This is a genomic window from Microbacterium sp. GW823-FHT02G05, assembly GCF_058797175.1.
On sequence record NZ_JBXAJK010000001.1, the window covers coordinates 340,934 to 396,898 of the forward strand.

Annotated in this window: 55 protein-coding genes (2 of these 55 only partly in view); 23 read left to right on the top strand and 32 right to left on the bottom strand. The window is 67.9% G+C overall.

Annotated features, from left to right (window positions below):
• Positions 1 to 325, bottom strand: partial view of a DNA helicase RecQ gene (recQ, locus tag AC1REM_RS01590; RefSeq protein WP_492512999.1) — the 5' end (the start) only. The gene continues 1,679 nt to the left of window position 1, outside the view; 325 of the gene's 2,004 nt are visible here — the first part of the coding sequence; the start codon lies at positions 323 to 325; the stop codon falls past the left edge of the window.
• A gap of 88 nt (positions 326 to 413) precedes the next feature.
• Here recQ and AC1REM_RS01595 point away from each other — a divergent pair, with 88 nt between their 5' ends.
• Together AC1REM_RS01595 and AC1REM_RS01600 are read left to right on the top strand one after the other, a co-directional pair.
• Positions 414 to 725: a GNAT family N-acetyltransferase gene (locus AC1REM_RS01595; protein WP_492513000.1), complete on the top strand. Its 312-nt coding sequence runs from the start codon at positions 414 to 416 to the stop codon at positions 723 to 725.
• 2 nt (positions 726 to 727) lie between these two features.
• A complete protein-coding gene (locus AC1REM_RS01600) occupies positions 728 to 1,660 on the top strand; it encodes a pirin family protein (RefSeq protein WP_492513001.1) in 933 nt (310 codons plus the stop codon).
• 18 nt (positions 1,661 to 1,678) lie between these two features.
• Here the strand turns inward: AC1REM_RS01600 and AC1REM_RS01605 are convergent, their stop codons facing one another.
• From AC1REM_RS01605 to AC1REM_RS01630, 6 genes are read right to left on the bottom strand one after another with little or no spacing between them, the layout of a single operon-like run.
• Positions 1,679 to 3,136: a sodium/solute symporter gene (locus AC1REM_RS01605; RefSeq protein ID WP_492513002.1), complete on the bottom strand. Its 1,458-nt coding sequence runs from the start codon at positions 3,134 to 3,136 to the stop codon at positions 1,679 to 1,681.
• Positions 3,133 to 3,507 (bottom strand): heavy metal transporter, encoded by a 375-nt coding sequence (locus tag AC1REM_RS01610; protein WP_492513003.1) that lies wholly within the window; start codon positions 3,505 to 3,507, stop codon positions 3,133 to 3,135. The genes AC1REM_RS01605 and AC1REM_RS01610 overlap by 4 nt, the downstream gene beginning before the upstream one ends.
• Positions 3,507 to 4,223: a LytR/AlgR family response regulator transcription factor gene (locus AC1REM_RS01615; RefSeq protein ID WP_492513004.1), complete on the bottom strand. Its 717-nt coding sequence runs from the start codon at positions 4,221 to 4,223 to the stop codon at positions 3,507 to 3,509. Before AC1REM_RS01615 ends, AC1REM_RS01610 begins: the two co-directional genes overlap by 1 nt.
• A 9-nt stretch (positions 4,224 to 4,232) precedes the next feature.
• Positions 4,233 to 5,414, bottom strand: coding sequence for a sensor histidine kinase (locus AC1REM_RS01620; protein WP_492513005.1), 1,182 nt, complete (start codon positions 5,412 to 5,414; stop codon positions 4,233 to 4,235).
• Between the two features lie 31 nt (positions 5,415 to 5,445).
• A complete protein-coding gene (locus AC1REM_RS01625; RefSeq protein WP_492513006.1) occupies positions 5,446 to 5,691 on the bottom strand; it encodes a YbdD/YjiX family protein in 246 nt (81 codons plus the stop codon).
• Position 5,692: 1 nt separating this feature from the next.
• The gene (locus AC1REM_RS01630; protein ID WP_492513007.1) at positions 5,693 to 7,975 is read right to left on the bottom strand and encodes a carbon starvation CstA family protein; all 2,283 of its coding nucleotides are present in this window, start codon (positions 7,973 to 7,975) and stop codon (positions 5,693 to 5,695) included.
• 205 nt (positions 7,976 to 8,180) lie between these two features.
• Here AC1REM_RS01630 and AC1REM_RS01635 point away from each other — a divergent pair, with 205 nt between their 5' ends.
• From AC1REM_RS01635 to AC1REM_RS01655, 5 genes are all read left to right on the top strand, one after another.
• Positions 8,181 to 8,723 carry an ECF transporter S component gene (locus AC1REM_RS01635; RefSeq protein WP_492513008.1) on the top strand — a complete coding sequence of 181 codons (543 nt, stop codon included), beginning with the start codon at positions 8,181 to 8,183 and terminating at the stop codon, positions 8,721 to 8,723.
• 72 nt (positions 8,724 to 8,795) lie between these two features.
• Entirely contained in the window at positions 8,796 to 10,481 is a 1,686-nt protein-coding gene (locus AC1REM_RS01640) for an ABC transporter ATP-binding protein (protein WP_492513009.1), read from the top strand.
• On the top strand, positions 10,478 to 11,296 hold the full coding sequence (locus tag AC1REM_RS01645; RefSeq protein ID WP_492513010.1) for an energy-coupling factor transporter transmembrane component T: 819 nt from the start codon (positions 10,478 to 10,480) through the stop codon (positions 11,294 to 11,296). The genes AC1REM_RS01640 and AC1REM_RS01645 overlap by 4 nt, the downstream gene beginning before the upstream one ends.
• Positions 11,297 to 11,305: 9 nt before the next feature.
• Positions 11,306 to 12,181, top strand: a complete 876-nt coding sequence (locus tag AC1REM_RS01650) for a siderophore-interacting protein (RefSeq protein WP_492513011.1) — start codon at positions 11,306 to 11,308, stop codon at positions 12,179 to 12,181.
• Positions 12,178 to 12,759, top strand: a complete 582-nt coding sequence (locus AC1REM_RS01655; RefSeq protein WP_492513012.1) for an ECF transporter S component — start codon at positions 12,178 to 12,180, stop codon at positions 12,757 to 12,759. The genes AC1REM_RS01650 and AC1REM_RS01655 overlap by 4 nt, the downstream gene beginning before the upstream one ends.
• A 71-nt stretch (positions 12,760 to 12,830) precedes the next feature.
• Here AC1REM_RS01655 and AC1REM_RS01660 read toward each other — a convergent pair whose 3' ends face one another.
• On the bottom strand, positions 12,831 to 13,994 hold the full coding sequence (locus AC1REM_RS01660; RefSeq protein ID WP_492513013.1) for an acyl-CoA dehydrogenase family protein: 1,164 nt from the start codon (positions 13,992 to 13,994) through the stop codon (positions 12,831 to 12,833).
• A 161-nt stretch (positions 13,995 to 14,155) separates the two neighbouring features.
• Positions 14,156 to 15,106, bottom strand: coding sequence for a M15 family metallopeptidase (locus AC1REM_RS01665; protein WP_492513014.1), 951 nt, complete (start codon positions 15,104 to 15,106; stop codon positions 14,156 to 14,158).
• Between the two features lie 110 nt (positions 15,107 to 15,216).
• On the opposite strand from AC1REM_RS01665, the gene AC1REM_RS01670 reads away from it, so the two are divergent.
• On the top strand, positions 15,217 to 16,335 hold the full coding sequence (locus AC1REM_RS01670) for an Rv2578c family radical SAM protein (protein ID WP_492513015.1): 1,119 nt from the start codon (positions 15,217 to 15,219) through the stop codon (positions 16,333 to 16,335).
• A gap of 104 nt (positions 16,336 to 16,439) precedes the next feature.
• On the opposite strand, the gene AC1REM_RS01675 is transcribed toward AC1REM_RS01670, so the two are convergent.
• Positions 16,440 to 18,740 carry a DEAD/DEAH box helicase gene (locus AC1REM_RS01675; RefSeq protein WP_492513016.1) on the bottom strand — a complete coding sequence of 767 codons (2,301 nt, stop codon included), beginning with the start codon at positions 18,738 to 18,740 and terminating at the stop codon, positions 16,440 to 16,442.
• 229 nt (positions 18,741 to 18,969) lie between these two features.
• On the opposite strand from AC1REM_RS01675, the gene AC1REM_RS01680 reads away from it, so the two are divergent.
• From AC1REM_RS01680 to AC1REM_RS01690, 3 genes are all read left to right on the top strand, one after another.
• Entirely contained in the window at positions 18,970 to 19,884 is a 915-nt protein-coding gene (locus AC1REM_RS01680; protein ID WP_492513017.1) for an aldose 1-epimerase family protein, read from the top strand.
• Positions 19,885 to 20,016: 132 nt separating this feature from the next.
• Entirely contained in the window at positions 20,017 to 20,595 is a 579-nt protein-coding gene (locus AC1REM_RS01685) for a hypothetical protein (protein ID WP_492513018.1), read from the top strand.
• Positions 20,586 to 21,074 carry an RNA polymerase sigma factor gene (locus AC1REM_RS01690; protein ID WP_492513019.1) on the top strand — a complete coding sequence of 163 codons (489 nt, stop codon included), beginning with the start codon at positions 20,586 to 20,588 and terminating at the stop codon, positions 21,072 to 21,074. Before AC1REM_RS01685 ends, AC1REM_RS01690 begins: the two co-directional genes overlap by 10 nt.
• 53 nt (positions 21,075 to 21,127) lie before the next feature.
• Here the strand turns inward: AC1REM_RS01690 and AC1REM_RS01695 are convergent, their stop codons facing one another.
• The 5 genes from AC1REM_RS01695 to AC1REM_RS01715 form a co-directional block, all read right to left on the bottom strand.
• A complete protein-coding gene (locus AC1REM_RS01695) occupies positions 21,128 to 24,319 on the bottom strand; it encodes an efflux RND transporter permease subunit (RefSeq protein ID WP_492513020.1) in 3,192 nt (1,063 codons plus the stop codon).
• A gap of 14 nt (positions 24,320 to 24,333) precedes the next feature.
• Positions 24,334 to 24,924: a TetR/AcrR family transcriptional regulator gene (locus tag AC1REM_RS01700; RefSeq protein ID WP_492513021.1), complete on the bottom strand. Its 591-nt coding sequence runs from the start codon at positions 24,922 to 24,924 to the stop codon at positions 24,334 to 24,336.
• Between the two features lie 84 nt (positions 24,925 to 25,008).
• Positions 25,009 to 25,368 carry a fluoride efflux transporter FluC gene (locus tag AC1REM_RS01705; protein ID WP_492513022.1) on the bottom strand — a complete coding sequence of 120 codons (360 nt, stop codon included), beginning with the start codon at positions 25,366 to 25,368 and terminating at the stop codon, positions 25,009 to 25,011.
• Positions 25,365 to 25,748: a fluoride efflux transporter FluC gene (locus AC1REM_RS01710; protein WP_492513023.1), complete on the bottom strand. Its 384-nt coding sequence runs from the start codon at positions 25,746 to 25,748 to the stop codon at positions 25,365 to 25,367. Before AC1REM_RS01710 ends, AC1REM_RS01705 begins: the two co-directional genes overlap by 4 nt.
• Positions 25,745 to 26,428 (bottom strand): TetR family transcriptional regulator, encoded by a 684-nt coding sequence (locus AC1REM_RS01715; protein WP_492513024.1) that lies wholly within the window; start codon positions 26,426 to 26,428, stop codon positions 25,745 to 25,747. Before AC1REM_RS01715 ends, AC1REM_RS01710 begins: the two co-directional genes overlap by 4 nt.
• An 85-nt stretch (positions 26,429 to 26,513) precedes the next feature.
• Here AC1REM_RS01715 and AC1REM_RS01720 point away from each other — a divergent pair, with 85 nt between their 5' ends.
• On the top strand, positions 26,514 to 27,989 hold the full coding sequence (locus tag AC1REM_RS01720; protein WP_492513025.1) for an MDR family MFS transporter: 1,476 nt from the start codon (positions 26,514 to 26,516) through the stop codon (positions 27,987 to 27,989).
• A 52-nt stretch (positions 27,990 to 28,041) separates the two neighbouring features.
• Here the strand turns inward: AC1REM_RS01720 and AC1REM_RS01725 are convergent, their stop codons facing one another.
• Positions 28,042 to 28,812, bottom strand: a complete 771-nt coding sequence (locus AC1REM_RS01725) for a MerR family transcriptional regulator (RefSeq protein ID WP_492513026.1) — start codon at positions 28,810 to 28,812, stop codon at positions 28,042 to 28,044.
• 139 nt (positions 28,813 to 28,951) lie between these two features.
• Between AC1REM_RS01725 and AC1REM_RS01730 the strand changes: the two genes are divergently transcribed.
• Both AC1REM_RS01730 and AC1REM_RS01735 read left to right on the top strand, forming a co-directional pair.
• A complete protein-coding gene (locus tag AC1REM_RS01730; protein WP_492513027.1) occupies positions 28,952 to 29,791 on the top strand; it encodes a DUF4097 family beta strand repeat-containing protein in 840 nt (279 codons plus the stop codon).
• The gene (locus AC1REM_RS01735) at positions 29,788 to 30,408 is read left to right on the top strand and encodes a PadR family transcriptional regulator (RefSeq protein WP_492513028.1); all 621 of its coding nucleotides are present in this window, start codon (positions 29,788 to 29,790) and stop codon (positions 30,406 to 30,408) included. The genes AC1REM_RS01730 and AC1REM_RS01735 overlap by 4 nt, the downstream gene beginning before the upstream one ends.
• 65 nt (positions 30,409 to 30,473) lie before the next feature.
• Here AC1REM_RS01735 and AC1REM_RS01740 read toward each other — a convergent pair whose 3' ends face one another.
• Positions 30,474 to 31,019 (bottom strand): universal stress protein, encoded by a 546-nt coding sequence (locus AC1REM_RS01740; protein ID WP_492513029.1) that lies wholly within the window; start codon positions 31,017 to 31,019, stop codon positions 30,474 to 30,476.
• A 142-nt stretch (positions 31,020 to 31,161) separates the two neighbouring features.
• Here AC1REM_RS01740 and AC1REM_RS01745 point away from each other — a divergent pair, with 142 nt between their 5' ends.
• Entirely contained in the window at positions 31,162 to 31,347 is a 186-nt protein-coding gene (locus tag AC1REM_RS01745) for a DUF3073 domain-containing protein (RefSeq protein WP_204938325.1), read from the top strand.
• Positions 31,348 to 31,545: 198 nt separating this feature from the next.
• Here AC1REM_RS01745 and AC1REM_RS01750 read toward each other — a convergent pair whose 3' ends face one another.
• Positions 31,546 to 32,526, bottom strand: a complete 981-nt coding sequence (locus AC1REM_RS01750) for a LacI family DNA-binding transcriptional regulator (RefSeq protein ID WP_492514462.1) — start codon at positions 32,524 to 32,526, stop codon at positions 31,546 to 31,548.
• Positions 32,527 to 32,685: 159 nt separating this feature from the next.
• Between AC1REM_RS01750 and AC1REM_RS01755 the strand changes: the two genes are divergently transcribed.
• From AC1REM_RS01755 to AC1REM_RS01770, 4 genes are all read left to right on the top strand, one after another.
• Positions 32,686 to 33,603: a carbohydrate ABC transporter permease gene (locus tag AC1REM_RS01755; protein WP_492513030.1), complete on the top strand. Its 918-nt coding sequence runs from the start codon at positions 32,686 to 32,688 to the stop codon at positions 33,601 to 33,603.
• A 2-nt stretch (positions 33,604 to 33,605) separates the two neighbouring features.
• Entirely contained in the window at positions 33,606 to 34,526 is a 921-nt protein-coding gene (locus AC1REM_RS01760; RefSeq protein ID WP_492514463.1) for a carbohydrate ABC transporter permease, read from the top strand.
• A gap of 70 nt (positions 34,527 to 34,596) precedes the next feature.
• Positions 34,597 to 35,943 (top strand): ABC transporter substrate-binding protein, encoded by a 1,347-nt coding sequence (locus tag AC1REM_RS01765; RefSeq protein WP_492513031.1) that lies wholly within the window; start codon positions 34,597 to 34,599, stop codon positions 35,941 to 35,943.
• Positions 35,944 to 36,043: 100 nt separating this feature from the next.
• Complete coding sequence (locus tag AC1REM_RS01770) at positions 36,044 to 37,774, top strand: glycoside hydrolase family 35 protein (RefSeq protein WP_492513032.1); 1,731 nt, start codon at positions 36,044 to 36,046, stop codon at positions 37,772 to 37,774.
• A 19-nt stretch (positions 37,775 to 37,793) separates the two neighbouring features.
• Here the strand turns inward: AC1REM_RS01770 and AC1REM_RS01775 are convergent, their stop codons facing one another.
• The 9 genes from AC1REM_RS01775 to AC1REM_RS01815 form a co-directional block, all read right to left on the bottom strand.
• Positions 37,794 to 38,168, bottom strand: a complete 375-nt coding sequence (locus tag AC1REM_RS01775) for a TIGR02611 family protein (RefSeq protein ID WP_492513033.1) — start codon at positions 38,166 to 38,168, stop codon at positions 37,794 to 37,796.
• A gap of 77 nt (positions 38,169 to 38,245) precedes the next feature.
• A complete protein-coding gene (locus tag AC1REM_RS01780) occupies positions 38,246 to 39,535 on the bottom strand; it encodes an MFS transporter (RefSeq protein ID WP_492513034.1) in 1,290 nt (429 codons plus the stop codon).
• Positions 39,532 to 41,007, bottom strand: a complete 1,476-nt coding sequence (purF, locus tag AC1REM_RS01785) for an amidophosphoribosyltransferase (protein ID WP_492513035.1) — start codon at positions 41,005 to 41,007, stop codon at positions 39,532 to 39,534. The genes AC1REM_RS01780 and purF overlap by 4 nt, the downstream gene beginning before the upstream one ends.
• Positions 41,008 to 41,013: 6 nt before the next feature.
• On the bottom strand, positions 41,014 to 42,126 hold the full coding sequence (gene purM, locus AC1REM_RS01790; protein WP_492513036.1) for a phosphoribosylformylglycinamidine cyclo-ligase: 1,113 nt from the start codon (positions 42,124 to 42,126) through the stop codon (positions 41,014 to 41,016).
• A 105-nt stretch (positions 42,127 to 42,231) separates the two neighbouring features.
• The gene (locus AC1REM_RS01795) at positions 42,232 to 44,745 is read right to left on the bottom strand and encodes an HtaA domain-containing protein (protein WP_492513037.1); all 2,514 of its coding nucleotides are present in this window, start codon (positions 44,743 to 44,745) and stop codon (positions 42,232 to 42,234) included.
• Positions 44,746 to 44,929: 184 nt separating this feature from the next.
• Positions 44,930 to 45,694, bottom strand: coding sequence for a heme ABC transporter ATP-binding protein (locus tag AC1REM_RS01800; protein WP_492513038.1), 765 nt, complete (start codon positions 45,692 to 45,694; stop codon positions 44,930 to 44,932).
• Positions 45,691 to 46,791 carry a FecCD family ABC transporter permease gene (locus tag AC1REM_RS01805; RefSeq protein ID WP_492513039.1) on the bottom strand — a complete coding sequence of 367 codons (1,101 nt, stop codon included), beginning with the start codon at positions 46,789 to 46,791 and terminating at the stop codon, positions 45,691 to 45,693. The genes AC1REM_RS01800 and AC1REM_RS01805 overlap by 4 nt, the downstream gene beginning before the upstream one ends.
• A complete protein-coding gene (locus AC1REM_RS01810; RefSeq protein WP_492513040.1) occupies positions 46,788 to 47,897 on the bottom strand; it encodes a heme/hemin ABC transporter substrate-binding protein in 1,110 nt (369 codons plus the stop codon). Before AC1REM_RS01810 ends, AC1REM_RS01805 begins: the two co-directional genes overlap by 4 nt.
• On the bottom strand, positions 47,894 to 48,763 hold the full coding sequence (locus AC1REM_RS01815; protein ID WP_492513041.1) for an HtaA domain-containing protein: 870 nt from the start codon (positions 48,761 to 48,763) through the stop codon (positions 47,894 to 47,896). The genes AC1REM_RS01810 and AC1REM_RS01815 overlap by 4 nt, the downstream gene beginning before the upstream one ends.
• A gap of 176 nt (positions 48,764 to 48,939) precedes the next feature.
• On the opposite strand from AC1REM_RS01815, the gene AC1REM_RS01820 reads away from it, so the two are divergent.
• A complete protein-coding gene (locus AC1REM_RS01820; RefSeq protein ID WP_492513042.1) occupies positions 48,940 to 49,539 on the top strand; it encodes a zinc-binding alcohol dehydrogenase in 600 nt (199 codons plus the stop codon).
• A 39-nt stretch (positions 49,540 to 49,578) separates the two neighbouring features.
• On the opposite strand, the gene AC1REM_RS01825 is transcribed toward AC1REM_RS01820, so the two are convergent.
• From AC1REM_RS01825 to AC1REM_RS01845, 5 genes are all read right to left on the bottom strand, one after another.
• Positions 49,579 to 49,911 carry a S1 domain-containing protein gene (locus tag AC1REM_RS01825; RefSeq protein ID WP_492513043.1) on the bottom strand — a complete coding sequence of 111 codons (333 nt, stop codon included), beginning with the start codon at positions 49,909 to 49,911 and terminating at the stop codon, positions 49,579 to 49,581.
• A 47-nt stretch (positions 49,912 to 49,958) separates the two neighbouring features.
• Positions 49,959 to 50,327 (bottom strand): sterol carrier family protein, encoded by a 369-nt coding sequence (locus tag AC1REM_RS01830; RefSeq protein ID WP_492513044.1) that lies wholly within the window; start codon positions 50,325 to 50,327, stop codon positions 49,959 to 49,961.
• Positions 50,328 to 50,454: 127 nt separating this feature from the next.
• On the bottom strand, positions 50,455 to 51,354 hold the full coding sequence (locus tag AC1REM_RS01835) for a glycine betaine ABC transporter substrate-binding protein (protein WP_492513045.1): 900 nt from the start codon (positions 51,352 to 51,354) through the stop codon (positions 50,455 to 50,457).
• Between the two features lie 111 nt (positions 51,355 to 51,465).
• Entirely contained in the window at positions 51,466 to 52,374 is a 909-nt protein-coding gene (locus AC1REM_RS01840; protein ID WP_492513046.1) for an ABC transporter permease, read from the bottom strand.
• On the bottom strand, positions 52,371 to 53,645 hold the full coding sequence (locus AC1REM_RS01845) for a quaternary amine ABC transporter ATP-binding protein (RefSeq protein ID WP_492513047.1): 1,275 nt from the start codon (positions 53,643 to 53,645) through the stop codon (positions 52,371 to 52,373). Before AC1REM_RS01845 ends, AC1REM_RS01840 begins: the two co-directional genes overlap by 4 nt.
• 287 nt (positions 53,646 to 53,932) lie before the next feature.
• Here AC1REM_RS01845 and AC1REM_RS01850 point away from each other — a divergent pair, with 287 nt between their 5' ends.
• The 3 genes in view from AC1REM_RS01850 to purD are tightly spaced (at most 40 nt apart) and all read left to right on the top strand, a layout consistent with a single transcriptional unit that may run on beyond the window.
• A complete protein-coding gene (locus AC1REM_RS01850) occupies positions 53,933 to 55,036 on the top strand; it encodes an LOG family protein (RefSeq protein ID WP_492513048.1) in 1,104 nt (367 codons plus the stop codon).
• A 10-nt stretch (positions 55,037 to 55,046) separates the two neighbouring features.
• A complete protein-coding gene (locus AC1REM_RS01855) occupies positions 55,047 to 55,715 on the top strand; it encodes an NUDIX hydrolase (protein ID WP_492513049.1) in 669 nt (222 codons plus the stop codon).
• Between the two features lie 40 nt (positions 55,716 to 55,755).
• On the top strand, positions 55,756 to 55,965 hold the start of the coding sequence (gene purD, locus AC1REM_RS01860; RefSeq protein WP_492513050.1) for a phosphoribosylamine--glycine ligase. The gene runs 1,068 nt beyond the window's last position; the window shows 210 of its 1,278 coding nt (coding positions 1-210); it begins with the start codon at positions 55,756 to 55,758; its stop codon lies off the right edge, out of view.

Below are 55,965 nucleotides of genomic sequence, written 5' to 3' on the forward strand. Positions count from 1 at the left end.
AGACGCTCTTTCCGCCGCCGGTCGGCATGAGCACGATCGCATCGCCGCCGGAGACCAGCTGGTCGATGATCGCGGCCTGGTCACCGCGGAACGAGTCATAGCCGTAGACGGTGTGCAGGGCGTCGAGTGCGGTCGCGTAGCGCGCGGGCGCGGCGGCGCGGGGAGCGGATGCCACGGCCGTAAACGACCTCGACCAGTCGAGCGGAGGCTCCCACCCGGCATCCGGTGGCGGCGCCTCGTCGTATGCCCCGGGTGCGTAGAAATCGTCGAGAGGAGCATCCGGATAGGGCAGCCCCTCGTACGGATCGGAGGAGGGCTGCGTCATGCTTCCAGCGTAACCAGAGCAGGCGACATCGGTTCGGCCCCGATGTCTCCGATCCGTCGTAAGTTGGAACCAGAGGTGAAGGAGAGACATGAGCGACATCACGGTCACCCGCAACGACGAGGCGTCTCGCTACGAGATCCACCATGACGGCGTTCTCGCGGGCTTCGCCGAATTCGATCTGCGCCCCGGCGCGATCCGCTTCATCCACACCGAGGTCGATCCGGCGTTCCAGGGCAAAGGCCTGGCCGGACGCCTCGCCGCCGATGCGCTGGCCGATGCCGCCGCATCCGGCGAGACGATCGTGCCACTGTGCCCCTACATCGCCAAGTACCTCACGACGCATGAGGTGCCGGGCGCGACCATCCGCTGGCCTGAGCGCCGCGCGACTCCCGACACCTGATCATGCACGGCCCCCGCTCAATCCTGCTCGAACCCCGTGAGGTGCCACTCGGCGGTGTGCGCGCGATGAACGTGCAGCGCATCCTGCCCAATCGCGAACTGCCAACCATCGGCGCGTGGTGCTTCTTCGACCGCTTCGGTCCCGACGAGGTGCGCATGCGCGTCGAACCGCACCCGCATATCGGCCTGCAGACCGTGACCTGGCCTCTCGTCGGCGAGGTCCGACACAGGGACACCCTCGACAGCGATGTGGTGCTGCGCCGCGGCCAGCTGAATCTGATGACGGCCGGCAACGGCATCGCCCACTCCGAGTACTCGGTGGGCGATGGGCCCGTGCCCCTGGACGCGCTGCAGTTCTGGGTGGTGCTTCCGGATGCGTCACGCCACGGTGCCCCTGGCTTCGAGCAGCACGCCGACCTGCCACGCATCGCACTGCCGTCGATGGAAGGACCGGATGCGGCGGCGACGGTCGTCCTCGGTGAGTTCGCCGGCGTGCGTTCACCTGCGACCGTGTTCACCCCGATCGTGGGCGCCGAGATCGAGCTCTCGGCGGACAGTCGCATCCGCGTGCCCCTCGACCCCGCATGGGAGCACGGAATCGTGCTCGTCGAGGGTGAGGTGCGCGTCGTCGACGGCGACGCCGAGACGGTCATCCCGCGCGGCGAGCTGCTGTTCCTCGGTGATTCGCGCGACGGCATCGACGTCCTCACGACAGAGGGTGCGCAACTGTTCCTGCTGGGCGGAGAGCCGTTCGACGAGGGCATCGTGATGTGGTGGAACTTCGCAGGACGCACGCACGAGGAGATCGTTCAGGCACGCGAAGACTGGGAGGCGGATGCGGCGCGCTTCGGCACCGTTCCCGGGCACGGCGACGTGCGCATCCCTGCCCCGCCGATTCCGCCCGTGCGGTTGAAGGCGCGCTACCGCTCGATCTGATCTGAGCACGCCCGAGGGTCAGCCCCGCTCCGGCGCGTGCACCCGGGCGAGGAAGCGCTCCGTGCGCGGCGACGGACCGCGCGGATCCATGATCGAGACGACGATCGTCACGGCGGTGGCGAGCGGGATGCTCCAGGCCGCCGGCTGCGCGAGGAACGGTGCCGCGGCACCGACCCCGTCGATGACACCGTAGACGAGGAGCGCGAGTCCCGCGGACAGCCCGCCCACGCCCATTCCCGCGACCGCACCTCGTGCGGTCAGGCCCCGCCACCACACCCCCAGCAGCACGATCGGCGACAGCGTGGACGCGGCGATCACGAACACGACGCCGACACTGGATCCGAGGCCGGCGGGGGCGGTGAGCAGCGCCACGGCGAGCGGCACGATCGCGCACAGCACCGCCGAGAGGCGGAATGAGCGCACCGAGCCCGAGAAGACGTCCTGGCTGATGACACCGGCGAGGGAGACGACGAGCCCGGCAGAGGTGGCGAGGAAGGCAGCGAAAGCTCCGGAGACGATGAGCGCCGTGAGCAGCTCGCCGATGAGGCCCGGGAAGATCCGGGAGGGCAGCAGCAGAACGACGGTGTCGGCGACCCCCGGCACCGCGAGGTCGGGAGCCGCGATGCGGGCCAGCAGTCCCATCGTGCTCGAGACCATGTAGAAGACGCTCACCATGCCGATCACGATGACAGTCGTCCCGCGCGCAGACACCCCGGTGGGACTCGTGTAGAACCGCACGAGCACGTGCGGCAGCCCCATCGTTCCCAGCAGCAGCGCGATCATGAGCGAGGCGGTCTGGTACGCGTCGAAGCCGGACGGCCCCGCCTCGGCAGGGAAGACGAGTGCCGGATCGATGTCGTGCGGCCCCGACCCGAGTGCGAAGGCGATGCAGACGACGGGAACCAGCAGCGCGGTGAGCTTCAGCCAGTACTGGAACGCCTGCACGTACGTGATCGCGCGCATGCCACCCGCGGCGACCGCCACCCCCACGAGCACGGCGACGGTCACACCGCCGACCCAGGTCGGAAGACCCGCGACGACGAAGAGCGTGATGCCGGCGCCGTGTAGCTGCGGCACGATGTACAGCCAGCCGATCACGAGCACCGCGAGACTCGTCACGCGCCGGGCCGAGGTCGACTCCAGGCGCGCCTCGACGAAGTCGGGGATGGTGTGCGCCCCACTGCGGCGCAGTGGGGCGGCGACGAATGCGAGCACGAGCAGGTATCCGGCCGCGTAGCCGATCGGGAACCAGAATCCGCGGGCGCCGTCGAGCAGCACGAGTCCGGAGAGTCCGAGGAACGTCCCCGCAGACAGATACTCACCGCTGATCGCCGACGCGTTCCATACCGGCCGCACCGTGCGGGAGGCGACGAAGAAGTCGCTGGTCGTTCGCGAGATGCGCAGTCCGTACACGCCGATCAGCAGCGTGGCGATGACGACCAGCGCGACACCGACGATGTCGAGAACCGGGCTCATTCGCGTTCCCTCAGTGCCCGGTAGCGCCGCTCATTGCGCACCGCGCCTCGGACATAGATCACGGCGAACACGACGATGATCGGATAGAACGCGTACGCCTGCAAGAGCCACGGCAGCGGCACGCCCCCGATCACGACCTGGTTCAGATCGTCCACCAGCGCGATCACCAGCGCGAGGGCCACGACGACCACGACGAAACCGGCGACGACCCCCAAAGCCAGCCGCAGCTGGCTGCGCACCAGCGCGCGCACGAACACAGCATCCGCCTCATCCACCGGCGCCCCCGGCAAAGCAATCCCGCGCGTCAGGGGCGCGCCGCGCTGCGGCGGAAGATCCGCCGTGACCCGCACCCGCTTCGGTGTCTCGGGCATCAGGCGCCCGCTCCGCGCACGAGCGCTTCGCGCACGGCGGCGACGAGTCGCCGACTGACCGGCAGCGCGGTGTCACCGATCGACACCGACGGCTCCGAGCCCGAAAGCCGCGCCTCCGAGACCGCATCAGCCCGTACGAGGAAGGAGCGGTGGATACGCAGGAACCCAGCATCCGCCCACCTCGTCTCGAGTTCGGAGATCGGTGTGCGGATCAGATGACCGCTCCCGTCGCCCGTATGCAGCCGCGAGTAGTCGCCCTGCGCCTGCACCCACCGCACGTCGCTGCGGCGCACGAAACGCACGTGGGATCCGACCGTGACCACGAGCATCTCGTCATCACCGGATCGCGGCGCTTCGCCGAGTTCCAGAACATGGTCGATCGCGCGGCGCAGTCGCTCCGCGCGCACCGGCTTGAGCAGGTAGTCGATGGCCCGCAGCTCGAAGGCCTCGACGGCTCGGGCATCGTCGGCGGTCACGAAGACCACCGCTGGCGGGGCGACGAGCCCCAGCGCTGCGCGGGCGATGTCGGTGCCTGCGAGTCCCGGCATGTGGATGTCGAGGAAGGCGATGCGCACGGGGCGCTCCGACAGGATCCGCAAAGCCTCGGCACCCGAGGTGGCCGTGAGGATCTCGCCGATGCGGTCATCGGCGCGCAGCAGGTGGACGAGCTCGTCCAGGGCGGGCGTCTCGTCGTCGGCGACGAGCACATCGATCATGGGCACCCCTCAATCACTCTCGGGATCGTGCAGAGGCTGCGACTTCGGCACCTGCATGCGCACCAGGGTACCCGCGCCGGTGTTCGTCTCGACGACGAGCCCGCCCTCGCTGCCGTAGAGCTGCCGAAGGCGCGTGTCGACGTTGCGCAGTCCCACGTGCAGGCCGTCGTCGGCGGCGGTCAGAGTCGCCTGCAGGGCGGTCGGATCCATGCCGACGCCGTCGTCCTCGACCGTGATCTCGGTGGCGACGCCGACGTCGCGGGCGATGATGCGGATCTCGCCGCCGCCCTCCCCCGGCTCCAGCCCGTGACGCACGGCGTTTTCGACCAGGGGCTGCACGGACAGGAACGGGATCACCGTCGCCAGTGTCTCCGGCGCGACCTGCAGCGTCACGCGCAGGCGATCGCCGAAGCGGGCGCGCTCGAGTTCGAGATACGAGTGGATGCTGCCGAGCTCTTCCGCGAGCGTCGTGAACTCACCCTTCCGGCGGAACGAGTACCGCGTGAAGTCCGCGAACTCCAGCACGAGCTCCCGCGCCCGGGCGGGGTCGGTGAGGATGAACGACGCGATCGCGGTGAGTGCGTTGTAAATGAAGTGCGGCGAGATCTGCGCGCGGAGGGAGCGCAGCTCGGCCTCGGCGAGCTGCGTGCGCGAGGCGTCGAGACCGCCGAGCGCGAGCTGGGCCGCGCACCAGTCGGCGACCTCCTCCGCGGCGCGAACGAGCGTCGCGGGGACGCGCTCCGCGAAGGCGACGAGCACGCCGAGGATCTGATCATCGACGCGGATCGGAGCACCGACGGCCTCCAGCGCGTCATGTTGCCGCGGCGAGGGGAAGACCTGCCGACGACCGGACGCGCGCACCTGTGCGGCGATGCGCCGCGCAGCGGACTCCAGCCCGTCGGACGCGCCGTCGAACCACACGCCGTCGTCCTCCGAGACGATCGCGACCGCGGCGCTGCCCAGCAGCACCCGCAGGTGGCGCGACGCCTTCACGACATCCGGTCCGGAGAGCCCTCCGCGCAGATGCGGTGCCGCGAGGCTCGCCTGGTGCAGCGCACGCAGCGTCGCCTGCTCCGCCTCGCTGCCGAGATCCGCACCGCCGCGCGCCAGCCGCCGCACGAGCAGCAGCAGCAGCGTGAGCGCGATGCCCCCGAGAGCGCCGAAAACGGCGGCGAGCACGACATCCGTCATGCCTTCAGCCTAAGCATCCGCGGTCTTGCCCTCAGCAGCAGCGCGCACCTGGATTGCGATCCTGATCGTCCATCTTCTGCCGCCAGAACTGCCGCTCGGTCATCGGTTCCTCATCAGGGTGCTGACGACGCTGATGCGCGACATAGGTCGCGTAGGCGCTGTCGCCCATGAGGTTCGTGATGTACCAGCGGATGCCACCGCCCACCCGCCCTGCGACGCGGAGGAGCGCGCGCAAGCGGGTGGGCGTGGCGTTCGCCGGTGAGGCGATCTCGGTCATGTCAGTGCTTCGCTCCCGCGCGCTCATCGGCGAGGATCGGCTCCCACTGCTTCTCGAGCTCACGCTCGGCAGTGCTCGGAAGGAAGCCCGCCGGGGCGTAGCGACGCGAGGCGACCGGCGCATCCTCGGTGTTCTCTCCGCCACCATTGCGGATCGCCTTGATCGTCGAGACGATCGCCGAGATCATCACGATGATCGCGAGCACGACGAACACGATCGAGAGCGTTCCCTGCACAGCCGTGTTGCGGATGACCGCGTCCACGACCTCCGGGGCACCCAGCGAGCCGTCGCCGCTGTCGCGCGCCGCGACGTAGCGGAAGTGGTTCGACCAGTAGCCGATCGCGGGCACGGGCGAGGCGATCTTGTAGATCGACGCCGTGATGGTGACGACGGCCGTGAACGCGAGGGGCACGGCGATGATCCACAGCCAGCGGAAGTAGCTGCGCCCCCGCTTGGCGACGATCGCCAGCACGACCGCGAGCGCGATCGCGGCGAGCAGCTGGTTCGCGATTCCGAACAGCGGGAAGAAGGTGTTGATGCCGCCGAGCGGGTCGGTGACGCCGAGGATGAGGATCGTTCCCCATCCGGCGACCATGATCGCCGTGCAGATCCACACACCAGGACGCCAGGAGACGTCACGGAACTTCGGAGCCCAGGCCCCGATGGAGTCCTGCAGCATGAAGCGCGCGACCCGGGTTCCCGCGTCGACCGCCGTGAGGATGAACAGCGCCTCGAACATGATCGCGAAGTGGTACCAGAACGCCATGAGCGCCTGCCCGCCGAGCGCCTGCTGCATGATGTGCGCGAGGCCGAGCGCGAGCGTCGGTGCGCCACCGGTGCGCGAGACGATCGATTCCTCACCGACCGCCTGTGCGGTGCCGGTGAGCATCTCGGGTGTCAGGTTCACCCCGGTCAGTCCGAGGGAGTTCACAAACGCGACGGCACCCTCGACAGTGCCGCCGGTCGCGGCCGCAGGCGCGTTCATGGCGAAGTAGATGCCCTGGTCGATCGAGATCGCGGCGACGAGGGCCATGATCGCGACGAAGGACTCCATGAGCATGCCGCCGTAGCCGATGAAGCGGGTCTGGCGCTCCTTCTCGATGAGCTTCGGTGTTGTTCCCGACGCGATCAGCGCATGGAAGCCGGACAGGGCACCACAGGCGATCGTGACGAAGAGGAAGGGGAAGAGCGGACCCGCGAACACCGGACCCATTCCGTTCTCACCGAAGATCGTGATCGCGGGGACCGTGATCTCGGGACGCACGAGCACGATGGCTCCGGCGAGCATCACGACGACGCCGATCTTCATGAAGGTCGACAGGTAGTCGCGCGGGGCGAGCAGCAGCCAGACCGGGAGGACGGCGGCGATGAAGCCGTAGATGATGATGCCCCACGCGATCGTGGTGCGGTCGAGGTGGAAGATCGCCTGACCCCACTCGGTGCCGGCGACCCAGCCTCCACCGATGATCGCGGCCATGAGCAGCGCGAAGCCGATGATCGAGATCTCGGTCACCTTGCCGGGGCGCAGGTAACGCAGGTAGATGCCCATGAACAGGGCGATCGGGATCGTCATCGAGACCGAGAAGACGCCCCAGGGGCTCTCGCCCAGCGCGTTGACGACGACGAGCGCGAGGATCGCCACGATGATCAGCATGATCAGCAGGGATGCGATGATCGCGGCGGTTCCACCGATCTTGCCGAGCTCCTGACGGGCCATCTGGCCGATCGTGCGGCCTCCGCGGCGCATCGAGAAGAAGAGCACGAGGTAGTCCTGCACCGCGCCGGCGAGCACGACGCCGACGATGATCCAGATGGTTCCGGGCAGGAAGCCCATCTGCGCGGCGAGCACGGGGCCAACGAGCGGGCCAGCGCCGGCGATCGCGGCGAAGTGGTGTCCGTAGAGCACGCGACGGTCGGTGGGGACGTAGTCCTTGCCGTCCTGCTTGACCTCGGCGGGGGTGGCCCGGCGGTCGTCGGGGCGCGTGATGTAGCGCTCGATGACCTTCGAGTAGAAGCGGTAGCCGATCAGATACGTGCAGACCGCGGCGAACACGAACCAGATCGCGTTGACGGTCTCGCCGCGGACAATGGCCAGCATCGTCCACGCCACGGCTCCGAGCAGCGCGATGGCCACCCAGAGGATGATCTTCGGCAGCGTCCAGCTGCTGGCCTTGCGGTCGTCCTCGGCCGACAGGGCGACCGGGGGAAGGTTCGGATTGGTCACGATCTCGGGCTCATCGATGAGCCCTGAGCCGCCGCTGCGGCGCGACGATGGTGCAGTCATGGGGTTCTCCTCGGGGTGCGCGTCTTTGCGTCTCCCCACGGTAGGGAGGTCCGTGTCCGCAGGAGGGGCGGGAAGCGGATGCTGCGACGAGCGGCGTCGATGGCGCGACGAACGGTTCACGGCGCAGCATCCGACCACTCATTGCCGGCGATTAAACCCGGGACCTCGCGCCGTCGGAAGTGTCCCGCGACAGTAGGCTTGTGCCGTGGCTACCCGTTCCGTTCTGTCGACCCGCGTCCTTCTGGTGTGCGCGGCGATCGGCGTCGCGACCGGGCTCCTCGGCGGGATCGCCGGGTGGATCACACTTCCCGTCCTCGCCGGCCCCGCGTTCCTCTACGGCCTCGTGCTCGGCTCGCACGTGCTGCCGGGCATCATCGCCCAGGAAGTGCTGCGCAAGCCCCTCGTCGCGCTCATCACACACGTGCTCGCCGCGCTCATCGCGAGCGCTTTCAACCCGGCCTGGTCGATGCGGTTCATCGGCACCGCACTGCTGTTCGGGCTCATCCAAGAGGGCGTCGCCGCGCTGACACGCTATCGGTCCTGGGGTGCGTGGCGCTTCTTCATCTCGGCGGCGATCATCGGTGTCTTCGTGGCTGTCGTGGTGTTCTTCGCCGCGAATCTCGAAGTGCAGCCGCTGTGGGCGCAGATCGCCTATCTGGTGATCTCCGTGCTGGGTCCGATCGCCTGGACCGCGATCGGACTGGCGATCGGCGCTGCTCTGGGCCGCGCGGGTGTCGCCCGACGCTGACTCCCGGATAGCGGATCAGGTAAGGCTCATCTAAATTAGTCTGAGACCCCTCTCGCAGACTCGAGGCCCGACGTGCGTCCATCCGCGCCCCTGCTCCGCGTGCGTGACCTCTCGATCACCCACGCCGGTTCCGCGCATCCGTCCCCGCGAGACGTCTCGTTCGACATCCACCCCGGCGAGGTCGTGCTTCTGCTCGGCGCATCCGGCTCGGGCAAGTCCACTCTGACGCTCGCCCTGAACGGTCTCATCCCGCACGCGGTGCCGGCGGAGATGACGGGTCTGGTTGAGGCGGGTGGCCTCGACACCGCTGACAATCCGACCGCGACGCTGAGCACGCACGTCGCGATGGTGTTCCAGGATCCGGACGCGCAGATCGTCACGGGGTCGGTCTACGACGAGGTCGCTTTCGGTCCAGAGAACCTGCGGCTCCCGCTCGACGAGGTGCGCGCCAGGACGGAGAGCGCCCTGCGCCGCGTCGGCCTGTGGGAGCGCCGGGACGAGAATCCCGATCGGCTCTCTGGGGGCGGACGCCAGCGGCTCGCGATCGCCTGCGCCCTCGCGATGGGTTCGCCGCTGATCGTGCTCGACGAGCCGACGGCGAACCTCGATCCGCAGGGGATCGACGATGTCTACGCTGCGCTCACGGACGTGGTCGCCGAAGGAGACCGCGCGATCCTTCTGGTCGAGCACAATCTCGACGCCGCGATGGCCTTCGTCACCCGCACGATCGTGCTCGACCGCGAGGGGCGCATCGCCTTCGACGGCCCCGCAGCCGAGACGATCCGGGCACACGCCGATGACCTGCTCGAGATGGGCGTATGGCTTCCCGGAGCGACCCTCGCCGCGCTGCGGCTGCGAAAGCAGGGGCGACAGCTCGACCGGCTGCCGCTGCCGCTGTCGCCGGAAGACCTGGCTGCTGCTCTGGCGGCACATCCCGTGGCTCCATCGACGGAGCCCGCGCCGGGGCATCCTGCCACACCCGAGGCCCCGCAGCCCGAAACGATCATCCGCACCCGCGGGCTGTCGGTGAAACGTCGTCGCACGGAGATCCTGCGCGGCATCGACCTCGACATCCCCGCAGGCAGCCTCACCGCGATCGTCGGCGCGAACGGCGCCGGCAAGACCACGCTCATCCAGGCGCTCGCCGGCGTCGTCCCGCCGCCGAAGGGGCAGGTCACGATCGACGGCGTCGATCCGGGCACCGCAGCACCCCGTGACCTCGCTGCACGCGTGGGCTTCGTCTTCCAGAACCCCGAGCACCAGTTCATCGCAGCGACCGTCTACGACGAGCTCGCGCACGGGTTGCGCCTGCAGCGCATGGCCCCCGACGAGATCACCGACCGGGTGAACGACATGCTCGGCCGCTTCGGCCTCTCGCACAAGGCGGAGGTGCACCCGTTCCTGCTGTCCGGCGGTGAGAAGCGGCGCCTGTCCGTCGGCACCGCACTGATCACCCGGCCCCGCGTGCTCGCGCTCGATGAGCCGACGTTCGGTCAGGACAGGGCGCGGGCGTCGGAGTTGCTCGATCTGCTCCAGCAGCTGCGCGCAGAAGGAACGACGATCGTCATCGTCACGCATGATCTCCAGCTCGTCGCCGAGCACACGAGTCACCTGATCGTGCTCGCCGACGGCAGCGTTCGTGCGGCAGGCGCGACTGCGGCGCTCTTCGACGAGCCCGCGATCCTCATCGACGCCGGCCTGCGTGTTCCGCCGCTGCAGCGCGTGCTCACCTCGGCGGGACTCGGGGTGATGCCATGACAAGCACCGCCTTCGACCCCTACGCACGGATGACCGCATCCGCGCCCCATCAGTTCCTCTACTCCCTCAATCCGCTCGCCAAGGTGATCGGATTCGCGCCGGCCATGGCCGTGCTCATCTTCGTGCGCGACCTCGCCACCCCGGCCGCCTTCCTCGCTCTCGCCTATGCCCTGCTGCTCGTGGGAGCCCGACTCACTCCCCGACTGCTCGCACTGCTGCTGCTCGCGCTGCCGGTCGGCGTGATCGCGATCGCCTTCGGATTCTCTCTGTGGGTCGACGCATCGCTCGTCGCCGACACCACGCCCGTCGCCTCGATCGGCGGATGGACGCTGTACAGCGGCGCACTCGCGATCGGACTCGCGACGGGGCTCCGCCTCGGGGCGATCGTCGCCCTCGCTCTCGTCGGCGGACTCACCACGAGCGGACCCGACCTCGTCCGTGCGAGCGTGCAGCAGCTGCGGGTGCCGTACCGCATCGGATACACCGCCCTGGCCGCCTTCCGCTTCGTGCCCCGCTTCGGCCACGAGCTGGCGGTGATCCGCGCCGCGCACCGCGTCCGCGGCCACCACGGCGGACGAGGGCCGCTCTCCCGCATCGCCCGCGGGTGGGGGTACATCGTGCCCCTCCTCGCCGGCGCGATCCGACATGCAGAGCGCGTCTCCCTCGCGATGGACTCTCGCGCGTTCGGGGCGTTCCCCTCGCGCACCGAGCGGTACCTGGTGCCATTCCGCGCACGCGACATCGTGTTCGTCGTGGCGACGCTCGCCCTCTCCGCCGCGATCCTCATCGCGTTCTTCCCCTGGCAACCGATGTGAAAGGCCCCCATGGCATTAAGCAAGATGGTCAAGCCTGAGACCGCCGAACTCCTGCACCTGACGGTGCTGCGCACGGAGCGCCTCTCCACGCACTGGATCCGCGTGACCCTGGGTGGCGGGGACATCGCGCGCTTCACGCCCATGGGATTCGACCAGTGGTTCCGGCTGTTCCTGCCCATCGGCGGTGACGCCGGGCTGGATCGGGTGCCGGCCAAGGCGAACAAGATGCTCGGCTACCTGAAGTTCTTGCGCATCCCCGACGGAGAGCGTCCGGTGATGCGCAACTACACGGTTCGCGCCTACCGCCCTGCGACCACCGAGACCGGGGCTGAGATCGATGTCGACTTCGTGCTCCACGGCTCGGCCGCGGAGGGCACCGCCGGGCCCGCCTCCCGCTGGGCCGAGACCTGCGCTCCCGGCGAGCACGTGCTGATCATCGATGAGGGTCTCGCCTTCAACCCCGAGCGTGGCACGGATCGCGTGGTGCTGATCGGCGATGAGACGGCTCTGCCCGCGATCTCCGCGATCTGCGCGTCACTGCCTGGCGACGCCACGGGAGTCGCGATCATCGAGGTTCCGTCGGAGCAGGATGCGCTCGACTTCCCTCGCCCGCAGGGGATCGTCGTGACCTGGGTCATCCGCCCGGAGGGCACCGCCCCGGGGACGCTCGCCCTTGCCTCGCTCGACACCGCAACGTTGCCCGGCGCCCCATTCCACGCCTATGCGGCGGGAGAGCAGGCACTGGCGTCCGGCGTGCGCAAGCTGCTCGTGGGTGAGCGCGGTGTCGACAAGAACGCCGTGAGCTTCTGCGGATACTGGAAGATCGGCGCCGCATCGCCAGCGTCGAAGGCCGCGCGTGCGGCGGCCGCGGAGCCGCTGTCGTGACCGCCGCTCCGAACGCCCGCGCGCGGCGCTTCCACTTCCCCACCGCGATCCTGCTCACGTGCGCGGCTCTCGGCGTGGCCGGCGGCCTGCTGCTCGCCCCGGCGAACTGGGTGTCCACCATGCTGTTCGCCGCCTTGCCCTTCGTCAGCGTGGGTCTCGCGGGCCTCTGGCTGCTGCCTTCAGTCATCGCGCTGCGACTTCTGCGCCGCCCCTTTGTCGGACTGTTCGTCGGTCTGCTCGCGGGTCTTGTGATCGTGCCGCTCTCCGGCCAAGGGTTCGGCAGCGTCGCCACGAACCTGTGGTGGGCGGCCTTCACCGAGCTGCCGTTCCTCTTCGTGCTCTGGCGCTACTGGGGAACGTGGCTGCACTACGTCGGCGCCGTGGTCGTGGGCATCGTCTACCCGCTGCTTGCGTGGGCCTCATTCGACCTCAGCAGCTTCACGCTGCCCGTCCAGCTGCTCTTCTTCGCGATCACGCTCGCCAGCTGCATCGGAGGCACCGCGCTGGGAATCCTCATCGCCGACCGGCTGCGTGCCGCGGGCGTCGGCGGGCGACGCCCGGTGTCGGCGCGGTCCTGACGAGCGGTTCGCCCTCCTGACGAGAAGAGGGGCCCGGATGCAGCATCCGGGCCCCTCTTCTCAACGCGATGTCAGCGCTTGCCTGCGATCTGACGCCCGACGAGATCGCGCATGATCTCGTTCGTGCCGCCGTAGATACGGTGCACACGAGCATCGGTGAAGGCCCGCGCGATCGGGTACTCCATGATGTAGCCGTAACCGCCGTGCAGCTGCACGCCGATGTCGAGCAGCTCCCACTCGCGCTCGGTGGCCCAGAACTTCACCTTCGCGGCGTCCTCGGCCGAGAGCCGGCCGTCGCGGTAGGCGAGCAGCGCGCGGTCGATGTACGCCCACATCGCGTCGGTCGTCGCAGCCATGTCGGCGAGACGGAAGCGGGTGTTCTGGAAGTCGGCGATGCGCTCACCGAACGCCTCGCGATCCTTCGTGTAGGCGACGGTCCAGTCGAGCGCGGCCTGGCCTGCGGCCGCTGCGGCGACACCGATCGACAGACGCTCGAGCGGAAGGTTCAGCATCAGCTGGATGAAGCCCTGCCCCTCCTTGCCGCTGATGAGGTTCTCCTCCGGGATGAAGACATCCGTGAAGCTCAGCTCGGCGGTGTCCCACCCGTGGAAGCCCATCTTGCTGAGCTTCTTGCCCTGCTCGAAGCCCTCCATGCCCTTCTCCACGATCAGCAGGCTGAACGCGTCAGGACGGTTGCCCTCGCCGGTCTTGACGAAGGTGACGACCATGTCGGCGGTCGTGCCGGAGGAGATGAACGTCTTCGCGCCGTTGAGGATGTACCCGCCGTCGACCTTCTTGGCGTTGGTCTTGATGCCGCGCAGGTCGCTGCCCGCGCCAGGGTCGGTCATGGCCAGCGCGCCGAGCACCTCGCCGGTCGCCATGCGCGGAAGCCACTTTGCCTTCTGCTCGGGGGTGCCCATGTGCACGAGATACGGCACGGCCAGGTCGTCCTGGATACCGAAGGCACCGGCGAGCGAGCCCGCACCGGCGGCGATGACCTCTTCCATCACGATCGTGCGGAAGCGGTAGTCCTGCAGCATTCCGGCACCGCCGAACTCCTCGGGAACGGAGAGCCCGATCAGTCCGGCTTCTCCAGCGGCGAGCATGGTCGCGCGGTCGATCTCACCGTCGGCGTCCCACTTCGCGAGCGATTCCGTGGTGACGTGCCGCTTGACGAAATCCTTCACCAGCTCACGGAATGCTTCGTGGTCCTCGTCGTAGATGTCGCGTTCCATCGCGCGTCCTCCCAGTCGATAGGGTGCTTCACTGCACCGCGAGTCTAGGGATTCCGCCGACCGGACGAAAGAACATTGTGAGAATGCATCTCACCGTTCGTGATACTCGGTGTCAGCATTGTGGAATGCCACCAGATCCCGTCGAACCGCGGATTCCTCGATCAGTCGGCGTAGCCTGGCGCATCGGGAAGCGCGAAGAACTGTTCCAGTGATTGGTAGCCACCCTCATGGTAGGCGCGGGCTAACTCCGTGCCGATGTAGCGCAGGTGCCACGGCTCGGGCGCATATCCGGTTGATGCTGTCGCGGACGCCTCGTAGCGCACGATGAACCCGTACTGCCAGCCGTTCTCCGCGACCCAGACCCCCGCCGGCGTGCCCCCGAAGTCGTAGATGCCGCCGCATCCGTCCGCGCAGCTGACCACGTCGGCTGCGAGACCAGTCTGATGCTCGCTGTGTCCGGGACGGGCAGAGACCTCGTCCGCACCCTCCTGCCCGAGCTCGTCCACGTGACCGGAGTAGTTGCCGACCTGCGTCTCGAAGGAGCGGTAGCCACTGCCGAGCGCCAACGGACCGAGGCCCGCCGCCACCGTGGCATCCGACATCGCATCCAACGCTGCGGCGACATCCGCACGCACCGGCCCCGCAGAGGAATCGCGAAGGAGCGCCGGCTCACCCAACGACGCAGGAGCGTACTCCGCCGGCGAGAGCGAGCGCAGCTTGTTGACCACGAGCCACAGCCGCACCGGATCAGCGAGATCGACGCACGGAGCATTGCCCGTGGCCACCGCCGCACGAAAAGCCGCGCCACCGCCGAAGGCCGCGACGGCTGCATTGTCATCACCAGAGGCGAGCGCCTGCTGCACCATGGGCTCCGCACAGTGGTCGACGACCTCTGCCGCCTGTATTTCGACGACAGGAAGCTCTTGGGCAGTCACCGGCAGAGGAGGCACACGCAGCGCCGCTGACCCCGCGCCGGTGGCGGCTCCTGCACCTTCAAACAGCGCCAGGATGATCCCGAGAACAGTCACCGCGATGCCGATCGGCACGAAGATGCGCAACGCGGAAGAGCTCGCCCGGGCATGGCGAGCAACCGGACGCTGCGGGTCAGTCACCCCTTCATTGTCTCCCCCTTCACTGGACGGATGCTCCACCTCTCCACAGATTCGAAGATTTCGACGATCCCACCTTGACGATCATTCGATCATCTGTTCGAATGGAGCGTATGAGATGGCAAGGGCAGCGACTGGGAGAGGTGGATGCGTCAGCCCTGCCCGGACTGGAAGACCGCACCGGCATCCTTCGCACCGTGACGACACCGGAGTTCGCAGGAATGACGTTCCACGAGGTGCTCGCGAAGTCTGTTCTCAACGCCGTTCCGGGCGCCTCGCGCATGCCGTTCTCCTGGACCATCAACCCCTATCGGGGGTGCAGCCATGCCTGCACGTACTGTTTCGCGCGAGGCACTCACACCTATCTCGACCTCGACGGAGGAGCCGATTTCGACTCTCAGATCGTCGTGAAGGTCAACGCAGTCGAGATCCTCGAGAAGGAGCTGCGACGCGGCCGCTGGAAGCATGAGACCGTCGCCCTCGGCACCAACACCGATCCGTACCAGCGGGCCGAAGGCCGCTATCAGCTGATGCCGGGAATCATCCGGGCACTCGCCACGTCCGGCACTCCGATGTCGATCCTCACGAAAGGCACGCTCATTCGGCGCGATATCCCCCTGCTCGTCGACGCGGCGACGCAGGTGCCCGTCGACGTGCAGATGTCGATCGCCATGTACGACGATGAGTTGCAGAAGGCGATCGAACCCGGCGCGCCCAGCACGCAGGCCCGCCTTGACACAGTGCGGGCCCTCAGCGACGCCGGCTTCCCCGTGACGGTGTTCCTGATGCCGATCATGCCGCACCTCACCGACTCCCTCGCCGCAATCGACACGGCACTTGCACGCATCAAGACGGCAGGCGCCGGCAGCGTGATCTACGGGGCGCTGCATCTACGCCCCGGTGTGAAACCGTGGTTCCTGCAGTGGCTCAGCCAGACCCGCCCCGACCTGCTCTCGTCCTACCGAACGCTCTATCCGGGCGCCGCCGCCGAAGCACCGAAGGTGTATCGGCAGTGGCTCGCGAACCGCGTCCGGCCGCTGATCCGGATGCACGGACTCGATCGTGGATCGGGCGGCACCGGTAGCTCGTCGCGCGGGTTCCGCCAGGAAGAGGTCTTGCAGGAGCGACCCGTCGGAGCCGCCGCGACACCTCCGATGCCCACGTTTCGGACCGATCGCACGCGTCGATCCGCACCCGCAGGCGCGCCCCAGCCGGCCCCCATGCTGTTCTGAGCCGGAGCGGGAGCGGAGGCTGTTCGAGGCCACAGACGATCTTGCATCAACAAAGGGCCCCGCCCCGCACGAGTGCAGAACGGGGCCCTTCACGGTTGTTCGTGTCAGCGGGTGAGTTCGTCCGCCGTCAGAGTGCGTCCGGTGATCTCATCGATCACGTCGTCGCCGACGCGAGCACTCTCGAAGGGTGCGTCGATCTCGGCGCGGTCGAGCAGCTCGGTCATGCGACGCTGACGCTGACGGGTGATGAGGGTGACGACACGGCCCGAACGGCCCGCACGACCGGTGCGGCCCGAACGGTGCAGGTACGTCTTGTACTCGTCAGGAGCGTCGGCCTGGACGACCAGGTCGATGTCGTCGACGTGGATGCCACGAGCTGCGACGTCCGTCGCCACGAGCACCTGCGCACGGCCAGAGGTCAGACGCTGCAGGTTGCGCGTGCGCTTGGCCTGGTTCAGGTCACCGTGGAGCGAGACGGCCGAGATCCCGGCATCCTCGAACTGCTCCGCCAGCATCTCGGCGTACGCCCGCGTGCGAGCGAAAACGAGCGTCTGCCCCTCACGGTCGACGAGCGAGGTGAGGATGTCGGCCTTCTCGCGGTGCTCGATCACGAGCACGCGGTGCTCGATCGTCCCCGAGTTCTGGTCTTCTCCCGCGACCTCGAAGACCGCCGGGTCGACCAGGAACTCCTCGACGAGAGAGGCGACCTCGCGGTCGAGCGTCGCCGAGAACAGCAGCTTCTGGCTGCCGTCCGCCGTGTGACGCAGGATGCGCTGCACCGGCTCGACGAAGCCGAGCTCGCACATGTGGTCGGCCTCGTCGAGCACGGCGATCTCACACTCGGAGAGGTTGAGTTTGCCCTGGTTGATGAGGTCTTCGATGCGACCGGGGGTGCCGATGATGATGTCGACGCCCTTCTTCAGCGCACCCACCTGGCGGGCCTGCGGGACACCGCCGTAGATCTGCGTCGTGAACAGGCCGACGCTGCGCGCGATCGGCTGGATCGTGCGGTCGATCTGCAGCGCGAGCTCACGGGTCGGCGCGAGGATGATCGCACGCGGCGCACGACCGAACTCACGCTTCTTGCCCTTCTGCGCGAGCAGGATGCGCTCGACAAGAGGCGCCCCGAAGGCGATCGTCTTGCCCGAGCCCGTGCGACCACGAGCGAGGACATCGCGTCCTTCGAGGACAGCGGGGATCGAGGCCGCCTGGATCGGGAACGGCGTCGCCGCCCCCATGTTGCTCAGCGTCTCGACGATGTTCGAGCCCAGGCCGAGGTCACCGAACGTGACACCTTCGACCTCGGTCGCGGCGACAGCCTTCGCCTCGAGACGCTCGTGCACGACGTCGTCGGCCTGGTGGGCCGGCTTCGCGGTGCGGTTCCAGTCATCGCGGCTCGGACGCTCTTCGCGACGCGGGCGGTCGCTGTAGTCGCGACGGGGGCGGTCGTCGTTGAAGCGGGGGCGCTCGTTGGTGAACGAGCGCTGCGGGCGGTCACCATCGAAGGAGCGCTGCGGGCGGTCACCGTACTCACGACGGGGACGGTCGTCGCGCTGCGGGCGGTCATTGCTGAACGAACGCTGGGGACGCTCGTCGTTGCCATAGCGGGGACGGTCGCCACCGCGGTCGTTGAAACGAGGGCGCTCGCCACCACGGTCGTCGCGGTTCGGACGGTCACCGCCGTACGAACGCTGCGGACGGTCACCGAAGTCACGACGCGGACGATCATCGTTGAAACGAGGGCGGTCATTGGTGAAAGAGCGCTGCGGGCGGTCACCGAAATCGCGACGCGGACGGTCATCGCGCTGCGGACGATCATTGTTGAACGAACGCTGGGGACGCTCATCGTTGCCATAGCGAGGACGGTCGCCACCACGGTCGTTGAAACGAGGGCGCTCGCCACCACGGTCGTCGCGGTTCGGACGGTCACCGCCGTACGAACGCTGCGGACGGTCACCGAAGTCACGACGCGGACGATCATCGTTGAAACGAGGGCGGTCGCCCTGGAAACGGGGGCGCTCGTTGAAGCGTCCGCGCTCAGCGCCACCCTCCGAGGAACGGTGGTGCGGGCTCTCGCGGCGGCCGTCGACGGCACGGTTGCGGATGCTGCGCGCCTCGTCGCGACCGGCACGCTCCTGCGCCGTCCACCGCTGTTTGGGTGCACCCTCGGCCTCAGTGCGGAATCCGCGGTGGCCGGGGCTGCGGCTGCCAGGGCGACGGTCGAAGCCGGCGGAGGGTCGGCGCTCCGACGCATCCGAGCGCTCGGAACGACCCGCACCGCGGGCGTCGTCGCGTCCGGCGCCGGGGCGCGCGTGACGGTCGTGGAAGGAGGTCTTCTTCTCGCCGTATCGCGGCTCGAAGTTGCGGGCGGGGCGACCACCCTTGGGCTTGTGGCTCTTAGGCATGGGTATGTCTTTCTTGAGTTCTCGCACGAGAACAGCGCCTGCGCGCACGCAGACATAACCCGGACATCCGTCGGCCGGGGGCCATTCATGTGATGGTTCATGCGCATCGAATGATGCTCACCATCGGCCCCTGGACTCACAGAAACGATCCGCACAAAAGACGCGGTATCCGAAGCCGACTGATCCAGGGTAGCCGACACACCTGGGAAACCGCCCGTACGATGAGCAGGTGCACACCGCAACACCGTCTCCGACAGGCCGCCAGATCATCCTCCGCCGCGGCCCTGTCGTCGCGCAGATCGCCCAGGTCGGCGCATCCCTCCGCGATCTTGAGGTCGACGGAGTGACGATCGTGCCGCCCTATCCCCTGGACGCACCCGCCCCCGCCTGCTCGGGTGTCGTTCTCGCACCGTGGCCCAACCGCATCCGCGACGGCATCTGGCAGGACGGCGACACGACCCGAGCACTCGCAATCACCGAGCCCGCGCTCCGCAACGCGAGCCACGGGCTGCTGCGGTTCACGGCATACGAGATCGAGAAGGACACGGATGCCACAGTGACACTGCGCGCGCAGATCGTGCCCCAGACCGGCTACCCCTATCTGATCGACACATCCGTCGAGTATGCGCTGGCCACCGACGGCATCCGCGTCACGCACACGCTGACGAACCACTCCGCGCATCCTGCGCCGGTCGCCCTCGGAACGCACCCCTTCGTCACGATCGGCGATGTCGACCCGCGCGACCTCGTGCTGCGGATTTCAGCCGAGACGTACTTCGAGACCGACGAGCGGCTGCTGCCGATCGGGGAATCCCCCGTGCAGGGCGGGCTCGACCTCCGCGCCGGACAGCGTCTCGGCGATGTCACGCTCGACACCGGGTTCGCGACTCTGCACCGCGACACCGACGACCTGGCGCGCACAACCCTCACCGCCCCCGATGGTCGCACGGTCACCGTCTGGCAGGGTCCGGGCTTCGACTACGTGCAGGCCTACACGACGTCGAACTACCCGGGCCAGGCGCTCGCCCTCGCGGTGGAGCCGATGACCGCCCCCGCCGAGGCGTTCAATTCCGGCCGGGGATTGCGCCACCTCGCCCCCGGCGAGACGTGGACGCTCGAATGGGGCATTCAGTACAGCATCTGAGTGGACGCCCGCACTCGATGAAAGCCAGCGGCTGATCGCGTAGGCGCCGGAAGAGATCCCGGATGGTCGGGGGACGAAAACACCCCGAACTCGCATGTCCTTAGTGAACCCTTCAGAGGAGAACGAGGCATCATGACATCCCCCGATGACATCACGACCATGCTCAGCGCTGCCGACCCCGGAAAAGTGAGCACGGCGGAACGCACCGCCCTCACGAGCATGGTGCGGACAGTGACGAGCAGAACGCGAGTTCAGCGATTCGCTCCGCGAAGCGCAGCAACAGTCGTAATGGCGAGCGCACTGATCGCCGTCGGCGGTGCCGCCGCAGCCGCGACACTGAACGCATGGCAGCCCTGGGCGCAGCATCCTGATGTGACTGCGCACTACACGATGACCGACGGCCGACAGTGCGAATACCGCATTGTCTTCGGCCCCGAAACCCCGGTATCAACCCGCGCGGCCCTGAGAGCCGCGTTTACTGACCCGGACGTGCTGACTCCCCAGGCGATCGACACAGCAATCGGAGAGATCCGGGCCGATCCAGGTACTCAGCGCGATGCCGACACCGGCGAGCCCATGGGCTATGGAACCGAGAACTACGACGCCGAGTGGGAGTACTTCAACGCGGTCAACAGTGTTGTCCTGGCTCACGTCGCTGATCTCGGAGCCAACGAAGAGCTCGCAACCCGCGGTCAAGCAGTATGCGAGTAGAGCGCACCGCTTGCGTAGCGGCCATCGAAGCGACAGCGCCTGATCTGCTCGCCTACTTTCAGCGACGCCTGCCCAGAGAAGACGCAGCCGACGCCGTCGGCGAAGTCGTGACCGTTGCGTGGCGCCGTTCAGGACGAATGCCCGAGGAGCCGCACGAGGCGAGACTCTGGTTGTTCGGGATCGCCCGGAAGGTACTCCTCCAATTCATCCGTTCTTCCGTACGCCGCACCGAGTTGAGCACGCGACTACGCGCGCTGGCCGTCGAGGCAGCTCCGCCCGCAGATGAAGGCATTGCCGTGCGTGACGCCCTGAGCCGGTTGAGCGAGAAGCACGCGGAAGTCCTTCGCCTCGTGCACTGGGATGGGTTCTCACTCACAGATGCCGCCTCCCACCTCGGTATCGGCGACTCGACTATTCGATCGCGATACCAGCGGGCAAAGGCTGCATTGCGCACGGAGTTGACCGTCTTGGCGAAGTAGCATCGTCGGCGCGCCTTCGGCGGGTGGCGGACGCAGCTGAGTCCGCCCCCCGCTCAGTCGACTGTGCCCGCCGCGGGCAGGCCTCCGCGCTCGCGGAGCTCTCGCCGGCTCGAATGGTGCACTTCAGTGGCAGCGTCCGCCTTCGGACCCGCGTCCGGGGCATCCGGAGCACCCTTCGGCGCGCCACTGTCGCCTCCGCTCCGTCGTGCCGCCCGCCGCTCGCGCGCACCCTCGACGAGGTTGTAGAGCGTCGGCAGCACGATGAGGGTCAGCACGGTCGAGGAGACCAGACCGCCGATCACGACGATCGCGAGGGGCTGCGAGATGAAGCCGCCGTGCCCGGTGATGCCGAGCGCCATCGGCGTGAGCGCGAAGATCGTGGCGAGAGCCGTCATGAGGATCGGCCGCAGACGCTTCTCTCCACCGGCCATGACGGCGTCGTGCGTCGACAGCCCCTTCTCGCGGTACTGATTCACGAGGTCGACGAGCACGATCGCGTTCGTCACCACGATGCCGATCAGCATCAGCACACCGATGAGCGAGGCGACGCCGAGCGGCACGCCGGTCACGATCTGCAGCAGGATCGCGCCCGTCGCCGCGAACGGCACCGACACGAGCAGCAGCAGCGGCTGACGCAGCGACTTGAAGGTCGCCACCATCACGACGTAGACGATGAGGATCGCCGCGAGCATCGCCAGCCCGAGCTGTGAGAACGACTCCTGCTGCTGCTCGGCGACGCCGCCGACCTCGGCGCGAGCACCGTCGGGCAAGTCGACGGCGGCGAGCGCTGCCGTGACGGATGCCGTGGCGAGAGCGAGGTTGTCGGATGCAGGGGGCACCGTGATCGTCGCCGTACGGCGACCCTGCTCGGTGGTGATCGAGGTCGGGCCCTCACGTTCTTCGACGGTCGCGATGTCCTGCAGCTGCACGACACCTCGCGCCGTGGGGATCGCCAGCGCCCGCAGCTCATCAGCGGTCGCCGGCGGCGTCGCCGTCGCCAGATAGACCGTCAGTGCGGTGTCATCGATCTCGACGGAACCGATCTGCTGGGGGCGCATCGTGCTCGACACGATCGAGCCGACCGCAACCTCAGACAGCCCGTAGTCGGCCGCGGCGGCACGGTCGACAACGACGGCCAGATACGGCAGCGCAGCCGACAGGTTGTCGGTGACGGCACCGATGCCCTCGCGTCCTTGCAGTTCGGCGACGACGGCGTCGGTCGCAGCCTGGAGGTCGTCCGCCCCCGCGGCGCTGATGTTCACGGCGATGTCACTCGATCCGAACCCTCCGGATGAACCGACCGCGACCTCCCCCGCGTCGCTGAGGCCGTCAATGGCCTTCTGCACCTCAGTGCGCAGCGCCTCCTGATCCGCACCAGAGACGGTCTGCACCGAGTACGTGATGCCGGCACCGCCGGAGAAGACGTCCTGCAGGGCGGATCCGCTGGAGCCGATCGACGCCTGCACATGCTCGATGCCGTCGATGTCGAGCAGCACGTCTTCGACCTTGCGCGCCGCCTCCGACTTCGCCTCGAGGCTCGCGGTCGGGCCGAGGTCCTGCGACACCGTCATCGTGTTCTGGCCCGAGTCACTGAGGAAGTTGATCTTCATGAGCGGAGCGGCGGCGAGAGTCCCACCGAGCACGACCACGGCGAGCACGACCGTGACGACGGAGTGCTTGAGGGTCCAGCTGAGCACGGGACGGTACCAGGTCTGCAGACGCGTCGGCGGAGCATCCGGATGCTCCGGATCGATCACGTTCCCCTGGTCATCGCGCAGCGCCTTGCCCGGCTTCAGGAACCAGTAGGCGAGAACCGGAACGATCGTGAGCGCGACGAGCAGCGATGCGGCCATCGCGATCGTGACGGTCATCGCGAACGGGCGGAACAGCTCGCCGACCATGTCACCGACGAAGACGATGGGCAGGAACACGGCGACCGTCGTGATGGTCGAGGCGGTGATCGCAGCGGCCACCTCGCGGACCGCGAGGATGATGGCGCCCATCTTGTCGGCGCCCTCGACGTAGTGCCGCTTGATGTTCTCGATCACGACGATCGAGTCGTCGACGACACGGCCGATCGCGATCGTCAGCGCGCCGAGGGTCAGCATGTTGAGCGAGTACCCGAAGGCCTGGAGACCCACGAAGGTCACGAGCACGGAGGTCGGGATCGAGATCGCGGTGACGAGGGTCGAGCGGATCGACATCAGGAACACGAGGATGACGACGACCGCGAACACGAGTCCGAGCAGCCCCTCGACGGCGAGTGTCTCGATCGACTGCACGATGAAAGGTGCCTGATCGAAGATCACGGTGAAGGTGGCATCCGGGAAGGATTCCCCGATCGTGTCGAGTGCGGCGATCACACCGTTCGAGACGTCGACGGTGTTGGCCGCGGGGAGCTTGGTGACGGCGATCGAGATCGCGTCTTCACCGTTGACGCGGGAGATCGAAGACACCGGATCGGCTTCCTGCACGACCGAGGCGACGTCGCCGATCAGCGCGTCCGTGCCGACGAGCGGGAGCGCCGCGATCTCTTCGACAGAGGTGATCTTCGCGCCGGTCTGCACCGTGAACGTGTTCTCGCCCTCGGTGATCGAGCCACCGGGGAACAGCACACCGTTCTGCTGCAGCGCCGTGCTGATGTCCTGCGGTGATGCTCCACGCGTCGCGAGGGCGACGAGGTCTGGCGTGATCGTGACCCGCTGGCCGATGGCACCGACGATCTGCGCGGCGTTCACACCCTTGACGTCTTCGATCTCGGGGATCGCGAGCGCTTCGAGGTCGGCCTGCGCGTTCTCTGCGTCGTCGAAGCCGGTCACCGCGATCTGGATCACGGGCAGGTCCGAGATCGACACGGAGAGGATCTGCGGCGTCACCCCGTCCGGGAGCTGCTGCGAGATACGGTTGATCGCCTGCTGCATCTTCTGCTCGGCCGTGGCGAGGTTCGTGCCGTACTCGAACATCGCCTGCACGACCGAGGCGTTCGTCGTGCTCGTGGCGCTCGTCGACTCCAGCCCGGGCACACCCTGGATCACCGATTCGATCGGCGTCGAGACGTCGTTCTCGACCACTTCAGGCGAGGCGCCCGGGTACGTCGACATCACGATCAGCGCGGGAAGCTCGAGCTCGGGAATCAGCTCCTGCTTGAGACTCGTCAGCGCAAGGCCGCCGAAGATGGCGGTCACGACGGTGATCAGAGCGATGAGCGCCCGGTTGCGCAGGCTCAGCACGGCAAGTTTCGACACGGCGGTTCTTTCGATCAGTCCGGCAGGGTGGGAGACGCGGATGCTGCGCTCACGGGCGTCTCCAGGATCGCGGCGAGCGCGTGCTGAAGCGTCGTGAGCGGAAGCGGGTGCTCATGGATCTGCGCGTGCCACAGGGTGCCGTCGATGAAGACGGCGGCGGCACGCGAGCGCTCTTCACCATAGGTGGGCACGAGGGAGGTGACGAGCTCGTCGGACCAGTGCCGGGCGAGCGCGCGCAGGCGCGGGTCATGCACGGCCGCCGTGACGACGGCACGGTCTGCCTGCAGCGAGCGGGAGTCGCCGAGGTTGGCGTGCAGCAGCCCGGCGAGAGTGGCGGGGCTGACGCCCTGCGCGGCGAGAGTGTCGCGCACGACCGCCATCTGCGCATCGACGTGCTCGACGAGCAGTTGCAACGCGGCGGCGCGGAGATCGTCGAGAGTCGCGAAGTACTGGGTCGTGGCACCGAGCGGCACCTCGGCGCGAGCGGCGACCAGGCGGTGCGTGAGGGCATCGACGCCGATCTCGGTGATGAGTTCGGCCGCGGCGGTGACGATCGCGAGACGGCGCGCTTCAGGATCGCGTCGACGACGCACGGTCTCCGCCATGACACCTCCTGAACACATGTACATGTACTTTTGTACATTCTCGCGATGAGAGGTGGCTGTGAGGTGAACGCGTGGCCTCTGCTCTCAGAACAGCGAACCGAGCCCCACACCGAATCCCGCGGCGAGGAAGCCGATGAACAGCATCCCCAGAGCGTGCCCGAGAGATGCTCGTCGGGCGCCATCCCGCCACAGGGCGATCGTGTCGAGCATCGCGGTACTGAAGGTCGTGTATCCCCCGAGGAAGCCGGCACCGACGATGAAGAGCACCTCGGGGAGCAGACCCACGACCAGGCCGAGCGCGAACGATCCCGTGACGTTGATCACGAAGACGCCCCACGGAAACCGTTGCCCTGCCAGGCGTGCGACTCCCCGATCGACGAGGTAGCGCACCACTGCACCCGCGCCCCCGGCGAGCGCCGCGCAGAGAAACAGCAGGGGGCTCACGCAGCACCACCCCCGGAAGCCTGCCGCGACCGCCCCAGCCAGAGACCGAGCGCCGCTGCGCCGATACCCACGGCAACACTCCCCACGGCATACCCGGCCGCGAGCCACGGAGCGGCGGTGCCGAGCTCGATGATCCCGACGGTGAAGGCGCTGTACGTCGTGAATCCGCCCAGCAGCCCGGTGCCGAGGAACAGCCGGACACCCGACGATGCCGGCAGGCGCGCGGCGAGCACTCCGAGGAGGAAGGATCCCGCGACGTTCGCCACGAAGATCGAGAGAGGCAGGCCCGCGGCATCCGGAATCACGAACCCGAGGGCGAGGCGCGCGGCCGTCCCCAGTGTGCCGCCCGCGGCGACGAGAAGCACGTTCCGCAGAGTCATGCGCCGGCGGGGTCAGGAGCGGATGCCTCAGGCAGAAGCACCTCTCGCGCGAAGCCGGTCAGCCCGTCGCGCAACTCGGAGTAGATGCCGACGAGCGTCGCCTCCTGCCCGTCTCGCTGCCGGTGCAGCCATTCGGAGAAGACCAGGCGTGCGACGCCGTTGAGGGCACCCACCGCGGCTCGAATCGTGAGGTCGTTCTCGGGCCTGCCCAGTGCCGTCGCGGCCTGCGCGGCGATCTCCGCGTCGAGCTGCGCATCGTGCGAGAGCACGATCGCGATCAGCGCGGGCTCGCTCTCCGCCAGCCGGTGGATGCGCATGGCATCTTCTCGATGTTGGGGACGCTGATCCATCTCAGCGAAGAGACGCAGCCACGACTCCTCCAAAGCGAGGAGGAACGTACGTCCGTCACGCATGGCATCGCGAGCGACGGTGACGAGAGCGATGAAGTCCGTCGGAGGCGCGAAAGCCGCATGCTCTTTCGACGGAAAGTAGCGGAAGAAGGTGCGGGGCGAGACGCCAGCCGCGGCCGCGATGTCCTCGACGGTTGTCGCAGCGACACCACGCTCGGAGAACAGCCGCAGGGCCGCCTCGTTGATCTCGCGCGTTGTCTCTTGGCGTCGACGCTCACGAAGACCGAGCGGCGCTTCACCGCTGGTCTGGGAATGTGATGCCGCTTCCACGGTTATAAGCATACAGATCACGCCAAACTGGCAGTTCGTGCCAGAATGGCACAACCCGCACATTTGCCCTCACCGAAGGACTCCGATGACGACCGCGTCCACTCCGACCATCACTGCGCCACGAGAGAGTGCACTTCCCCCGGGAACCCTCCCGGTCATCGTGCTTCTCGTCGCCTCCGCCTTCACCGTCATGCTCAACGAGACGATCATGTCGGTGGCGCTTCCGCGCCTCATGGCCGACTTCCAGATCTCCGCCAGCACCGCACAGTGGCTCACGACAGGGTTCCTCCTGACGATGGCCGTCGTCATCCCCCTCACCGGCTTCGTGCTCGCGCGCTTCCCCCTGCGAAACGTGTACCTGACGGCGATGTCGCTCTTCACCCTCGGCACGCTCATCTCAGGTCTCGCCCCGGGGTTCGAGGTGCTCCTCGCCGGTCGCATCATCCAGGCGTCCGGAACAGCGATCATGATGCCGCTGCTCATGACCACCGTGATGACCCTCGTGAACCCCGAGTATCGCGGCCGCATGATGGGCGTGATCTCGATCGTCATCTCTGTGGCACCCGCGATCGGCCCGACCGTCTCGGGAGTCATCCTCGCCAATCTCGAGTGGCGCTGGATGTTCCTGCTCGTGCTGCCTCTCGCCGTGCTGGCGATGATCCTCGGGGCGGTCTGGGTGCGCAACGTGACCACGACGCGCAAGATGAAGATCAACATGCTGTCGGTGCTTCTTTCGGGTGTCGGCTTCGGCTTCCTGGTGTTCGGTCTCAGCTCGATCGGCGCCGCGGCAAGCGGTGAGTCCTCCTTCCCGATCTGGATTCCGATCACCATCGGTGCGTTGAGCTTGCTCGCGTTCGCGATCCGTCAGGTCTCGCTCTCCAAGAGCGGGTCGGCTCTGATGGACCTTCGCGCCTTCCAATCGAAGTCATTCTCGCTCGCCGTCGTTCTGATCACGGTCGTGGCCGCCGCGCTCTTCGGATCCCTGATCCTCCTGCCCCTGTATGTACAGCAGGTACTCGGCCTGGACACGCTGGCCACAGGTCTCATAATGCTGCCCGGCGGCATACTCATGGGCGTGATGGCACCCGTCGTCGGCTCGCTCTTCGACCGCTTCGGCCCCACACCCCTCGTGATTCCCGGCATGACCGTTGCCGCCGCCGCCCTGTGGGGAATGACGACCTTCACCGAGACCACACCTCTCTGGTGGATCATCATCGTGCATGTGACACTGAACCTGGGGCTCGGATTCGTCTTCACGCCGCTCATGACCTCGGCGCTCGGCTCGCTTCCCATGCACCTGTACTCGCATGGATCGGCGATCGTGAGCACGATTCAGCAGGTGGCAGGGGCCGCCGGCACCGCGGTGTTCATCAGCATCATGAGCGTGCAGGCAGCCAGCATGGTCACGCAGGGCGCCAGCCCGATCTCGGCGACAGCCTCGGGCATCCACACCGCGTTCATCGTGGGCGCAGCGATCGCCTCGCTCGCGATCATCCTCACTCTCTTCGTCCGCCGCACATCTCCGGCCGTCGCAGAGGCAGAGGACGTGCTCGCCGCCTGAGGCAAGACACGCAGCCGCCCACCCCAGTCCGGGCCGGGCGGCTGCGTGCTACTCAGAGCGCGCGCTCGGCGTAGATGCGCAGCGCGTCGCGCACGAATTCCGCACCCATCACGCCACCGGCGGCGGTCTCGTAGTTCTTCGCGAAACGCGGGTCGGCGACGTACATCTCGCCGAGTCCGAGCACATAGGCCTTGATGTCGCCACCGTCCGCCGCGGGCGTGCCGGGCACCGAACGGAGCCAGGCGACGTGCCGAGCGGCGAGCTCCTGCGCACCATCCGCATCCGGCGCGGCCCCCGACTCCGCCACAGCGATCCAGTCGCGACCGAGTTGAGCGACGCGCTCCTGGAACGCGGCGCGCTCGTCGGGCGTCTGGCCTCGCCACCAGCGATCGCCGTCGACATAGGCCTTCGCGCCCCAGCGCTGCTCCACCTCCTCCTTGTACTGCGTGTGATCGAATCCGTCGAACATGCTGTCGGTCATGAGTTCTTCCTTTCCGGTGAGGGCGTCTATGGTGTGCTCGACGGCGGCGATCTGCCGCGCGAGTCGGCCCTGCTCCTCGCGAAGCAGGGCGAGATGGGTCTGCAGAGCGGATGCCTCGGAGCGCTCACGCTCCAGCACCTCCGCGATCTGCGGCAGGCCGAGTCCGAGCTCGCGCAGCAGCAGAATGCGCTGCAGGCGCACGAGGGCGCGTTCGTCATAGTGGCGGTAGCCGTTCGACGCGACGCGACTCGGCGGGAGCAACCCGATGTCGTCGTAGTGACGCAGCGCGCGGCTGGTCGTCCCCGCGAGACGGGCGACTTCCTGGATGGACCAATCGTTCATGTGTTCCACCGTAGAAGTTGACGTTGCGGCAATGTCAAGGCGCAGCATCCTGAGTCTTCTCTGACCCCTCTTGACAAAGTCGAGATATATCGTGTTATCGTTGGTGCAACACGATATATCTCGACTTTATGGAGAAATCATGACCGAGAAGTGGCTCATCGCCCCCGGCGAAGAACGCGTCATCGACATCGACTCGGCGACCCGGCTGAAAGTCGGCCTCGTCGGTGGTCAGGTCGATGTCGTCGCGCACGACGAACCGAACATCCGCATCGAAGTGCACGGTGTCACCGTGAAAGACCTGCGCGTGGAATCCGACGGCACTCAGATCGAGATCGACCACCCGCAGCTGGGCTGGGACAACTTCCTCGAGGTGTTCCGCAACTTCGGCTCCGGTGGACCCAAGGCAGAGATCAGTGTGGCCGTCCCCCGCAGCATCGCGCTCAACCTCGGCGTGGTGAGCGCAGGCGCGCTCATCTCCGGACTCGCCACCGACGCACGACTCAACACCGTCTCCGGCGACGTCATCGTCGACACCCACACGGGTGACCTCTCGCTCAACTCGGTATCCGGCGATGTGCAGGTTCGCGACCTCACCGGCACCGTCTCGGCCAACAGCGTCTCCGGCGACATCGCCATCACCGGCGCGGTGAGCAAGGCGACCATCGACACGGTCTCCGGCGACATGGTCGTCGACGCACAGGGCGCCGTCAACTCGATCAACCTCAACACGATCTCGGGCAACAGCACCGTGCGCCTCGACCACGCACTGCCTGCCAACTACGTCGCGCGCACGCTGAGCGGCAAGCTCCTCATCGACGGCGTCGACCGCGGCGGCTCCGGACCGACCACCTACACCGGCCAGTTCGGCGAACTCGCCGGATCCTTCGTCGATGTGCGCGCCAACTCGGTGTCGGGCAACGTCACCGTGCTGCGGCACGCCCCGGTGTTCGTCGCCGACGACGAGGAGTGGGAATCATGACCCCCGCCGTCTTCTCGCACGGCGACCTGCGCCTGTATCTGCTGTCGCTTCTCGCTGAAGCGCCGCAGCACGGCTACGGGATCATCCAGGCGCTCACTGACCGCACGGGTGGCACCTACACTCCGAGCGCAGGAACGATCTACCCGCGCCTGGCGAAGCTGGAAGAGGAGGGCCTGGTCACCAAGACCGTCGAAGGCCGCACCTCGATCTACGCCATCACCGATGCCGGCCGGGCAGAACTCGCATCCCGCGAGGGCGACCTCGCCGGAATCGAGTCCGAGCTCACCGACTCGGTGCGCCTGATCGCGAACGAAGTGCGACAGAGCGTGAAAGAGGCCATGCGCAGCCTTCGCGCCGATCTCGCATCCGCCGCGAAGGACGACCGCTCCACAGCCAAGAAGCGTGCGTCGTCATCGCCGGTCGATGAGGAGCGCGCGCTCAGTCGAGAGCTGCTGGCGCGCGCGGACGCCTCGATCAACGCCTTCCGCGCGCAGGTCCGCGCCGACCTGCGCACGCACGTCGCCCGCGGCGGCGCCGTGCAGACGTCGACGATCACCGACCTCGAAGCATCGCTCGACTCCGCCGCCCACGCGATCACGGCGGCGCTGAGCAAATAGCAGCGACGCCGCACAGAGAAGCCCGCCCCCGGATGCGTCCGGGAGCGGGCTCCTGCGCGCGGAGGCTACTCCGCGAAGATGTCTTTGTCGTCGGCGACGGGCTCGTCGAGCGGGACGATGAGAATGGGGCGATGCTGGCGGTGCGAAAGCCGAGCAGCGACGGATCCGGTGAAGAACTCGCGGATGGACTCTCCGATGCCCCGCTGGCGCGTACCGACCACGATGAGTTCGGCATCCACCTTGTTCGCAAGGTGCTTGATGGCGATCGCCGGATCGCCGACGAGCTGACGGGCCGTCCAGGTCAGCCCACTGCCCTGGACGGCGGCGGCGCTCACCCGCTGCACCTCTTCGAACTCGGCGACGCCCGCCTCGAGATTGAGATCGATCGGCGCGGAATGCACGTAGCCGTCCGGGTCTTCGTAGGTGACGAAGCGCGTCACATCGACATGGACGACGACGAGCGGAGCCGAGAACAGCTGCGCGTAGCGCACGCCCTCGGCGAGAACACGTGCGGGCTGGTGCGGCTGCACGGCAACAATCACGGCGCCCCGCAGCTGCTCGTTCTGCAGCTCGCCCTCGGCGGGGGTGGAAGTCGGATCGGTCACGGTCATCTTCCCTTCGCTCAGAGGGAACCAGGGCTCCCTCACGTACGTGCGTGCTATCCTGAATGCTACTCTTACCGGCCTGGAGCCGGTGTCGTGAATGCCCGAGCCGCACAGGTCTGCGGGCCGTACTCGTGAGGGGGTCTCGCGCATGGGCCGTGGCCGTCAGAAGGCGAAACACACAAAGATCGCCCGCGAACTCAAGGCGTACTCTCCGTCGGTGAACTACTCGGCGCTGGAGCGCGAACTCGGTAGCACCACCGAGGAAGACGCCTACGTCGACAAGTGGGCCGACCAGTACGCGGACGAAGACGAAGACGAACTCGAGAAAGCCTGAACAGCGCTTTCTCGCCCCGGCCGTCGGTGATCCCGACGCCCGGGGCTTCGTCGTTGGCGCCGACAGGATCCGGGCGCGCCCGCGCCCAACCCCAGCCGCTCCTACCCCGCGCGGCCAAAGATGCCAAACAACCCGCAGGCAGCATCCTCCGGGCGGTTCGGCATCTTTCACCTATCGACCCGACCCATCGTCCGGATGCTATGCGCGCGGACCCGTGCTCGCGCGCACGACCAGTTCCGTCGGCACGAGCGCCTGTTCACCGGGATCCTCTCCCGCGAGCTCGGCGATGAGCGCATCGATGGCCCTCTCGCCGACACTCTCGAAATGCTGGCGCACGGTCGTCAACGGCGGCCAGGCGTACTCGGCATCGGACATGTCATCGAACCCCACGACGCTGACCTGCGCCGGGATCGCACGACCGACCTCGTGGTATGCGCGCAACAGGCCGATCGCCATCTGGTCGTTGGCGGCGAAGATCGCGGTGACGTCGCTCTGCTCGCGCAGCTGCAGCCCTGCCTCGTAACCGGAACGGGGCGACCAGTCACCCTTGATCGGTGATGGGGTAACCCGGCCCCACGCCTCCAGCGTGGCGTGCCACGAAGCGCGACGCCGCTCGGCCGCATAGGACTCCGCAGGCCCCGCGAGATGCCAGACGGTCTCGTGACCCAGTTCGAGCAGATGCTCGGTCGCCATCCGAGCACCCTGCGCCTGATCGATGTCGACGAAGGGGTGCGGGTCCCTGCGGTTCGAGTCGATCACGACGACCGGCAGCCCGTCGGGGATCTCTACCTCTGCCTCATCGAGGCGATGCGCTTCGATGAGGATGATGATGCCGTCGACCGCGTGCTCGCCCAGACGATCGAAGGCTCCGGTCACGTCCGAAGGACTGGCCGAGTCGACGGGGATCAGCGTGAGCGCGTACCCGGCGGCCGCCGCACGAACGGCGATCGCGTCGAGCGTGCGGTGGTTGCCGTAGGAGGCCAGGGTGGACATGATGACCCCCACCGCGCGGAACCGTCCCGAGCGCAGCGCCCGCGCGGCGCTGTTGGGGCGATAGCCGAGCTCAGCCATCGCGGCGACGACCTTCACGCGGGTGGCCTCGCCGACGTACCCGCGACCGTTGACGACGCGCGACACGGTCTGTCCCGAGACACCGGCGACGCGCGCAACGTCTTCCATCGAGGGCTCACGCCTGCGCGCCGCTGTTGCACTCACGTCGTCCACGCCTCTCACCGTTTCGTATGTTGACGTTGACACACTATCGCGTCATCGCGTATGTTGACGTTGACATACGACGAAGTGACCCGCATTCGTCGCTCCACACGAAGGACAGAGTCGATGACGACGCCCCTGACATCACCCCCGACGACGCGGATCGCGACGCGTCGAGACCGCCGCGACTGGCGCGGCTGGGCTTTCGTCGGCCCGTTCATGATCGTCTTCGCCCTGGTCTTTCTCGCACCACTCGCGTACGCGCTCTACCTCAGCTTCTTCCGCGACCAGCTCGTGGGCGGCAACGCCTTCGTCGGATTCGACAACTACGTCGCGGCTCTCACCGACCCCCAGTTCTGGGAAGCCTTCGGCCGCGTGCTGATCTTCCTCGTGGTGCAGGTGCCGATCATGCTCGCGCTCGCCCTCGGCGCCGCCCTCGCTCTCGACAGCGGTCGCCTGCGCGGGGCGCCGTTCTTCCGCATCCTCGTATTCCTGCCCTACGCCGTTCCCGCAGTCGTCGCCGTGCTGATGTGGGGCTACATCTACGGCGATCAGTTCGGCCTCACCGCCAACATCAACGACTTCCTCGGATTCGAAGCACTCACCCCGTTCGCCCGCGAATGGATGCTCGCGTCAATCGGCAACATCGTCACCTGGGAGTTCGTCGGCTACAACATGCTGATCTTCTACTCGTCGCTCAAGACCATCCCCGGTGAGCTGTACGAAGCCGCGGCGATCGACGGCGCCGGCCAGTGGCGGATCGTCTCGGCGATCAAGCTCCCGGCGATCCGCGGCGCGCTCGTGATCGCGACGATCTTCTCGATCATCGGCAGCTTCCAGCTGTTCAACGAGCCCAACATCCTGCGCCCGCTCGCCCCCAACGTCATCACGACCTACTTCACCCCCAACATGTATGCCTACAACCTCTCCTTCGCCGGTCAGCAGTTCAACTACGCCGCCACCGTGGCGATCATCATGGGCGTGATCACGGCCGTCATCGCCTACGTCGTGCAGTTGCGCGGCTCTCGCACGGAGGTGAACTGATGATGACTTCCACTGCCACCCGCGCCGCGGTCACGATCGCACCGGAACGAAAGAAGTCGCACACCACCCACGGGGCGCGTCGCCCGCAGCGCTCGACGACGCTTCTGATCGTCATGATCGTCTACGGCCTCTACACGCTCGTGCCGCTGGTGTGGCTGCTCTTCAGCGCGACCAAGACCCAGGCCGGCCTGTTCAGCTCGTTCGGGCTGTGGTTCGCCGACGACTTCGCGTTCTTCGACAACCTCTCCGAGACCCTCACCTACCGCGACGGGATCTTCCTGCGCTGGCTGGGCAACACCCTCCTCTACGTCGTCGTCGGCGCCGGAGGAGCGACGCTGCTCGCAACGCTCGCCGGGTACGGTCTGGCGAAGTACCGCTTCCCCGGGCGCCGCGCCGTCTTCGCGGTCGTCCTCGGCGCCGTCGCCGTGCCCGGCACCGCGCTGGCCGTGCCGACGTTCCTGCTGTTCAGCGAGCTGGGTCTCACGAACACTCCGTGGGCTGTCATCATCCCCTCGCTCATCAGCCCCTTCGGGCTCTACCTGATCTGGGTGTTCGCGGCGGATGCGATTCCGACAGAACTGCTCGAGGCCGCCCGCATCGACGGCGCTGGCGAGTTCCGCACCTTCTTCACGATCTCGCTGCGGCTGCTCGCTCCCGGCATCGTCACGGTCGTGCTGTTCACCGTCGTCGCAACGTGGAACAACTACTTCCTGCCGCTCATCATGCTCAGCGATCCCGCCTGGTACCCGCTGACTGTCGGCCTCAACCAGTGGAGCGCGCAGGCTACCGGCGCCGGCTCCCAACCCATCTACAACCTCGTGATCATGGGCTCCCTGCTCACGATCATCCCCATCGTCATCGCGTTCCTGATGCTCCAGAGGTTCTGGCAGTCCGGCCTCGCCGCCGGCAGCGTCAAGGCGTGATGCGCTCACTGCACCACTCCCGAAGCACCACCCTGCCGCCCACAGACGGCCCCATCCTAAGGAAGAAGCAATGAAGCATCGCACTGCGGGCCTTCCCCGCACAGCAACCGTCCTCGCACTCGGCGTGGCCTCCGCCCTGGCCCTGGCCGGGTGTGGCGCCGCGGCCCCCGGCCCCGGCAGCGCCGAGTCCGGATCGATCGAGTCGATCAAGGCCGCCCTGGAGAAGGGTGGCGAGATCACGTACTGGTCGTGGACCCCGCAGGCCGAGGCACAGGTGAAGGCCTTCCAGAAGGCGTACCCGAACGTCAAGGTCAACCTCGTCAACGCGGGCACCAACAACGACGAGTACACGAAGCTGCAGAACGCGATCAAGGCGGGTTCGGGTGCGCCCGACGTCGTGCAGATCGAGTACTACGCCTTCCCGCAGTTCGCCCTGACCGACGCCTTCGTCGACCTGTCGAAGTACGGCTTCGCCGACCTCGAGGATGACTACACTGCGTCGACCTGGAACTCCGTCACCTCGGGTGACGCCATCTACGGCCTGCCCCAGGACTCGGGCCCCATGGCGCTGTTCTACAACAAGACGGTCTTCGACGAGCTCGGTCTCGCCGTGCCGACGACGTGGGACGAGTACGCCGCCGCCGGCGAGGCCATCCACGCCGCCGACCCGACGAAGTACATCACCAACGACATCGGAGACGCCGGTTTCGCGACGTCGATGATCTGGCAGGCCGGCGGCCAGCCGTTCCGCACCTCCGGCACCGACGTCACGATCGACCTGCAGGACGAGGGATCGAAGAAGTGGGCCGACACCTGGAACACGATGCTCGAGAAGGACCTCCTCGCTCCCTACGGCTCGTGGAGTGACGAGTGGTTCCAGGCGCTCGGCAACGGCAGCCTCGCAACCCTCGTGATCGGCGCATGGATGCCGGCGAACCTCGAGTCGGGCGCTCCGGATGCGTCGGGCGACTGGCGCGTCGCACCGATGCCGACCTACGACGGCTCTCCCGCCAGCGCGGAGAACGGCGGCGGCGGACAGGCTGTCACCACCCAGAGCAAGAACCCGGAGCTCGCAGCCGGATTCCTGTGGTGGCTCAACAACAGCACCGAGAGCGTCGATCTGTTCCTCTCCCAGGGAGGTTTCCCGTCGACCACCGCGCACCTCACCGACGAAGAGTTCCTGAGCTCCGCCCCCGAGTACTTCGGCGGCCAGGAGATCAACCGCGTACTGGCTGACGCCGCGGCCTCCGTCGTTCCCGACTGGCAGTACCTGCCCTTCCAGGTCTACGGAAACAGCATCTTCGGCGACACCGTCGGCCAGGCATACCAGGACGGCACCGACCTCAACGAGGGTCTCGTCGCCTGGCAGAAGGCTCTCGCGAAGTACGGCACCGAGCAGGGCTTCACCATCAAGTAGTCCGCAGCACCGGGAGGGCGGTCGGCCACCTGACCGCCCTCCCGCGCAGCATCCGCACCACAGCAGCACCCGCACGACCCAGTGAGCATGAGAGCGAATCGTGACCAGTTTCTCCATCGGTGAATCCGACTTCCTCCGCGACGGCGCGCCCCACCGCATCCTGTCGGGTGCGATCCACTACTTCCGCGTGCACCCCGACCTCTGGCAGGACCGCATCCGCAAGGCGCGTCAGATGGGGCTGAACACGATCGAGACGTACGTCGCGTGGAACGCCCATGAGGCCCGCAAGGGCGAGTGGAATGCCACCGGGTGGAACGACCTCGCGCGATTCCTCGACCTCATCGCCGCCGAGGGGATGGACGCGATCGTGCGCCCCGGCCCGTACATCTGCGCCGAATGGCACAACGGCGGCCTGCCCGTCTGGCTCACGAGCGATGACACGCTGCGACTGCGCAGCTCCGAGTCGGGGTACCTGCGCGACGTCTCCGCGTATCTGCGTCGCGTGTACGAGATCGTCGCCCCGCGGCAGATCGATCGCGGCGGCCCGGTCGTGCTCGTGCAGATCGAGAACGAGTACGGGGCCTACGGCCACGACAAGGAGTATCTGGCCGAGCTCATCCGCGTCACCCGCGACAGCGACATCACGGTGCCGCTCACCACGGTGGACCAGCCGCTCGCGCAGATGCTCGAAGACGGCAGCCTCCCGGAGCTGCACAAGACCGGATCCTTCGGATCGCGAGTCTCGGAGCGTCTGAGGGCACTGCGTGACGCGCAGCCGACCGGTCCTCTCATGTGCTCGGAGTTCTGGGACGGGTGGTTCGACTGGTGGGGCGGTGTGCACCACACGACGGATGCCACGGGTGCCGCCGCCGAGCTCGACGCGCTGCTCAGCGCGGGTGCATCGGTCAACATCTACATGTTCACGGGCGGCACGAACTTCGGCACCACGAACGGCGCCAACCACAAGGGCCGTTACCTGCCTCTGGCGACCTCCTACGACTACGACGCTCCGCTCGACGAGGCCGGGAACCCCACCGCGAAGTACTTCGCGTTCCAGGAGGTCATCGCCCGGCACACGGGCGCCGCTGTCGAGAAGCCGTCGAATGCGCCCCGGATCCCCGTCTTCGCTGTGCCGCTTGCCGCGGCCGGTTCCTGGACTCTGGATTCCACAGCTGCAGCAACCCCTGGTGCGCTGCCAACATTCGAGAAGCTCGGCACGCTGAGCCCGCTCGTCCGCTATGAGACCGAACTGCCACCCGGAAACTCCGGCGGACTGCTCGTGTTCGACGACGTTCGCGATCTCGCCTGGGTCACGGTCGACGGTCATCCCGTCGCGACGATCAGCCGCACGCTGGGAGTGCGGTCGGCGATGATTCCCGCCGGGTCCCGCCTCAGCGTTCTTGTCGAGGAGCAGGGACGCGTGAACTACGGTCCGCTGCTCGGCGAAGCCAAGGGCCTCATCGGGTCAGCGACGCTCGAGGGGCGCGCCCTTGACGAGTGGACGGCCACCCCGGTCGACCTGCATGCCGCCGCGGAGAGCGCGGATGCCGCGACATCCCCTCTGGGTCCGCGCCGTTGGACCGCGACTTTCTCACTCGACAACGCGAGTGATCTCTTCCTGCAGACGGAGGGCTGGGGCAAGGGCTTCGCCGTGCTGAACGGATTCGTCCTCGGCCGCTACTGGAGCAACGGCCCGCAGGGCACTCTCTACGTGCCGTCTCCGATCACCCGCACGGGTGAGAACCACCTGGTCGTTCTCGAACTCGAGCACGTACGCGAGCCGATCGCCCGATTCGTGAGCGCGCTCGATCTCGGGCCGCACGAGGAGTAACGGTCGCGGAAGGCCGCTCTCAACTCTGCTGCGCGGCCTTGCGCGCCTTCGCCTCGGCGCGGCGCGCATTCCACCAGGCCCAGAATCGGGCCAACATGCGCTTGAGCCAATCGGCCATCCGTCGCGCCCAGTGGAACTCGGTGCCGAGGATCGCCAACCCCAGGAAGACGACGAGCCAGCCCGGACCGGGGAGCGGGACGAGCAACAGACCGATCACCGCGACAAGGCCACCGAGGACCCCGACGGTGATGCGGTAGCCGAGCTCGAAGCGCGGATGCTGCGCGACCCACGCGCGTGCCCGTCGCAGCATCCGCCGGATCGGCCGGTCAGGATTCTCGCCGCGGGCGATGTCCGCGCTGATCTCACGGGAGAGTTCGTTCGCAGCATCCGTCATGCAGCGAGCATCTCACGATATATCTCGAATTTCCTGTGAACCGGTCTCGCCGCGCTCGGTCGTAGACCGGCCCTCGGTCACCAGGCCCCGTGGCGCGCTTCCCACTCGTCTTCGACGGTGCGACGGCGACCGGCGATCCACCCGGCGGGAAGGATCAGCACGAGCATGACCCCGAGCAGGATCAGCGGCACCTGCCACCCGTCGGTCAGCCCGTGGATCACGCCGACGAGCGGGGGGAAGATCGCCGCGACGCTGTACGCCACGCTCTGCGCGAAGCCGCTCAGAGCGACCGCGGTCTCGTGCGTGCGCGCCCGCACACTCATGAGCACCAGGCCCAGAGGGAACATGATGCCCGTCATCCCGAGCAGCACCACCCACAGAGGAAGCGCGGCCGTCGGCGCGAACAGCAGGCCGAGCACGCCCAGCACCCCGCCGATCGCGCCGATGAAGAACAGCGGACGGGTGGCCTGCCAGCGCACGACCAGAATCGGCACGAGCAGCGCGCAGGGCAGGCCGATCGCCCCGAACAGCGAGAGCAGCGCGCCCGCCTGCGCAGGCGTCACCCCCGCGATGTCGATGAGGATCGCGGGCATCCACGCGAACGACGTGTACGCGATGAAGGACGAGGTCGCGAGCACGAGACCCGTCGCCCAGGCGAGGGGGATCCGCCAGAGACGCGCGAGCAGGTTCGGACGCGCCGATGACACCACGATCGGACCGGTGGCCAGCACGCTCGGGTCTGTGCTGTCCAGACTCTCGGCGGAGGTCTTCACGACCGCGGCATCCGCGACCTGCGAAGGACGCAGCGCCAACAGCAGCCAGGGCACCAAAGCGGCGACGACGAACACCAACCAGAGACCGAGCGACACGCGCCATCCCGCCGCATCCGCCACCGGCACCGCGACCAGCGGCGGCAGGAACGTCGAGATCGCCATCATCGTCGAGTACAGCGTCATCATGAGGCCGAGACGATCAGCGAAGTACTTCTTCACCAGCGGCGGCAGCAACACGTTTCCGACGCCTACCGCAATGAACATCAGGACCGTGCTCACCAACAGCATGGGCGCACTGAACGAGAAGGCGCGCAGTCCCAGACCGATCGCCGACAGCACCAGCACGGCGACCGCCAGGCGCTCCAAGCCGAACCGGCGCTCCAGTGACGGAGTGAGCAGCCCGAAGATCGCGAAGCACACCGGCGGGGCCGAGCCGATCAGGCCGATGATGATCGGGGGCAGCACGAACTCATCGCCGATCGCCTCGTACAGCGGCGACAGCGAGGCGACGCCGGAACGCAACGAGAACGCGAAGAGGACGATGCCGAGCAACGCGAGGACCCGCCCCTGCCAGAGCGGGCGGGACACGTTCACGATGTCTGGGTGTCCTCGACCCAGGCCAGGTACTCCTCCGTCACGGTGCCCGTGACGTACGTGCCGGTGAAGCAGCTCATGTCGAGCTCTTCCAGTGCGGAGCCCTCGATGATCGCGGCTTTCAGGTCTTCGACCTCCTGGAACACCAGGTAGTCGCAGCCGAGTTCCTCCGCCATCTGCGGGATCGTGCGGCCGTGAGCGATGAGCTCGTGACGCGAGGGCATGTTGATGCCGTACACGTGCTGGTAGCGCACGGGCGGAGCCGCCGACGCGAACGTCACCGAGAGCGCGCCCGCGTCGCGGGCCATCTGGATGATCTCCTTGCTCGTCGTGCCGCGCACGATCGAGTCGTCGATCAGCAGCACGTTCTTGCCCTGGAACTCGGTCGACATCGCGTTGAGTTTCTGACGGACCGTCTTCTTGCGCACCGCCTGCCCCGGCATGATGAAGGTGCGGCCCACGTAGCGGTTCTTGTAGAAGCCCTCGCGGTACTCGATGCCGAGCTTGCGGGCGACCTCCATCGCCGCCGGACGGGACGAGTCGGGGATCGGCATGACCACGTCGATCTTGTCGCGCGGCACGTGCTTCGCGATCGTGTCGGCCAGGCGGTCGCCCATGCGCAGACGCGACTCATAGACCGAGACGCCGTTCATGACGGAGTCGGGACGCGCCAGGTACACGTACTCGAAAGAGCACGGCGCCAGGGTGACGGCATCCGCGCACAGCTGAGAGTGCAGCACGCCGTCGTTCGTGATGAAGACCGCCTCGCCCGGCTCGACATCGCGGACGATCTCGTAGTCGGCGTTCTCGAGCACGAGGGATTCACTCGCCACGACCCACTCGTCGCGCGTCGCGCCCGACTCGGGGTCGGTGGCCGTACGGCGACCGAGCATGAGCGGACGGATGCCGTGCGGGTCGCGGAAGGCGAGCAGACCGTAGCCGGCGATCACGGCGATGACGGCGTACGCGCCCTCGATACGGGTGATCGTGTGGGATACGGCCTCGAAGATGCGCTCCGGGTCGAGATCGACCGTCGAGGTCGTCGCCTGCAGCTCCCCGGCGAGCACGTTGAGCAGCAGCTCGGTGTCACTGGAGGAGTTGAGGTGACGCCGGTCGCGCTGCTCCATGTCGGTGGTCAGCTCACGCGTGTTCGTGAGGTTGCCGTTGTGCACGAGGATGATGCCGTAGGGCGCGTTCACGTAGAACGGCTGCATCTCCTCTTCGCTGGATGCGGTGCCCTTGGTGGCGTAGCGCACGTGACCGAGGCCGACCGTGCCGAGCAGCGCGCGCATGTCACGGGTGCGGAACGCCTCGCGTACCATGCCGCTCGCCTTGGCCTGATGCATGACGCCGTTCGGCTCAGCCGTGGCGATGCCCGTGGCATCCTGCCCACGGTGCTGCAGCAGAAGAAGAGCGTCGTAGATGTCCTGGTTGACCGGACCGGTGCCGACCATTCCGACTATGCCGCACATAGGGGGTTACTTCGCTCCGCCTTCTCGGTATGCACCGACGAGACGTACAGCCCCGCCGTCGACGCCCTTGGCGCCCTGTTCGAACTCACCCGCGGGACGCTCTGCGGTGGTGTGCACCGTCGCGACCTGCCAGGTGTCGATGCCGCCGGCCGTGAGGGCGGCGGCGATGTCGGATGCCACGTCGGCGGCGACCACGGCGAGGAAGCCGATGCCGAGGTTCCAGGTGCCCTCGCTGGACTCGAGCGAGTTGCCCGAGATCTCCGACAGCACACGGAAGACCGGTGCCGGCGACCACGTGGAGCGATCGACCTCGGCCCAGCTGCCGACCGGGAGCACACGTGCGAGATTGGCCGCGATTCCCCCACCCGTGACGTGGCTGAGCGCGTGCAGGCCATCGCCGAAGTCATCCGCGATGCCGAGCAGCGGCGTCGTATAAAGGCGCGTGGGCGTCAGCAGGGCTTCACCCCAGGTGGTGCCGAGGTCGGCAGCCTGGTCGGCGTAGTTGATGCCGGCGTTCGCGATGATGTGGCGAACGAGCGAGTAGCCGTTGGAGTGCAGACCGCTGGAAGCCAGTGCGAGGACCACATCGCCGTCCTGCACGCGGTCAACACCCAGCATCCGCTCGGCCTCGACGACACCGGTCGCGGCGCCCGCGACGTCGTAGTCGTTGATGCCCAGAAGGCCCGGGTGCTCGGCCGTCTCGCCGCCGACGAGCGCCGTGCCCGTGAGCGTGCACGCCTCAGCGATGCCGCGGACGATGTCGGCGATGCGCTCGGGGAAGACCTTGCCGCAGGCGATGTAGTCGGTCATGAAGAGCGGTTTCGCGCCCACCACGACGATGTCGTCGACGACCATGCCGACGAGGTCGTGGCCGATCGTGTCGTGCTTGTCGATCGCCTGGGCGATCGCGACCTTCGTGCCGACGCCGTCGGTGCTCGATGCGAGCAGGGGCTTCGTATAGCCCAGCAGCGCGCTGGCGTCGAAGAGTCCGGCGAATCCGCCGACCCCTCCGAAGACCTCGGGGCCGTGCGTCGCGCGCACGGCAGACTTCATGAGTTCGACGGCCAGGTCGCCGGCAGCCGTATCGACTCCGGCTTCGGCATAGGTGTGAGACGACACTCCTTGATCCTACCGCGACCGGGCGCGTCGACAGACGCCGAAGGCGGGGCAGCCGACTCCGAAGAATCGACCGCCCCGCCCGTGATCAGCGAGTGCGTCGGTGCGTCAGCTCTCGATCAGGCGACGACGACGGATGACCGTCAGCGCCAGTCCCGCGACGAGCAGCAGCGCGCCGATGCCCAGGCCGGCGAAGTCCGGCTCTGCACCGGTCGTGGCCAGGCCGTCCGTGCTGGAATCGCAGGGAACCTCGGCTCCGAGCGGGAAGCGGATCGACACCGGGTCGAGCGCGTCACCGGCGGCGTAGAAGCCTGCGAAGGCCTCCGCGCCGGCGCTCGTGAGCGTCGCCGGAGCATTCGTCCACGAGATCGCGGATCCCGAGGTCGAGGCATCCGAGAGCGAGAGCGTCGCGAAGTTCACACCCGAGGCGTTCACGTCCGGCGAGCCGTTGAAGCCCTTCGACGACACGTCGAGGATGAGCTGCGCCGACGAGCCCGTGACCCGCACGCGCGGGTTCGACAGCGTCAGGTCCAGCGCACCGGAGTGGCCGGTGAACTGCATGCTGCCGCCGAAGGAGACCCGTCCGTTGCCGGTCTCCGTGCTGTATGCACCGGATCCGCTGCCCCAGCCGCCCGACACCGCACCCTTGGCGATGCCACCCTGGACGTAGCTCACGAAGCTGGCCTTCACGCCCCATTCGAAGCTCGCACCGTCGACGGCGCGCGCGAGGCACACGGGTGCCGCGGGCTTCTCCGGAGCCGGTGCGGCCGTGATCGTCACGGGGAAGCTCGCCGTGGCCGAACCCGAGGTCGCGACGATCGTGTGCTCGCCGGCCGGAACCGTGGCCGGGATCTTCCCAGTGAAGCGGAACGCTCCGTCGGCCGATGCGACGGTCGCGCCGAGGTCGACGGGATCGGAGTGCAGCACGAGTGCCACGTTGCCGAGAGCCGGGAACCCGGTGCCGGTGATCGTGAACTCGCCCCCCTGGACGACCGTCGGCGCGCTGAGCGCGAGCGTGGGCTTCTCGGGGATGACGGCGGCGGCGACCGTGACGGGCGCGAACGCGTCGAGCGTGCGGTTCGTGATCGACAGCGCGTGCGCTGCCGATGTGGCGACGTTGTACTCGCCCTCGGAGCTCAGCGTGCCCGCGGGAATCGTGACGGTCGTGGTGAACGCGCCGTCGACGATCTGCGAGGCAGGAACCCAGCCCTGGGTGATCCAGCCGGCCGAGACGAGCGGGCCGCTACCGTCCCACACCGACTTCTCGCCGAACAGGATGTAGGCGCCGTTGATCGCGCCATCACCGATGTAGCCGGACCCGGTGACGGTGAGCACGTTCTCGACACTCGGGTCGAGATCGGCGTTCGGGGTGACCGTGAGGGTCGGTGCCGGGATGGTCGACGGGGTCTTGAACAGCACGGGGGTGAACGTCTCGAACGGCGCGTACTTCGCGCCGCCGCCGCCGTAGGTGTAGATGCCCCAGCGGCCGTTCTCCAGCCCCTCGGCCTCGCTCACCGTGAGCGTCGTCGAGAAGGTGCCGTCTTCAGCGATCACGATGCCGCCGCGTGCGGCGCCGCCGATCGTGGCGAGGTCGGCCTCGTGCACGCCCCACTTCTGCTCGATGACCTTGCGCGCGCTGCTGGGCGCATTCGCGGAGGGCTTCCAGTTCTCGGCGAAGGAGCCGAAGACGACGTAGGCGCCGGTGAACTTTCCGGCCAGCGGCGGGCGGGTGCCTGAGGTGTCGGGCGCGTTCGGCAGGAAGCCGGAGCCCGTCACGGTGACGGTCTCACCGGCGGGATCGATGTTGATCGACTTGCTGACCGTCACGGTCGGCGTCGGACGCACGGGCCCGGTCGCCTCGGAGACAGTGTGCGCGACGGCGTTCGACGCGGATCCGGTGAACGCCGCGGCGTCGGTCGGGGTGAACTCGGCGCGGAAGGAATGCGCGCCGACGGTGGCGTTCTCCAGGCTGAGGGTTGCCGCGCCGTCGACCGCGTCGACGCCGAATGCGAGCGACGTCTCGCCATCGAGGAAGCGGAATGTTCCTGCGGCGGCGGGGCTCACGGTGGCAGAGATCGAGATCGCCTGGCCCTCGGTCGAGGTGCCTGCCGGCGAGACCGTGACGGTCGTCGAGGTCTGCGTCGCAGGCTCGGGCTCTGCGGCGGCGTAGACGAGCGGGATGCTGGTCTTCTGCGTCTCGTCACGGCCACCGTGCGCCTGGCGGGTGTGCACGACGTACTCGACACCGTCGGCGAAGGCCGGGGCCGGGAGCTCTACGGAGAACGAGCCGTCGGTGTTCATCGGCGCCGTGGCTCCGAGGCCAGGCATGGTGCCCACAGCGTTGCCCACCGCGACCCAGGCGAGGATCGTGTCGGCTGAGGCTCCGACCTGACGGATGCCGACGTAGACGCCGTTCGCGGTGGGGTCGGGGTTGAACCCTGCACCCTCGATGGTGACGGGGCCGCCGTCGCGGGGCGCTTCGGTGACGGTCAGCTCCGCCCCTCCAGCTGCGTACGCGGGCGCAGCGCCAAAGGCGGCCCCCGAGATCGTCAGCGCTGCGGCGAGCAGCGCCGCCAGCAGGCGCGAGCGCGGTCTGCGCGGCGCCGTACGGGTGTGAGACACAGTCTTCTCCTCTGATGTGCGAGCCGGCCTGGCTCGGCGGGTGCGAAATGACGGGTGGTTCGCGAGGCTCGCGCAGAGTAAGGCAAGCCTATCCTTAGTCAATCTCGACTCTAGTGAGGATACCCTTCCCTGGCAAGTCGCTGAGCGCCGGATGCCGCATCGACACCACAGCGCGACATGCACCTCAGCGCCGGGGAATCACCAGAGGGTGGCCGTTGATCGGATCCGTGATCACGGCCACGGGCGCCCCGTAGACGGCCTCGATGCGCTCCTGGGTCAGGACCGCCGCCGGAGAGCCATGGGCGACACTGCGCCCGCTCTCGAGCATCGCGATCTCATCCGCGAACGCCGCGGCGAGAGAGAGGTCATGCAGGACGACGATCACCGCCCGCCCTTCGTCGGCCAGATCACGGGCACTGCGCAGAAGCTCCTCTTGGTGCCGCAGGTCGAGAGCCGCGGTCGGCTCGTCGAGCATGACGACGGGGGTGTCCTGCACCAGCACCCGCGCGAAAGACACCCGCGCCTGCTCCCCGCCCGACAGCGAGCCGTAAGCGCGATCCGCCAGGTGCCCCACGTCGGCCCGGCGCATCGCCTCCGCGATGATCTCGTCGTCGTCGCGGTCGGCACCCTGCCACGGCGCCGCCCCCATCTCGACAACCTGAGCGACCGTGTACGCGAAGGAGACACGGTTGGACTGCAGCAGCACGGAACGCCGCCGGGCCAGATCGCGGGCGCGCAGTTGCGCGACGTCCTCCCCGTCCAGCAGCACGCGACCCGCGGTAGGCGCGATGTCTCCGGAGAGCGCTCCGAGCAGCGTCGACTTGCCCGCCCCATTGGGGCCGACCAGAGCGAGCACCCGCCCGTACGCGATGCACAGCGACACGTCGGCGAGAAGGTGCGACCCGCCGAGACGGTAAGACACCTCTTCCACGGAGTACGCGACGGTCACGACCAGCCCCCTGCATTTCGTCGGATGAGCCAGTAGAAGAAGGGACCGCCGAGCAGCGATGTGAGGATCCCGATCGGCAGGTCAGCCGCGGGCACTGCCGTCCGGGCGAACAGGTCGGCGAACACCAAGAGCACACCGCCACCCAGGAACGAGGCGATCATGAGGGGACGTGTCGCCGGCCCCAGGATGCCGCGGAACAAGTGTGGGATGACGAGACCGACGAAGGCGATGATGCCGACGAAGGCCACAGCGACTCCCGTGAGCAGCGCGACCAGCACGATCGACAGGATGCGCAGCCGCTCGACACGCACGCCCAGGTGCGCGGCTGTGCGGTCTCCGAGCGCGAGGAGGTCGTAGCGCGGGGCGGCGAGGAGTGCGATCACCAGCGAGATCGCCGTGACGGACGCCACGATCGCGACCTCACCCCAGCGGGAGCCGTTCATGGATCCGAGCTGCCAGAACACGATCTGCTCGCGCGACGCCGCGCTGCCGGCGAACATGAGCACGGCCAGCAGCGCTCCCGCGAAGGCGTTGACCGCGATTCCGGTGAGGATCAGACGCACCGACTCTGTGCGGCCGCGCACGCGGGCAGCACCGTAGACGAGCAGTGTGGCACCGAAGCCGCCCGCGAAGGCGAGCGCTGCCGTGACCCACGAGCCTGCCGAGGTCAGTCCGAGCGTGATCGCGACCGCGGCACCGACGGCCGCACCGGAGGAGACTCCGACGACGCCGGGCTCCGCGAGCGGGTTGCCGAAGATCGCCTGCATCACGACGCCGGCCACAGCGAGTGCGCCACCGACGAGCAGCGACATGAGCACCCGCGGGAAGCGGATCTGCCGCAGCGTCGACTCGACCATCGGTGAGATCGGCTCGCCGATGCCCGTGATGCCGATCCCTCGCAGGAGTGCGGTGCCCATCTCTGCGGGGGAGATCGGAAGCTGGCCCGACCCGGCCGAGACGAGCACGCCGATCAGGAGCACGACGGACAGCACGGGCGCGACGATCCAGATGCGGGCGCGGCGCGGCCGGCCGACTGCGGTCGCTTCCGCGCGCGTGACTCGATCGGGAGCCGCGCGGACCGTCACGTCGGCGCTCACGACCGCACGCGCAGGTCAGGAGCGTAGATCGCACGGGCGAGCGCGCGCAGCACATCCGCCGACCGGGGACCGAACGACAGGATCTGCGCGTCGTCCATATCGACGAACCGCTGCTTCCGTCCCGCCGCGGTCACCGCGATCGCGGGCTTCTCCTCGATCAGCCCCTGCGCGCCGCCCGCGGATTCGAGCCCGTGCGTCATCACGAGGATGAGGTCAGGGTCTGCGGCTGCCATCGCCTCGTCAGTCATGGGCCGCATGCCCGCCCAGCCGAGCTCGCCCGCCACATCCACGCCGCCGACCGCCTCGATGAGCGCGTCCGCTCCGGATTCCTCTCCGAAGAGGTAATAGACACCCGCCGAGCCACGCACGTAGAGGAACAGCATGCGCACGCGATCGCTCGGCTCCGTCGGGGCGATCTCCGCGATCTCCGCGACGGCGGACTGAATGTCCGCAGCGATGCGGGTCGCGAGCTCGTCACCGACCTGCGGCACGCCGAGCACGGCGGCGACATCCCGTGCGAGCACGGCCGCCCCCTCGAAGGAGGGCTCGTTCTGCACGGCGACGACCGTGATCCCCACATCGCGCAACTGCTCGACGACATCGCGCGGGCCGATGGAGCCGTCGGTGAGGACGAGAGTCGGCGCCAGCGCGATGATCGCCTCACTGTTGATCGTGTGGCCCGGGCCCGTGACGACGGGAAGCTCGTGCGGGCCGGGGAACGTCGTCGCCGCGTCGCGGCCCACGAGCTGTTCACCGAGGCCGAGTGCCCAGACGGTGGCCGCGAGCGAGCCCGCACGGTCGATGGCGATGACACGGGATGCGTCCTCGATCGTGACCTCGGTCTCGCCCGCCATATCGTACGAGGTCACGGACGTGGGCAGGGAAGCTGGAGGGGCATCCGCGATCGGCTGGATGCGCAGCTCATCGAGAACGGCGGTCGACGGACCTTCCCAGGAGCGCGGATCGTCGAGGGGGATCAGCTCAGACAGCGCGGGCAGCGTTTCCGCGTCCGGAAGAGACGTCGGCGGCGCGGAGACTCCCGTCGCGCACCCGGCGAGCGCGAGCAGGCTCAGCGCGGCGAGCGCCGCGGTGAGCCGCCGTCTCATGGTGCGTCCTCAGCGTGTGCGCCACGGACCGCCGAGACGACGGCACGACGACGGCGCACCGCCCAGAAAGCCGTGGCTCCGGCGACAACGAGGACTCCCCCGGCGACCGCCCACCAGACGCCCGCGGGCACGGTGTCCGCGGTCGTCTCCTCGCTGGCGAGCGCGACGGCCGATGCCTCGGGCTCGGGCGTCTCGACGACAGGTTCAGCGCACTCCAGGACGAACGAGAACGACAGCGGATCCATCGCGGTGCCCGCTTCGTAGCTGCCGAAGGCGGCGAAGCCCTCGGGCGTGATCGTGGCGGCGACGGCGGATGCGACGACCTGACCGCTCCCGGTCAGGGGAAGGGTTCCGGCGTCGAGATCGAGGGCGACCATCGGAATCTGCGGATGGGTCTGCACGGCATCCGTGGCTCCGGCGAGCGCGTCCTCCATCGAGACCCCGCTGATGTCGACCTTCAGTTGGGGCTGCTGCCCCTCGCTCAGCACCAGGGTGGGATTCGCGAAGGTCGTGCGCAGCAGGCCGTTGTGGCCCGTGAAGGTGACGACGCCGTCGAAGGCGATCTCGCCGGATCCGGTCGCGTCGAGCGAACCGTGGGCACCGCTCCAGGTGAACTCAGGGGTCGTATAGCTCGCGCCCTCCGCCGCTTCCCACGCACCCTTGGCGATCGTGCCCGAGATGTACGAGCGGAACGACTCCTTGACGCCCCAGCTCAGAGTGCCATCCGTGACGGCGCAGACGCTCTCATCGGTCGCAGCCGATGCCGGGACGGCGGCACTACCCGCGGCGAGCGCACCGATGCTGAGGGCGATCGCGGTGAGGACGTGAGGACGGGCGCGATGGCGTGGAGCCGGCGAAAGCGACATGGAGGACCTCTCTGCGACGTCGCTTCGGGGCGACCTGTGGGGAACTCTTATACGGTAAGCCTTACCTAACCCCGCGAGCAAACCGCGCATGCCGGCGCCGCCGAACATGACGCAAGTACGACACCCGGAGCATCCACCCCTCGCCCCAGCAGCGCCCGCCTCCTACGATGGGGCACATGGGCGAGAAGCCGCAGTGGCTCGTACGCGAAGACGCCGGCGTTCCGGTGCTTCTGGCGCTCGCCCTGCGCCAGAAACTGGGCATCCGCGAGCCGCTCGACCTGCCGGCGCTGCGCGATCTGCCCGTCCGCTCACCTGACGCCCCGGAGACCACGGTCACACTGGAGCAGCAATGGCGTGCGCTCTGGGAGATGACGGTCGAGCCGCGCGCGCATCCCGCCCCCGGACCGCTGGAGCTCGTCGACGGCTTCGACACTCTCGTCGCCCTGCCCGCGACCGGTGCCGAGGAGCTGCGCGCCGCGATTGTCCCGCACGCCGCCTCCGCGTTGCGCTACGCCCGCGAGACGCAAGCCCGCTACACGCGCACGGTCGGGCATGAGAGCAACGCCTACCGCGCCTATGCCTCAGCGATCGCCGAGTTCGAGCGCGAGGTGGGTCGCCGGGCGCATTCGTTCGAACTCAACGTGCACGTCCTGCCGTTCACGCAGCGCGGCCTCTGGTGGATCGGCTCTCTCAGCGTCGCCGTCACCGATGGCATGCGACGCGATGTCGTCGCCTTCGATCAGGCGATCCGGCCGGTCATCAGCCAGCTCGCGTGAGGCACGCGACGGCGGATGCTGCGTGGCATCCGCTCTCGCTCAGTCCTCGTCGGGTGCGGTGACGATCGTCTCGTGGTCGACGCGCACGATGCGGTCGTGACGACGCGCGAGGCGCTCGAGAATCACGCCGACGAGGCCGCCGAGAGCGATGCCGATCGGGGCCGTCCACAGGAGGACGAAACCGAACACCTGGGTCGGCGGGTAGACGACGTTGAGCACCTCCGACGGCGCCTGGCTGCCGGACAGCGCGATGATCGCCGCAACCAGGACACCCAGCACACCGCCGATGGCCATCAGCACGCCGTAGCGCGGCACGCGACGGACACGCGCTTCGACGATCTCGTCGCGGGATGTGGGGCGCTCAGCAGACATGGCTCCATTGTCCCACCCCTGCCTATGCCCGCGCACAGAGACGGCGCCTACGGGCGCAACGGCAGAAGGTCGGCGAGATGCGCGCGGATGCCGGAGGCCTGCACCCGACCGGACGCGGCGGCGTCATCCCAGCTCTCGCCGCCCGTGGCGACGGCGATCCACGTGGCAGCATCCATCTCGATCACGTTCGGCGGGGTGCCGCGCGTGTGCTTCGGCCCCTGTACGACCTGCACGGCGCCGAACGGCGGAACCCGCACCTCGACGCTGTTGCCCGGCGCCTTCTCATCCAGCAGCTGCAGCAGGTAGCGAACCGCGGTGCCGTACTCGCTGCGTTGCGGCTTCCCCCCGGCGGCGAGCGCATCCTGCGTCGCCGTCAGCGCTGCGCGCCCGAGCGCGGTATCGATCTTCTTCGCCACGGCTTCAGCCTAGGCGCGTGCGGTCGCGGGGTGGCATCCGCGTGCTGCCACAGATTTGAACGAGGGGGTCGCGGCACGCAGCCACGACCCCCTCGCGGGCACGGCATCCTGCCGCGCGCCACCAGACCTACGACGCCGTGAGGCTGTCGACGTAGTCCTTGTTCTCGTCCATCCACTTCCGCACGATCTCGGTGTAGTCCGTGACGGTCTCGTCGGTGTTGTACATGACGTTCTCGAGCGAGAACAGCAGATCCGAGCTGAGCGTGAAGTCCTTCAGCCAGCCGTTGACCTCGGCGAAGTCATCGGCGAACCCGGTGCGCGTCACCGTGTGGATCGACTCGGCAGCGCCCAGGGTGCCCTCCGGGTCGGCCAGGTCCTTGATGTCGAAGGCGTCATAGGCCCAGTGGGGACGCCAGAGCGTCACGGCGATGTTCTTGCCGCTGTCCAGCGCCTTGCTGAGCTCTGCGAGCATCGCGGGCGTGGACGACGTGATGTAGTCCATGCCATCGAGCTTGTAGGTGGGGATCACATTGTTCTGCGTCGCCTCGGTGAGGCCGGCACCGGGCTCGATGCCGATGAGGCGGTTGTCGAACGCCTCGGCGTTGGCGGCGAGATCTGCGAGCGAGTCGACGGGTGCGTCCGCGTTGACCGCGATCGTGAGCTTGGCGTCTTCGTTCCATGCGCCGAGGTCGACGATGTCGTCGCCGTACTGCTCGAAGTACGACGCGTGGGTCGTCGGCAGCCAGCCATCCAGTGCGAGGTCGTAGTCGCCCTTGGCGAGACCGGCGAAGACAGGGCCCGCGTCGGCGTACTCGAGGGTGACGTTGTAGCCCTTGTCTTCGAGGGCGATCTTCCACAGGTATGAGGCCGCTTCGCCTTCGGGCCAGCCGTTGAAGACGCCGATCGTGATGTCCTTGGACGCCTCGCCTCCGGACTCCCCCGGCGCGGTGGTGCCGCTCGCGCAGCCGGTCAGGGCGAGCGCGGCTGCTGCTCCCAGCGCGAGTGCGCTGATGAGGTGCTTCTTCATGGTGTTTCCTTTCCTCCTGCGTGCTGTGTCGCAGGTGTTGGGGATGCCCGCGGTCTACCGCGAGCCGTCGGTGCGCACGCGCACCTCGGTCTTGATGAGTGGGGGGGCGACTCAGGCGGCGACGGGGGCGGATGCCTCGACAGGCGCGGCCTTCGACGTTGGAGTCTTCGCGGCCGGCCGCGCGGGGCGCTTGCGCGCTCGGCCGAAACCGCCGGTGACACGGTCGAGGATCATCGCGATGATCACGACCGAGAGTCCCGCTTCGAATCCGAGTCCGATGTCGATGCGGCTGAGCGCCTGGATGATGTCCTTGCCGAGACCCGGCGCGCCGACCATGCTCGCGATGACGACCATCGACAGCGAGAGCATGATCACCTGGTTGACGCCGGCCATGATCGACGGCATCGCCAAGGGCAGCTGGATCTGCCGCAGAATACGACCGGGAGTGGCGCCGAAGGCGTGCCCCGCCTCGACGACCTCCGCGTCGACGCCGCGAATGCCGAGCTCGGTCAGACGCACTCCCGGTGCGACGGCGAAGAGGATCGTCGCCACGATTCCGGGCACGACGCCGACGCTGAACAGGAAGATCGCGGGAATCAGGTAGACGAAGGCGGGCATCGTCTGCAGGAAGTCGAGCACCGGTCGGACGACGGCTGACACGCGCGCCGACCTCGACGCCCAGATGCCCACGGGAATCGCGATGAGGATCGCGATGAACGCCGCCACCAAGGTGAGCGCGAGCGTCTGCATCGCCTTCTCCCACTGGTCGACGCCGACGATCACGACGAGGCCGATCGCGGCACCGAGGGCGAGCTTCCACCCCTTGGCCCAGAACGACAGGGCGACGATCACGAGGATGATCACCCAGAACGGCGGCGTCGTGAGCACCCAGGCGACTCCGTCGTAGAAGCCGGTGAAGATCGTCGCGATGACGTCGAAGAAGAGGCCGAGCGTGTCGGTCACCCAGCCGATGAAGGCCTTCGCCCAGTCACCGAGCGGAATGCGGAATCCGTCGATCATGCGAGGCTCCCTTCGCTCGCCGCATCCACGAGCGGGGTGAACTGGGCCACCATCTCGATCGGCGTCTGAATGATCGGCATCTCGCGCGTCGTCGGAGAGACGTTGCCGAGCGCAGCGAGCAGCGTCACACGGGGGATCACGCCGATGAGTCGGCGGTTCTCATCGACCACGGCCAGCGGGACGGGCGTCTCGACGGCGCGCTCGACGATGTCGGTGAGCAGATCGTCGGGGCCGACCGTCAGCACCGACGCATCCACGACCGAACGCAGATCGGTCTGCCCCGCCTTGACCGCGCGAATCACAGCGCGGTCGGTGACGACGCCGACGAGGCGCCGGTTCTCGACGGCGAACACGGCGCTGGCCTGCTGCTCGCGCAGTGTGCGCAGGGCGCCGCGGACTCCGGCGCTCACGGGCGTCGTGAGGTGCGGCGGCTCCATGACGGCGCTCGCGGTGAGCACTCGCGTGCGGTCGACGTCCTGCACGAACTGCGCGACGTAGTCATTCGCGGGGTCGGTGAGGATCTCCTCAGGAGTGCCCTGCTGCACGATGCGCCCATCGCGCATGACGGCGATGCGGTCACCGAGGAACATGGCCTCGTTGAGGTCGTGTGTGATGAAGATGATGGTGCGGCCGAGCTCCTGCTGCAGCTCGATCAGCTGCTCCTGCATCTCACGGCGGATGAGTGGATCGAGGGCGGAGAAGGCCTCATCCATGAGAAGGATGTCGGTGCCGGCGGTCAACGCACGGGCGAGGCCGACACGCTGACGCATGCCGCCGGAGAGCTCGTCGGGGTAGGCATCCGCCCGGTCGCCCAGTCCCACTCTCTCGAGAATCTCGCGCGCCTGCGCAAGGCGCGTGGCTTTCGCGACGCCCTGGATCTCCAGCGCGTACGCGGCGTTGTCCAGCACGGTGCGGTGCGGCAGCAGGGCGAAGTGCTGGAAGACCATCGACACAGATTGACGACGGATGCCGCGCAACTCGGCCGCTGACGCGGCCGTCACGCTGTGGCCCTGCACGACGACATCGCCGTCGGTGGGCGTCAACAGGCCGTTGAGCATGCGGATGATGGTGGACTTGCCGGAACCTGAGAGGCCCATGATGACGAAGATCTCACCGCGGTTGACGGTGAAGCTCGCATCGATCACCGCCGCCGTTCCGGCGTCTGCGACTTCGGAACGGCTCTGGCCGGCCTTGAGCCGGCGGACAGCCTGGTTCGGGTTCTTTCCGAAGACTTTGTAGAGATTGCGCGCTTGTAGTGCGATTTCGGACACGTTTCCCCCGCGGCCCACCGTGATTTCGGGTAGCGGGAGCCGCTTCGGTTACGCCCGGGTGATGATTCCAAGGCCGCTTCGACAAGACTGTGCTGACGGCTCGGGCAGCGGATTTCGGATCCGCTACGGAGAACATCGACCGTACGCTCGCGCCTCTTCGTGCACAGCTGAATCGAAAGAAGGACGCGACCGCGGACTGGTCTGCGGGGCCGGAGCCCTGTCTTTCACGTTATCGGCACGAATGCTGCGGAGCCAAACTCGCCGTTGTTCGCCTCTAGGGTCGAGGCATGAGAAGAACCCGCGGCGGCGTGATCGATGTCGACTCTCTCGACGACCTGGAGCGCCGGGTGCGACGCGGAGCGGAGTCGATGGCGGGCTGGCATGTGCGGGCCCTGGATCTGACGGCGCAGCGCGAGCCCCTGCGGACGCTCGACGTCGCCGGTGCGCTGTTCCTCGGCTGCACGATGCTGCCCGCCGACGAGGAGTCCGTGCGGGCACGCGGGGCGGTCGTCTTCCCCGCCGTGCCGGATGCACCGGTCGACGCGTACCGCACGGCCCTTTACACACCCGAGGAGCTCTTCGGCGATGCCGGCTACGCGCACAGCCTCGACGCGCGCACGTACGCCTGGTCGCAGGACCGCCACGCCCGTGAGGGCACGCTCGCGCAGGCACTGCACGACCACAGCATCGGCGAGGCGCTGAACACCTGGGTGCAGGGGCGTCGACTTGTGGGCGTCATGGGCGGGCACGGAGCACAGCGCGACGACCCCGCATATGCGGATGGCGTGGCGCTGGGTGGCCTGCTCGGCCAGACGTTGACGGTCGCGACCGGCGGCGGCCCCGGCACGATGGAGGCGGTCAATCTGGGCGCGTGGCTGAGCCGCGAGGGGACGGATGCTGCCGCGGAGGCGATCGCGATGCTCGCACCCGTGCCGAGCTTCACCCCCGATATCGGCGCGTGGGCGGATGCCGCTTTTGCCGTGCGGGAGCGCTTCGGCCACGGATCGGATTCGCTCGGCATCCCGACCTGGCACTACGGCCATGAACCTCCCAACGCCTTCGCGAACGCGATCGCGAAGTACTTCCACAACGCGCAGCGCGAGGCGATCCTGCTCGAGCTGTGTCAGGCGGGTATCGTCTTCCTCCCCGGGGCGGGCGGCACGGTGCAGGAGATCTTCCAGGATGCCTGCGAGAACTACTACGCCGATGAGTCGTCGCTCGCGCCGATGGTGCTTGTCGGGCAGAGGTACTGGACCGAGCGCCTCCCGGCGTGGCCGCTGCTGCAGGCGCTGGCGAAGGGCCGCCCCATGGAGAAGCACGTGCACCTCGTCGATTCCGTGCAGGAGGCGGCGGCACTCGTGACCGAGACCTCCCCCGCCACGGCGGCGTAGGCTCGAAGCGATGAGCGTCACACCGCGGGGAGCACGGGCAGAGCTGCTCGATGCCGCGCGTGCGCTCTCGTGGAGCACATCCTTCCCTCCGCTCTTCGACGCGGAGGGCGCGAAGCCCGCGTCCGTCCTCGTCCTGTTCGGCGTGCTCGACGACATCCCTGCGACGACCCGCGAGACATCCGTCGCCCGCGACCTCGACGTCCTGCTGCAGCGCCGGGCACCGACGCTGTCGTCGCACGCAGGCCAGGTGTCGTTCCCGGGTGGCCGGGCGGAGGACACCGACGCGGATGCTGTCGCCACCGCTCTGCGCGAAGCCGAGGAGGAGACCGGGCTCGATCCCCACGGCGTCGAAGTGCTCGCGATGCTCCCGGAGGTGCCGCTCGCGGTGAGCAATCACCGGGTGACGCCTGTGCTCGCCTGGTGGACGGCCCCCTCCCGTGTCGCGGCCGTCGACCACGCTGAGACGGTCGAAGTGTTCCGTGTGCCGGTGGCGAAGCTGCTCGACCCCGCAAACCGGTACATGTCGGTGCGTCGCTACGGCGCGCAGACGTTCCGCGCCCCGGCGTTCGAGGTCGACGGCACGGTCGTGTGGGGCTTCACGGCGATGGTGCTGCATGCGATCTTCGACGCATCCGGATGGACGATCCCCTGGAATGAACAGGACGAGCGGCCGGTCTGACGCCACGACACACGCGAGCCACGCTGGGTAGTCTGGCTACGTGAAGATTCTCGTTCTCGGTTCCGGTGCCCGCGAGCACGCCATCATCCTTGCGCTGCGTGCGGAAGAGGCGTCGCATGAGATCTTCGCCGCCCCCGGCAACGCCGGCATCGCGCAGGACGCGACCCTCGTCGAGATCGACATGCTGGACGGCAAGGCTGTCGCCGCATTCGCGAACGAGAACGCCGTCGACCTCGTCGTGGTCGGTCCG

What these genes read in the sequence shown, in the direction of transcription:
- AC1REM_RS01595 (WP_492513000.1), top strand. Translation starts at nt 414, where the DNA reads ATGAGCGACATCACGGTCACCCGCAACGACGAGGCGTCTCGCTACGAG.
- AC1REM_RS01600 (WP_492513001.1), top strand. Translation starts at nt 728, where the DNA reads ATGCACGGCCCCCGCTCAATCCTGCTCGAACCCCGTGAGGTGCCACTC.
- AC1REM_RS01605 (WP_492513002.1), bottom strand. Translation starts at nt 3,136, where the DNA reads ATGAGCCCGGTTCTCGACATCGTCGGTGTCGCGCTGGTCGTCATCGCC.
- AC1REM_RS01610 (WP_492513003.1), bottom strand. Translation starts at nt 3,507, where the DNA reads ATGCCCGAGACACCGAAGCGGGTGCGGGTCACGGCGGATCTTCCGCCG.
- AC1REM_RS01615 (WP_492513004.1), bottom strand. Translation starts at nt 4,223, where the DNA reads ATGATCGATGTGCTCGTCGCCGACGACGAGACGCCCGCCCTGGACGAG.
- AC1REM_RS01620 (WP_492513005.1), bottom strand. Translation starts at nt 5,414, where the DNA reads ATGACGGATGTCGTGCTCGCCGCCGTTTTCGGCGCTCTCGGGGGCATC.
- AC1REM_RS01625 (WP_492513006.1), bottom strand. Translation starts at nt 5,691, where the DNA reads ATGACCGAGATCGCCTCACCGGCGAACGCCACGCCCACCCGCTTGCGC.
- AC1REM_RS01630 (WP_492513007.1), bottom strand. Translation starts at nt 7,975, where the DNA reads ATGACTGCACCATCGTCGCGCCGCAGCGGCGGCTCAGGGCTCATCGAT.
- AC1REM_RS01645 (WP_492513010.1), top strand. Translation starts at nt 10,478, where the DNA reads ATGACAAGCACCGCCTTCGACCCCTACGCACGGATGACCGCATCCGCG.
- AC1REM_RS01650 (WP_492513011.1), top strand. Translation starts at nt 11,306, where the DNA reads ATGGCATTAAGCAAGATGGTCAAGCCTGAGACCGCCGAACTCCTGCAC.
- AC1REM_RS01660 (WP_492513013.1), bottom strand. Translation starts at nt 13,994, where the DNA reads ATGGAACGCGACATCTACGACGAGGACCACGAAGCATTCCGTGAGCTG.
- AC1REM_RS01670 (WP_492513015.1), top strand. Translation starts at nt 15,217, where the DNA reads ATGAGATGGCAAGGGCAGCGACTGGGAGAGGTGGATGCGTCAGCCCTG.
- AC1REM_RS01675 (WP_492513016.1), bottom strand. Translation starts at nt 18,740, where the DNA reads ATGCCTAAGAGCCACAAGCCCAAGGGTGGTCGCCCCGCCCGCAACTTC.
- AC1REM_RS01685 (WP_492513018.1), top strand. Translation starts at nt 20,017, where the DNA reads ATGACATCCCCCGATGACATCACGACCATGCTCAGCGCTGCCGACCCC.
- AC1REM_RS01690 (WP_492513019.1), top strand. Translation starts at nt 20,586, where the DNA reads ATGCGAGTAGAGCGCACCGCTTGCGTAGCGGCCATCGAAGCGACAGCG.
- AC1REM_RS01700 (WP_492513021.1), bottom strand. Translation starts at nt 24,924, where the DNA reads ATGGCGGAGACCGTGCGTCGTCGACGCGATCCTGAAGCGCGCCGTCTC.
- AC1REM_RS01710 (WP_492513023.1), bottom strand. Translation starts at nt 25,748, where the DNA reads ATGACTCTGCGGAACGTGCTTCTCGTCGCCGCGGGCGGCACACTGGGG.
- AC1REM_RS01720 (WP_492513025.1), top strand. Translation starts at nt 26,514, where the DNA reads ATGACGACCGCGTCCACTCCGACCATCACTGCGCCACGAGAGAGTGCA.
- AC1REM_RS01725 (WP_492513026.1), bottom strand. Translation starts at nt 28,812, where the DNA reads ATGAACGATTGGTCCATCCAGGAAGTCGCCCGTCTCGCGGGGACGACC.
- AC1REM_RS01730 (WP_492513027.1), top strand. Translation starts at nt 28,952, where the DNA reads ATGACCGAGAAGTGGCTCATCGCCCCCGGCGAAGAACGCGTCATCGAC.
- AC1REM_RS01735 (WP_492513028.1), top strand. Translation starts at nt 29,788, where the DNA reads ATGACCCCCGCCGTCTTCTCGCACGGCGACCTGCGCCTGTATCTGCTG.
- AC1REM_RS01740 (WP_492513029.1), bottom strand. Translation starts at nt 31,019, where the DNA reads ATGACCGTGACCGATCCGACTTCCACCCCCGCCGAGGGCGAGCTGCAG.
- AC1REM_RS01745 (WP_204938325.1), top strand. Translation starts at nt 31,162, where the DNA reads ATGGGCCGTGGCCGTCAGAAGGCGAAACACACAAAGATCGCCCGCGAA.
- AC1REM_RS01750 (WP_492514462.1), bottom strand. Translation starts at nt 32,526, where the DNA reads ATGGAAGACGTTGCGCGCGTCGCCGGTGTCTCGGGACAGACCGTGTCG.
- AC1REM_RS01755 (WP_492513030.1), top strand. Translation starts at nt 32,686, where the DNA reads ATGACGACGCCCCTGACATCACCCCCGACGACGCGGATCGCGACGCGT.
- AC1REM_RS01760 (WP_492514463.1), top strand. Translation starts at nt 33,606, where the DNA reads ATGACTTCCACTGCCACCCGCGCCGCGGTCACGATCGCACCGGAACGA.
- AC1REM_RS01765 (WP_492513031.1), top strand. Translation starts at nt 34,597, where the DNA reads ATGAAGCATCGCACTGCGGGCCTTCCCCGCACAGCAACCGTCCTCGCA.
- AC1REM_RS01775 (WP_492513033.1), bottom strand. Translation starts at nt 38,168, where the DNA reads ATGACGGATGCTGCGAACGAACTCTCCCGTGAGATCAGCGCGGACATC.
- purF (WP_492513035.1), bottom strand. Translation starts at nt 41,007, where the DNA reads ATGTGCGGCATAGTCGGAATGGTCGGCACCGGTCCGGTCAACCAGGAC.
- AC1REM_RS01810 (WP_492513040.1), bottom strand. Translation starts at nt 47,897, where the DNA reads ATGAGACGGCGGCTCACCGCGGCGCTCGCCGCGCTGAGCCTGCTCGCG.
- AC1REM_RS01815 (WP_492513041.1), bottom strand. Translation starts at nt 48,763, where the DNA reads ATGTCGCTTTCGCCGGCTCCACGCCATCGCGCCCGTCCTCACGTCCTC.
- AC1REM_RS01820 (WP_492513042.1), top strand. Translation starts at nt 48,940, where the DNA reads ATGGGCGAGAAGCCGCAGTGGCTCGTACGCGAAGACGCCGGCGTTCCG.
- AC1REM_RS01825 (WP_492513043.1), bottom strand. Translation starts at nt 49,911, where the DNA reads ATGTCTGCTGAGCGCCCCACATCCCGCGACGAGATCGTCGAAGCGCGT.
- AC1REM_RS01835 (WP_492513045.1), bottom strand. Translation starts at nt 51,354, where the DNA reads ATGAAGAAGCACCTCATCAGCGCACTCGCGCTGGGAGCAGCAGCCGCG.
- AC1REM_RS01840 (WP_492513046.1), bottom strand. Translation starts at nt 52,374, where the DNA reads ATGATCGACGGATTCCGCATTCCGCTCGGTGACTGGGCGAAGGCCTTC.
- AC1REM_RS01850 (WP_492513048.1), top strand. Translation starts at nt 53,933, where the DNA reads ATGAGAAGAACCCGCGGCGGCGTGATCGATGTCGACTCTCTCGACGAC.
- AC1REM_RS01855 (WP_492513049.1), top strand. Translation starts at nt 55,047, where the DNA reads ATGAGCGTCACACCGCGGGGAGCACGGGCAGAGCTGCTCGATGCCGCG.